Source organism: Cytobacillus firmus NBRC 15306, from assembly GCF_001591465.1.
In the GTDB taxonomy this organism is placed as follows: domain Bacteria; phylum Bacillota; class Bacilli; order Bacillales; family Cytobacillaceae; genus Cytobacillus; species Cytobacillus firmus.
This window is the reverse complement of record NZ_BCUY01000012.1, coordinates 1-56,032: the sequence shown is the minus strand read 5'-3', so window position 1 is coordinate 56,032 and position 56,032 is coordinate 1. Positions and strand designations below refer to the sequence as shown.

64 protein-coding genes and 4 riboswitches (1 of these 68 cut by a window edge) are annotated in these 56,032 nt (G+C 41.3%); of the genes, 40 read left to right on the top strand and 24 right to left on the bottom strand.

Annotation, left to right across the window (positions count from 1 at the left end; all coding sequences use genetic code 11):
- Window positions 1–1,357, top strand: the 3' portion of a protein-coding gene (locus BFI01S_RS05760; protein WP_061791755.1) for an N-acetylmuramoyl-L-alanine amidase. The gene continues 17 nt to the left of window position 1, outside the view; 1,357 of the gene's 1,374 nt are visible here — the last part of the coding sequence; the start codon falls outside the window, past its left edge; it ends in the stop codon at window positions 1,355–1,357.
- A 44-nt stretch (window positions 1,358–1,401) separates the two neighbouring features.
- Here BFI01S_RS05760 and trhA read toward each other — a convergent pair whose 3' ends face one another.
- Window positions 1,402–2,049, bottom strand: coding sequence for a PAQR family membrane homeostasis protein TrhA (gene trhA / locus BFI01S_RS05755; RefSeq protein ID WP_061791754.1), 648 nt, complete (start codon window positions 2,047–2,049; stop codon window positions 1,402–1,404).
- A gap of 144 nt (window positions 2,050–2,193) precedes the next feature.
- On the opposite strand from trhA, the gene BFI01S_RS05750 reads away from it, so the two are divergent.
- Window positions 2,194–2,748 carry a DUF1836 domain-containing protein gene (locus BFI01S_RS05750; RefSeq protein ID WP_061791753.1) on the top strand — a complete coding sequence of 185 codons (555 nt, stop codon included), beginning with the start codon at window positions 2,194–2,196 and terminating at the stop codon, window positions 2,746–2,748.
- Window positions 2,749–3,273: 525 nt separating this feature from the next.
- Here the strand turns inward: BFI01S_RS05750 and BFI01S_RS05740 are convergent.
- Window positions 3,274–4,104 carry an undecaprenyl-diphosphate phosphatase gene (locus BFI01S_RS05740; protein ID WP_061791751.1) on the bottom strand — a complete coding sequence of 277 codons (831 nt, stop codon included), beginning with the start codon at window positions 4,102–4,104 and terminating at the stop codon, window positions 3,274–3,276.
- A gap of 346 nt (window positions 4,105–4,450) precedes the next feature.
- Here BFI01S_RS05740 and BFI01S_RS05735 point away from each other — a divergent pair, with 346 nt between their 5' ends.
- The 7 genes from BFI01S_RS05735 to BFI01S_RS05710 all read left to right on the top strand — a co-directional run bounded on the left by BFI01S_RS05735 (window position 4,451) and on the right by BFI01S_RS05710 (window position 10,221).
- On the top strand, window positions 4,451–5,512 hold the full coding sequence (locus BFI01S_RS05735) for a multicopper oxidase domain-containing protein (RefSeq protein WP_061791750.1): 1,062 nt from the start codon (window positions 4,451–4,453) through the stop codon (window positions 5,510–5,512).
- 121 nt (window positions 5,513–5,633) lie between these two features.
- On the top strand, window positions 5,634–6,230 hold the full coding sequence (locus BFI01S_RS05730) for a right-handed parallel beta-helix repeat-containing protein (protein WP_235831112.1): 597 nt from the start codon (window positions 5,634–5,636) through the stop codon (window positions 6,228–6,230).
- The gene (locus BFI01S_RS05725) at window positions 6,224–6,694 is read left to right on the top strand and encodes an ABC transporter permease subunit (protein WP_115596742.1); all 471 of its coding nucleotides are present in this window, start codon (window positions 6,224–6,226) and stop codon (window positions 6,692–6,694) included. The genes BFI01S_RS05730 and BFI01S_RS05725 overlap by 7 nt, the downstream gene beginning before the upstream one ends.
- A 386-nt stretch (window positions 6,695–7,080) precedes the next feature.
- A complete protein-coding gene (locus tag BFI01S_RS05720; protein ID WP_061791749.1) occupies window positions 7,081–8,310 on the top strand; it encodes a CNNM domain-containing protein in 1,230 nt (409 codons plus the stop codon).
- 187 nt (window positions 8,311–8,497) lie between these two features.
- A complete protein-coding gene (locus tag BFI01S_RS23290; RefSeq protein WP_169799729.1) occupies window positions 8,498–8,647 on the top strand; it encodes a hypothetical protein in 150 nt (49 codons plus the stop codon).
- A gap of 215 nt (window positions 8,648–8,862) precedes the next feature.
- Complete coding sequence (locus BFI01S_RS05715; protein WP_061791748.1) at window positions 8,863–9,498, top strand: FMN-dependent NADH-azoreductase; 636 nt, start codon at window positions 8,863–8,865, stop codon at window positions 9,496–9,498.
- Window positions 9,499–9,621: 123 nt separating this feature from the next.
- Window positions 9,622–10,221: a YdcF family protein gene (locus tag BFI01S_RS05710; RefSeq protein ID WP_061791747.1), complete on the top strand. Its 600-nt coding sequence runs from the start codon at window positions 9,622–9,624 to the stop codon at window positions 10,219–10,221.
- Window positions 10,222–10,265: 44 nt separating this feature from the next.
- Here the strand turns inward: BFI01S_RS05710 and BFI01S_RS05705 are convergent, their stop codons facing one another.
- Together BFI01S_RS05705 and BFI01S_RS05700 are read right to left on the bottom strand one after the other, a co-directional pair.
- A complete protein-coding gene (locus BFI01S_RS05705) occupies window positions 10,266–10,694 on the bottom strand; it encodes a cell wall hydrolase (RefSeq protein ID WP_061791746.1) in 429 nt (142 codons plus the stop codon).
- 108 nt (window positions 10,695–10,802) lie between these two features.
- The gene (locus tag BFI01S_RS05700; protein ID WP_280525177.1) at window positions 10,803–11,945 is read right to left on the bottom strand and encodes a CAP domain-containing protein; all 1,143 of its coding nucleotides are present in this window, start codon (window positions 11,943–11,945) and stop codon (window positions 10,803–10,805) included.
- A 219-nt stretch (window positions 11,946–12,164) separates the two neighbouring features.
- Between BFI01S_RS05700 and speD the strand changes: the two genes are divergently transcribed.
- Window positions 12,165–12,989, top strand: coding sequence for an adenosylmethionine decarboxylase (gene speD, locus BFI01S_RS05695; protein WP_061791744.1), 825 nt, complete (start codon window positions 12,165–12,167; stop codon window positions 12,987–12,989).
- A 327-nt stretch (window positions 12,990–13,316) separates the two neighbouring features.
- Here the strand turns inward: speD and BFI01S_RS05690 are convergent, their stop codons facing one another.
- Window positions 13,317–14,237 (bottom strand): MerR family transcriptional regulator, encoded by a 921-nt coding sequence (locus BFI01S_RS05690; protein ID WP_235831111.1) that lies wholly within the window; start codon window positions 14,235–14,237, stop codon window positions 13,317–13,319.
- Between the two features lie 311 nt (window positions 14,238–14,548).
- Here BFI01S_RS05690 and BFI01S_RS05685 point away from each other — a divergent pair, with 311 nt between their 5' ends.
- Window positions 14,549–15,301, top strand: coding sequence for a C39 family peptidase (locus BFI01S_RS05685; protein WP_061791776.1), 753 nt, complete (start codon window positions 14,549–14,551; stop codon window positions 15,299–15,301).
- 42 nt (window positions 15,302–15,343) lie between these two features.
- Here the strand turns inward: BFI01S_RS05685 and BFI01S_RS05680 are convergent, their stop codons facing one another.
- Entirely contained in the window at window positions 15,344–16,408 is a 1,065-nt protein-coding gene (locus tag BFI01S_RS05680; protein WP_061791742.1) for an AbrB family transcriptional regulator, read from the bottom strand.
- A gap of 138 nt (window positions 16,409–16,546) precedes the next feature.
- On the opposite strand from BFI01S_RS05680, the gene BFI01S_RS05675 reads away from it, so the two are divergent.
- Together BFI01S_RS05675 and BFI01S_RS05670 are read left to right on the top strand one after the other, a co-directional pair.
- Window positions 16,547–16,837 (top strand): hypothetical protein, encoded by a 291-nt coding sequence (locus tag BFI01S_RS05675; protein ID WP_061791741.1) that lies wholly within the window; start codon window positions 16,547–16,549, stop codon window positions 16,835–16,837.
- A 245-nt stretch (window positions 16,838–17,082) separates the two neighbouring features.
- Complete coding sequence (locus BFI01S_RS05670; protein ID WP_061791740.1) at window positions 17,083–17,832, top strand: Cof-type HAD-IIB family hydrolase; 750 nt, start codon at window positions 17,083–17,085, stop codon at window positions 17,830–17,832.
- Window positions 17,833–17,865: 33 nt separating this feature from the next.
- Here BFI01S_RS05670 and BFI01S_RS05665 read toward each other — a convergent pair whose 3' ends face one another.
- Window positions 17,866–18,327 (bottom strand): OsmC family protein, encoded by a 462-nt coding sequence (locus BFI01S_RS05665; protein ID WP_061791739.1) that lies wholly within the window; start codon window positions 18,325–18,327, stop codon window positions 17,866–17,868.
- Between the two features lie 116 nt (window positions 18,328–18,443).
- Window positions 18,444–18,556: riboswitch (TPP riboswitch) on the top strand.
- 108 nt (window positions 18,557–18,664) lie between these two features.
- Between BFI01S_RS05665 and BFI01S_RS05660 the strand changes: the two genes are divergently transcribed.
- The 8 genes from BFI01S_RS05660 to BFI01S_RS05625 all read left to right on the top strand — a co-directional run bounded on the left by BFI01S_RS05660 (window position 18,665) and on the right by BFI01S_RS05625 (window position 23,943).
- The gene (locus tag BFI01S_RS05660) at window positions 18,665–19,426 is read left to right on the top strand and encodes a 3-oxoacyl-ACP reductase (protein ID WP_061791738.1); all 762 of its coding nucleotides are present in this window, start codon (window positions 18,665–18,667) and stop codon (window positions 19,424–19,426) included.
- 13 nt (window positions 19,427–19,439) lie between these two features.
- Window positions 19,440–20,252, top strand: a complete 813-nt coding sequence (gene thiM, locus BFI01S_RS05655) for a hydroxyethylthiazole kinase (RefSeq protein WP_061791737.1) — start codon at window positions 19,440–19,442, stop codon at window positions 20,250–20,252.
- A gap of 11 nt (window positions 20,253–20,263) precedes the next feature.
- Window positions 20,264–21,088 (top strand): bifunctional hydroxymethylpyrimidine kinase/phosphomethylpyrimidine kinase, encoded by an 825-nt coding sequence (gene thiD, locus BFI01S_RS05650; protein ID WP_061791736.1) that lies wholly within the window; start codon window positions 20,264–20,266, stop codon window positions 21,086–21,088.
- Window positions 21,078–21,728: a thiamine phosphate synthase gene (thiE, locus tag BFI01S_RS05645; RefSeq protein WP_061791735.1), complete on the top strand. Its 651-nt coding sequence runs from the start codon at window positions 21,078–21,080 to the stop codon at window positions 21,726–21,728. Before thiD ends, thiE begins: the two co-directional genes overlap by 11 nt.
- 206 nt (window positions 21,729–21,934) lie before the next feature.
- Window positions 21,935–22,690 (top strand): exodeoxyribonuclease III, encoded by a 756-nt coding sequence (locus tag BFI01S_RS05640; RefSeq protein WP_061791734.1) that lies wholly within the window; start codon window positions 21,935–21,937, stop codon window positions 22,688–22,690.
- An 85-nt stretch (window positions 22,691–22,775) separates the two neighbouring features.
- A complete protein-coding gene (locus BFI01S_RS05635; RefSeq protein ID WP_061791733.1) occupies window positions 22,776–23,054 on the top strand; it encodes a replicative helicase loader/inhibitor in 279 nt (92 codons plus the stop codon).
- Between the two features lie 67 nt (window positions 23,055–23,121).
- Window positions 23,122–23,221, top strand: a riboswitch (guanidine-I (ykkC/yxkD leader).
- Between the two features lie 72 nt (window positions 23,222–23,293).
- The gene (locus tag BFI01S_RS05630) at window positions 23,294–23,629 is read left to right on the top strand and encodes a DMT family transporter (protein ID WP_061791775.1); all 336 of its coding nucleotides are present in this window, start codon (window positions 23,294–23,296) and stop codon (window positions 23,627–23,629) included.
- The gene (locus tag BFI01S_RS05625) at window positions 23,629–23,943 is read left to right on the top strand and encodes a DMT family transporter (protein ID WP_061791732.1); all 315 of its coding nucleotides are present in this window, start codon (window positions 23,629–23,631) and stop codon (window positions 23,941–23,943) included. The genes BFI01S_RS05630 and BFI01S_RS05625 overlap by 1 nt, the downstream gene beginning before the upstream one ends.
- A gap of 191 nt (window positions 23,944–24,134) precedes the next feature.
- Here the strand turns inward: BFI01S_RS05625 and BFI01S_RS05620 are convergent, their stop codons facing one another.
- The gene (locus BFI01S_RS05620) at window positions 24,135–25,148 is read right to left on the bottom strand and encodes an AI-2E family transporter (protein WP_082804476.1); all 1,014 of its coding nucleotides are present in this window, start codon (window positions 25,146–25,148) and stop codon (window positions 24,135–24,137) included.
- A 41-nt stretch (window positions 25,149–25,189) separates the two neighbouring features.
- Entirely contained in the window at window positions 25,190–25,489 is a 300-nt protein-coding gene (locus BFI01S_RS05615; protein WP_061791730.1) for a hypothetical protein, read from the bottom strand.
- 116 nt (window positions 25,490–25,605) lie between these two features.
- Between BFI01S_RS05615 and BFI01S_RS05610 the strand changes: the two genes are divergently transcribed.
- Window positions 25,606–26,451, top strand: coding sequence for an SDR family oxidoreductase (locus BFI01S_RS05610; RefSeq protein ID WP_061791729.1), 846 nt, complete (start codon window positions 25,606–25,608; stop codon window positions 26,449–26,451).
- A gap of 178 nt (window positions 26,452–26,629) precedes the next feature.
- Window positions 26,630–27,772, top strand: a complete 1,143-nt coding sequence (locus BFI01S_RS05605; RefSeq protein ID WP_061791728.1) for a metallophosphoesterase — start codon at window positions 26,630–26,632, stop codon at window positions 27,770–27,772.
- A 25-nt stretch (window positions 27,773–27,797) separates the two neighbouring features.
- Here BFI01S_RS05605 and BFI01S_RS05600 read toward each other — a convergent pair whose 3' ends face one another.
- From BFI01S_RS05600 to pxpB, 5 genes are all read right to left on the bottom strand, one after another.
- On the bottom strand, window positions 27,798–28,589 hold the full coding sequence (locus BFI01S_RS05600) for a putative hydro-lyase (RefSeq protein WP_061791727.1): 792 nt from the start codon (window positions 28,587–28,589) through the stop codon (window positions 27,798–27,800).
- Between the two features lie 20 nt (window positions 28,590–28,609).
- Complete coding sequence (locus BFI01S_RS05595; protein WP_061791726.1) at window positions 28,610–29,800, bottom strand: NRAMP family divalent metal transporter; 1,191 nt, start codon at window positions 29,798–29,800, stop codon at window positions 28,610–28,612.
- A 170-nt stretch (window positions 29,801–29,970) separates the two neighbouring features.
- Window positions 29,971–30,741 carry a LamB/YcsF family protein gene (locus tag BFI01S_RS05590; protein ID WP_061791725.1) on the bottom strand — a complete coding sequence of 257 codons (771 nt, stop codon included), beginning with the start codon at window positions 30,739–30,741 and terminating at the stop codon, window positions 29,971–29,973.
- A 1-nt stretch (window position 30,742) separates the two neighbouring features.
- Window positions 30,743–31,753: a 5-oxoprolinase subunit C family protein gene (locus BFI01S_RS05585; protein WP_061791724.1), complete on the bottom strand. Its 1,011-nt coding sequence runs from the start codon at window positions 31,751–31,753 to the stop codon at window positions 30,743–30,745.
- Window positions 31,750–32,460: a 5-oxoprolinase subunit PxpB gene (gene pxpB / locus BFI01S_RS05580; protein ID WP_061791723.1), complete on the bottom strand. Its 711-nt coding sequence runs from the start codon at window positions 32,458–32,460 to the stop codon at window positions 31,750–31,752. Before pxpB ends, BFI01S_RS05585 begins: the two co-directional genes overlap by 4 nt.
- 496 nt (window positions 32,461–32,956) lie before the next feature.
- A riboswitch (PreQ1 riboswitch) is annotated at window positions 32,957–32,999 on the top strand.
- A gap of 52 nt (window positions 33,000–33,051) precedes the next feature.
- Here pxpB and queC point away from each other — a divergent pair.
- The 11 genes from queC to BFI01S_RS22895 all read left to right on the top strand — a co-directional run bounded on the left by queC (window position 33,052) and on the right by BFI01S_RS22895 (window position 40,504).
- Complete coding sequence (gene queC, locus BFI01S_RS05575) at window positions 33,052–33,711, top strand: 7-cyano-7-deazaguanine synthase QueC (protein WP_061791722.1); 660 nt, start codon at window positions 33,052–33,054, stop codon at window positions 33,709–33,711.
- A gap of 3 nt (window positions 33,712–33,714) precedes the next feature.
- Window positions 33,715–34,191, top strand: coding sequence for a 6-carboxytetrahydropterin synthase QueD (gene queD / locus BFI01S_RS05570; RefSeq protein WP_061791721.1), 477 nt, complete (start codon window positions 33,715–33,717; stop codon window positions 34,189–34,191).
- Window positions 34,184–34,915 carry a 7-carboxy-7-deazaguanine synthase QueE gene (queE, locus tag BFI01S_RS05565; RefSeq protein ID WP_061791720.1) on the top strand — a complete coding sequence of 244 codons (732 nt, stop codon included), beginning with the start codon at window positions 34,184–34,186 and terminating at the stop codon, window positions 34,913–34,915. Before queD ends, queE begins: the two co-directional genes overlap by 8 nt.
- Before the next feature lie 141 nt (window positions 34,916–35,056).
- The gene (locus BFI01S_RS05560; protein WP_061791719.1) at window positions 35,057–36,163 is read left to right on the top strand and encodes an ABC transporter ATP-binding protein; all 1,107 of its coding nucleotides are present in this window, start codon (window positions 35,057–35,059) and stop codon (window positions 36,161–36,163) included.
- A complete protein-coding gene (locus tag BFI01S_RS05555; RefSeq protein WP_061791718.1) occupies window positions 36,153–36,956 on the top strand; it encodes an ABC transporter permease in 804 nt (267 codons plus the stop codon). The genes BFI01S_RS05560 and BFI01S_RS05555 overlap by 11 nt, the downstream gene beginning before the upstream one ends.
- The gene (locus tag BFI01S_RS05550; RefSeq protein ID WP_061791717.1) at window positions 36,956–37,759 is read left to right on the top strand and encodes an ABC transporter permease; all 804 of its coding nucleotides are present in this window, start codon (window positions 36,956–36,958) and stop codon (window positions 37,757–37,759) included. The genes BFI01S_RS05555 and BFI01S_RS05550 overlap by 1 nt, the downstream gene beginning before the upstream one ends.
- Window positions 37,756–38,829 carry an ABC transporter substrate-binding protein gene (locus BFI01S_RS05545; RefSeq protein ID WP_061791716.1) on the top strand — a complete coding sequence of 358 codons (1,074 nt, stop codon included), beginning with the start codon at window positions 37,756–37,758 and terminating at the stop codon, window positions 38,827–38,829. Before BFI01S_RS05550 ends, BFI01S_RS05545 begins: the two co-directional genes overlap by 4 nt.
- 89 nt (window positions 38,830–38,918) lie before the next feature.
- Entirely contained in the window at window positions 38,919–39,692 is a 774-nt protein-coding gene (locus BFI01S_RS05540; RefSeq protein WP_061791715.1) for a divergent polysaccharide deacetylase family protein, read from the top strand.
- A gap of 155 nt (window positions 39,693–39,847) precedes the next feature.
- On the top strand, window positions 39,848–40,030 hold the full coding sequence (locus BFI01S_RS23285) for a hypothetical protein (protein WP_061791714.1): 183 nt from the start codon (window positions 39,848–39,850) through the stop codon (window positions 40,028–40,030).
- 4 nt (window positions 40,031–40,034) lie between these two features.
- The gene (locus tag BFI01S_RS22900) at window positions 40,035–40,208 is read left to right on the top strand and encodes a hypothetical protein (protein WP_159345791.1); all 174 of its coding nucleotides are present in this window, start codon (window positions 40,035–40,037) and stop codon (window positions 40,206–40,208) included.
- A 143-nt stretch (window positions 40,209–40,351) separates the two neighbouring features.
- On the top strand, window positions 40,352–40,504 hold the full coding sequence (locus BFI01S_RS22895; protein WP_113880971.1) for a lmo0937 family membrane protein: 153 nt from the start codon (window positions 40,352–40,354) through the stop codon (window positions 40,502–40,504).
- Window positions 40,505–40,632: 128 nt separating this feature from the next.
- On the opposite strand, the gene BFI01S_RS05530 is transcribed toward BFI01S_RS22895, so the two are convergent.
- Together BFI01S_RS05530 and BFI01S_RS05525 are read right to left on the bottom strand one after the other, a co-directional pair.
- A complete protein-coding gene (locus tag BFI01S_RS05530) occupies window positions 40,633–41,946 on the bottom strand; it encodes an ATP-binding protein (RefSeq protein ID WP_235831110.1) in 1,314 nt (437 codons plus the stop codon).
- A gap of 191 nt (window positions 41,947–42,137) precedes the next feature.
- A complete protein-coding gene (locus tag BFI01S_RS05525; RefSeq protein WP_061791712.1) occupies window positions 42,138–43,871 on the bottom strand; it encodes an AAA family ATPase in 1,734 nt (577 codons plus the stop codon).
- Between the two features lie 265 nt (window positions 43,872–44,136).
- Window positions 44,137–44,239, top strand: a riboswitch (TPP riboswitch).
- 65 nt (window positions 44,240–44,304) lie between these two features.
- Here BFI01S_RS05525 and thiT point away from each other — a divergent pair.
- The 3 genes from thiT to BFI01S_RS05510 all read left to right on the top strand — a co-directional run bounded on the left by thiT (window position 44,305) and on the right by BFI01S_RS05510 (window position 45,634).
- The gene (gene thiT, locus BFI01S_RS05520; protein WP_061791711.1) at window positions 44,305–44,904 is read left to right on the top strand and encodes an energy-coupled thiamine transporter ThiT; all 600 of its coding nucleotides are present in this window, start codon (window positions 44,305–44,307) and stop codon (window positions 44,902–44,904) included.
- 101 nt (window positions 44,905–45,005) lie between these two features.
- Window positions 45,006–45,275, top strand: coding sequence for a hypothetical protein (locus tag BFI01S_RS05515; RefSeq protein ID WP_061791710.1), 270 nt, complete (start codon window positions 45,006–45,008; stop codon window positions 45,273–45,275).
- A 119-nt stretch (window positions 45,276–45,394) separates the two neighbouring features.
- Window positions 45,395–45,634: a hypothetical protein gene (locus BFI01S_RS05510; RefSeq protein WP_061791709.1), complete on the top strand. Its 240-nt coding sequence runs from the start codon at window positions 45,395–45,397 to the stop codon at window positions 45,632–45,634.
- Between the two features lie 36 nt (window positions 45,635–45,670).
- Here BFI01S_RS05510 and qoxD read toward each other — a convergent pair whose 3' ends face one another.
- Genes qoxD through qoxA form a run of 4 tightly spaced genes read right to left on the bottom strand, consistent with a single transcriptional unit; the run spans window position 45,671 to window position 49,530 of the window.
- Window positions 45,671–45,976 (bottom strand): cytochrome aa3 quinol oxidase subunit IV, encoded by a 306-nt coding sequence (gene qoxD, locus BFI01S_RS05505; protein ID WP_061791708.1) that lies wholly within the window; start codon window positions 45,974–45,976, stop codon window positions 45,671–45,673.
- Window positions 45,977–46,582, bottom strand: a complete 606-nt coding sequence (gene qoxC, locus BFI01S_RS05500) for a cytochrome aa3 quinol oxidase subunit III (RefSeq protein WP_009334518.1) — start codon at window positions 46,580–46,582, stop codon at window positions 45,977–45,979.
- Window positions 46,572–48,548: a cytochrome aa3 quinol oxidase subunit I gene (qoxB, locus tag BFI01S_RS05495; protein ID WP_061791707.1), complete on the bottom strand. Its 1,977-nt coding sequence runs from the start codon at window positions 48,546–48,548 to the stop codon at window positions 46,572–46,574. Before qoxB ends, qoxC begins: the two co-directional genes overlap by 11 nt.
- The gene (gene qoxA, locus BFI01S_RS05490) at window positions 48,538–49,530 is read right to left on the bottom strand and encodes a cytochrome aa3 quinol oxidase subunit II (protein ID WP_061791706.1); all 993 of its coding nucleotides are present in this window, start codon (window positions 49,528–49,530) and stop codon (window positions 48,538–48,540) included. Before qoxA ends, qoxB begins: the two co-directional genes overlap by 11 nt.
- A 504-nt stretch (window positions 49,531–50,034) precedes the next feature.
- Here qoxA and ltaE point away from each other — a divergent pair.
- Window positions 50,035–51,066 (top strand): low-specificity L-threonine aldolase, encoded by a 1,032-nt coding sequence (gene ltaE / locus BFI01S_RS05485; protein ID WP_061791705.1) that lies wholly within the window; start codon window positions 50,035–50,037, stop codon window positions 51,064–51,066.
- A 41-nt stretch (window positions 51,067–51,107) separates the two neighbouring features.
- On the opposite strand, the gene BFI01S_RS05480 is transcribed toward ltaE, so the two are convergent.
- Together BFI01S_RS05480 and BFI01S_RS23280 are read right to left on the bottom strand one after the other, a co-directional pair.
- Window positions 51,108–51,284, bottom strand: coding sequence for a hypothetical protein (locus BFI01S_RS05480; protein WP_156478332.1), 177 nt, complete (start codon window positions 51,282–51,284; stop codon window positions 51,108–51,110).
- Window positions 51,285–51,383: 99 nt separating this feature from the next.
- The gene (locus BFI01S_RS23280; RefSeq protein WP_169799728.1) at window positions 51,384–51,530 is read right to left on the bottom strand and encodes a YwzD family small protein; all 147 of its coding nucleotides are present in this window, start codon (window positions 51,528–51,530) and stop codon (window positions 51,384–51,386) included.
- Between the two features lie 273 nt (window positions 51,531–51,803).
- Between BFI01S_RS23280 and BFI01S_RS24305 the strand changes: the two genes are divergently transcribed.
- Window positions 51,804–51,932 carry a hypothetical protein gene (locus BFI01S_RS24305; protein ID WP_268875313.1) on the top strand — a complete coding sequence of 43 codons (129 nt, stop codon included), beginning with the start codon at window positions 51,804–51,806 and terminating at the stop codon, window positions 51,930–51,932.
- Between the two features lie 43 nt (window positions 51,933–51,975).
- Here BFI01S_RS24305 and BFI01S_RS05475 read toward each other — a convergent pair whose 3' ends face one another.
- The gene (locus BFI01S_RS05475) at window positions 51,976–52,917 is read right to left on the bottom strand and encodes a DMT family transporter (protein WP_061791703.1); all 942 of its coding nucleotides are present in this window, start codon (window positions 52,915–52,917) and stop codon (window positions 51,976–51,978) included.
- A 148-nt stretch (window positions 52,918–53,065) separates the two neighbouring features.
- Between BFI01S_RS05475 and BFI01S_RS05470 the strand changes: the two genes are divergently transcribed.
- The gene (locus BFI01S_RS05470) at window positions 53,066–55,234 is read left to right on the top strand and encodes a beta-propeller domain-containing protein (protein WP_061791702.1); all 2,169 of its coding nucleotides are present in this window, start codon (window positions 53,066–53,068) and stop codon (window positions 55,232–55,234) included.
- A 315-nt stretch (window positions 55,235–55,549) separates the two neighbouring features.
- Here the strand turns inward: BFI01S_RS05470 and BFI01S_RS05465 are convergent, their stop codons facing one another.
- Window positions 55,550–55,936 carry a globin domain-containing protein gene (locus tag BFI01S_RS05465; RefSeq protein ID WP_061791701.1) on the bottom strand — a complete coding sequence of 129 codons (387 nt, stop codon included), beginning with the start codon at window positions 55,934–55,936 and terminating at the stop codon, window positions 55,550–55,552.
- Window positions 55,937–56,032 lie beyond the last annotated feature (96 nt).

Here is a 56,032-nt window from a genome sequence, read left to right as displayed (position 1 = left end):
CCCTGGACACGGAGGTACGGACCCAGGAGCACAGGGAAACGGAATAAGAGAGAAAGATATTGCGCTTGATATCGCAAAAAAAATAAAAAATATCTTATTGGCCGGCTATCAGAATATAGAAGTTAGAATGAGCCGTGAAAATGATATGACTAAGAGTTTGAGCCAAAGGACATCTGAAGCTAATAGCTGGGGGGCTGATTTTTACCTCTCCATACACTGTAATGCCGCGAATGGTGCAGCGAGGGGCTATGAAGATTTTATTCATAACAGCCTTGGCAGCACTTCCCAAACTGCCGGTTATCAGAATATTATCCATGCTGAAGTCACTAAACTGAATGAGCTCATCGATAGAGGCAAGAAGAAAGCTGACTTTCATGTACTGCGTGAATCAGCCATGCCAGCCCTTTTAACAGAAAATGGGTTTATTGATAATTCTGCAGATGCCGCTTTAATGAAAGATCCGCTGTGGAGACAAAGGGTGGCACAGGGACATGTTAATGGAATTGCAAAAGCCTTTAGCCTTAAAGCGAAACCGGCAGTCCCGCCGCAGCCGCCAAAGCCAGTCGATCCCAGTAATCTATACAGAGTGATTGCCGGTTCATTTACAAATAGAAAAAATGCCGAGGAAAGGTCTGCCGTTCTAAAAAATAAAAGCATTGAATCGGTTATAGCCACTGCTGAAATTTCAGGCACGGTCTGGTACAGGGTACAGGCCGGTGCTTTCAGTACGAAGGAAAATGCAGAAAAACAACTGGAAACAGTAAAAAAAGCGGGAATAACAGATGCCTATATACTGTCAGACGCTCCGCCGGCAGTGCCTTCTGAACCCAAAGGCTATTCCATTCTGGGAGTAACGCATTTGTCACCAGAGCATATGAATCAATATGCAAAACAGGTAAACCCGAATGCTGCCAATTTAGGTTCATTCTATTCGGCTATTGGGGAATATTATGGTATCAGAGGGGATATAGCTTTTGCACAGGCCATGCATGAAACCAACTTTCTCCGATTCACTGGTGATGTTAAACCTGGCCAGAATAATTTTGCAGGAATCGGCGCAACAGGGAATGGTGCGGCAGGAGCAAGCTTTTCCACACAGGAAGAAGGCGTTTTGGCACATATTCAGCATTTATATGCCTATGCTTCTACACAGCCCTTGCCTCCTAAATATCCACTGGCGGATCCGCGTTTCAGCCTTGTGAAAAGAGGTTCGGCAAAGCTATGGCAGGAACTGAATGGCAAATGGGCTGTGCCTGGAACCAATTATGCGGAATCTATCCTGAACATCTACAAAAACATGGTCAGATTTTCTGAACAGAAATTAGAAGCCGTTTTGAAGGATGTAGAAGGCAGCTAATCAAAAAAAGCGGACATGAGGGTGTCCGCTTTTTTAACTATCTGTCAGATCACATACATGAACACACAAAGAAAGTGTGCCATGCTTCCCATCATAATGAAAATATGAAAAATCTCATGAAAACCCATATGATTGAACTCAAGGAATTTTGGTTTAACAGCATAAATCACTCCGCCGACCGTGTAAAGGATGCCTCCCAGCAAAAGAAGCAGAACGCCTGCTGAGCTTAATGATTCAGAAAGAGGTGAGAAAGCGAAAACGATAATCCATCCCATGGCAATGTATAACGCTGTTGAAAGCCAGCGCGGACAGTTGAACCAGATCATTTTAAATAGAATGCCTGACAAAGCAACAGCTGTGACAATTCCAAATAGAACCCAGCCGGTCACACCATTTAAGGTTATGAGGCAAAAAGGTGTATACGAACCTGCAATCAATACATAAATCATAGAATGATCAAGCTTTCTCAAAAAGGCAATGACTTTATCTTTAGCAATGACCATATGATAGGTAGCAGATGCTGAATAAAGGAGCATCAAACTTATTCCAAAAATAGCAACAGCTGTAATGGCAATTGGTGAAGATGTTGTCAGTGAGGCTTTGATTACCATGGCAAGCAAGCCTGCAAAGGATAAAATGGCCCCTGCTAAATGGGTTAGTCCGTTGATGGGCTCCCGGATGTACGAATTCATAAAATCTCCTCCTAATGTTCTTTTATGTAGTTATCGTAACTACTTATTATAATATATATAAAACATCATCTAGTCAATCTTTACATTCTGCGTTTTTTTAAGTAGAATTTATATAATGACAAATGAGGGGTTTGAGGGATTGTTATGGAATTGGAAAAACTCATTGCGGATAACCAAATTCAATTGGAAGATATACCGCAGATAGATTTATACATGGATCAGGTAATCCAGCTATTCGAAAATACTTTTGGCAGCACGACCAGAAATGAAGAAGAAAAAGTGCTTACTAAGACAATGATAAATAACTATGCAAAAGGGAAATTGTTTTTTCCTGTTAAAAATAAAAAATATTCAAAGGAGCACCTTATATTAATAGCTTTTATTTATCAGCTAAAAGGGGCTTTATCCATAAACGACATTAAAAGCCTGCTAAATGACGTCAACACGAGGACAGCTGAAGGTAAGATGGATCTGGACCATTTTTATCGGCTTTATCTCGATTTGGCCAAACGGAATGCCGATACATTTATGTATGATCTGGAAAATCAGGCAGGCAGGGCAGCAGATCTAAATGAAGGGCAGCCAGCCCAGCTCGAAAAAGTCCTGCTGGCATCTTCACTGGTTCACATGAGCAATTTGTACCGTAAAGCAGCTGAGCGAATTGTTGATGAGGTAAAGGAGGCAGCGGATGGTAAATAGAAAAGCGGGAAAATTCTTAAATAAAAAAGAAAAACGAAAAACAGGACTGCTGCGTGAAATCAAATACGAGATCCTCGATTCAATTGTTATAGAATCTCTTATTCGGATTATACTTTGGATACCGCGGTTTATTTTCAGGTTCTGTAAAAATGTGTTTTAATCATGAGCTTGTTGGAATGGACATGGATAGGGGAAATCCACTCCGCAGAGTTCGAGCACGGTGTAAATTTGGATAAAGAAAGACTGAAACCGACCTGGAACCACTTCGGACACAAAAAGCGAAAATCCAGGGTCCTGAGTCCGAACCTGGAGCAACTTCGGACACAAAAAGCGAAAAACAGGGAGTATGAGTCCGAACTATGTGCAACTTCGGACACAATAAGCGAAAATCCCGGGTATTGAGTCCGAACCACCCTCCCACAAGACAAAAACCAATGTAATCCCCACCAACAGCATATCCCCGCTTTAGAAAACAGCGGGAACCAAACAAACAAAGACCCGGGCCGCCAAAGCCCGGGTTCATGTTTATAGAAATACGAAATAGATAACCCCCGCCAGTACAATCCTGTAAATAGCAAATGGAATCAGTTTAATCTTGCCGATAATTTTCAAGAAGAAGCGGATTGAAACTAAGGCAAAAATAAATGCACTGATGAATCCTGCAATAAAGAACGGAAGCGCCTCGACTGAAAAGTATTCAAGATTCTTGATTAATGAAAGAAAACTCGCACCTGCCATGATCGGCACAGCCATGATAAAAGTAAAATCAGCTGCAGCCCGGTGTGAAAGGCCTAGCAGCACGCCGCCGGAAATAGTGGAACCCGAACGAGAGAAACCGGGCCAAAGGGAGAAACACTGAATCAATCCAATAGTTAAAGCCTGTTTATAGGTGATTTGATCAACAGAAACTGTTTTCGGGTTTTTGCCTCCAAAGATATCAGCAAAAATCATCAGAAATGCACCAATAACTAAACCAATCAGTACCGTCTCAGTTGAAAACAGGTGTTCATCAATATAATCCTCGAACAAAACGCCAAGAATCCCTGCTGGAATTAACCCGACAATGACTTGAGATAGTTTCAGGCGGCTTTGTGTTTCTTCAGAGCTTTTACCTCGTCCCCCGAGACCGAGCATTTCAATGAACCGGTCTCTAAAAATGATCACAACCGCTAAAATGGAACCGAGCTGAATAACGACTTTAAAGGTATTGGCTTCATATTTGGATAAAAACTCTTTTGTATTAAGCCACATATCATCCACAATAATCATATGTCCTGTCGATGACACTGGGGCAAACTCTGTCATTCCTTCAACAAACCCCAATATAATTGCTTTTAAAATCATAATAAAATCCATAACTGTTACATTCTCCTTTTAATCTGATGCAAGCAACTCCATTTAATGATTATAAACCATATAAGATAGATAGGGACACTTTTTTACAAAGTAATATAGTTGTAAACTGTCTATTAATTCAGCGGAAAATGTCCTAAAAGTGAATTGCAGCACTGGTCAATACCAGGCAGAAATCCCCAATCAAAGTCTTTGAAATCTAATAGGACTTAATAAAAAATAGTTCGATCACTAATTCACAAACTCTTCACAGAATTCCAAAGTCTTGTGAGAAAAATCACCAATTTCAGAGCTAATTTACCATATGATAAAAGCAGATAAACCAATCGATTATAAGGAGGAATTCAAAATGAAAAAAGGAGTAAAATATCTGCTTACTTCCGCAATAGGCATAGGCTTGCTAACGGGATGCAGCCAGGGGGCAGCACCGGAAAAATCCCTTCAGCCCGAAGAAAAGGTTTTGGCAGCAGAAACAAACCAGCCTGAAGCAATCGCTCCCCACAAAGATTTAAATCAGGAACCTATTCCATTGAAGATTGAAAGAGTCGGGGCGAATGAAGTCAATGTCGAAATGACATCCCAAATCACAGATATTGAAATCGACAAAGGAAAATTCTATAAAGCATGGACATTTAACGGGGAAGCACCGGGACCGGCAGTAGTCGTCAATGAAGGGGACACAATCAATTTCACTTTAAAAAACATGGATCCCGCTATACCGCACAGCATGGACTTCCACGCTGTACACGCAGCTCCGTCAAAAGACTTCTCGAACGTTCAGCCTGATGAGACGGGAACATTCAGTTACCCTGCAAATAAACCGGGGGTGTTTATGTATCACTGCGGAACTTCACCTGTATTATCACATATCGCAAACGGAATGCACGGAACGATCATTGTAAAGCCTAAAGACGGCTATCCGACTGATAAAGAAATTGATAGAGAATATACAATTATTCAAAACGAATGGTATAAATACAACGACCTTGATGATTTTACAAATGGTGTTCCGAGTCATGTGGTTTTCTCAACAAAAGCGTTAAAAGAGGGAGATCCTAATACAAATGGGGATACGTTCACGCTTAAGGACAATCCGCTTCTGGCTAAAGTAGGAGATAAAGTGAGGATCTATGTAAACAATGTGGGACCAAATGAAGTAAGCTCCTTCCATGTAGTTGGTACGGTGTTTGACGACGTATACATTGACGGCAATCCTTATAACCATTACAAAGGTCTCCAGACGGTCATGCTCCCGGCGAGCGGCGGAGCTGTAGTAGAATTTACCGTTACGAAGGAAGGCAGCTACCCAATAGTGACGCATCAATTTAACCACGCACAAAAAGGAGCCGTCGCCATTCTAAAGGTAACTGAGACCGGTGAAGACGACGGTAAGGCTACAATGAGCCATTAAAAATAAATAAAAACTCAACTTAAACTAAATTATACAAGAGAAAAATCAAAAATGGAATCCCTTTTTCGGCTGTCTTCTAAAAGATAGCCGGAACGCATATTTCCGGGCAGGTGATCGCTGAGTGTATAAAAAAATCGGATGGTTTCTGCTATTTTTCAGTATGATCCTGGCCGGAAAAGCTTCCGCTCAGGAACTCACTGCAGCATCATCAGAAGAGCTGAGAGAAGCATTGTCGGATCCGAATGCATCAGTCATTAAATTACAATCTGGAATATATGAAGGCAATTTTTTAATAGAGAGAAAAGTCCATATTATCGGGGATAAAGGAACAAGAATTATAGGATTTGAAAAAGGCCATGTGCTGACAATTGCAGCGGACGATGTCATCATTGAAAATCTGAAAGTGGAGGGCAGCGGATCACAGAATGCCGGAATATATGTGACAGGAGACCGTTCCTATCTTCACCATATTGCGCTGAGGAATGTTTTTCACGGCGTATATGCAAGGAATTCCTACGGGCACAGGTTTGAAGATAATCTCATTACAAGCTTCCAGAGTAAGGGCCAACACAAGGGCTTTGGCATCTATTTGGCTGAAGCCCCAAATACTGCAGTTAAAAATAACTATTTTTATCGCACGCAGGACGGTGTTTATGTGTCCTATTCCATGCAGCCGGTTTCAGCCAGTCTGCCTACAACCGCTCGATTGCCATGCTGATCAATCTATCTCTTTGGATGTTTCCGATCATCTGCATGATTCTTGGCGGGAATTCGATTATTGCCGATAAAGAAAATGGGAGATTATCCTTATACAGTACCTACCAGGCTTCTTCAGGGTATTATCTGATCAGTAAATTTCTGGCTTTAGTCCTTTCACTATTCTTTGTAATGGGCATTTCATATGGGATATTCAGCTTGATTTTCTCTTTAGCGGGAAGCTCTTTTGCAGCACATATTTATCAGGTTCTTCTGCTGGTGAATATGCTTTTAATCCTGGTATTCTCAGCGGCGTCCTTACTGATTGGAGCTTTTTCCAAAACAAGGATACAGGGACTGTCAGCAGCCATTATATTCTGGTTAAAATTTTATGGAACGCTTGATCAGGTTTACAAAGAATACAAATGTTCCTCATTGGAAGAAGTATTCCTTTCTATACACAAAATGGAACAACAAACGGACTGAAACAAAGAGCGATTCCATTTAGGAACCGCTTTTTTGTCCGCTGTTTTCATAAAAAGAATATTGTTCAACATCTTTTGCCCATAGCTTCGCATTTTTTCCAATAAGCAGCAATCCATAGATCGCCTTTTTGCTCTGCAAGCTTTTATCTGACCCATGTTAACTTACCAGCTGTCCTTCAAGTTATTTAATCATGCTTATTATGAGCAAAGGGAGTTACTTTATTGAAAACATATAAAAAGAGCACATTGAAAAAGCTTTATATTTTCGATATGATTTCGTTTACTTTATAATAATCAAATAGCAGACAAAATTGCCCAGCACCGTTTTTTAGGATGCTAAGCGGGTAAAAACAATTAAAAATGGATTAAAATTGGAGGAACTCAGCTTTGTTCATTGCTATTTTGTTTTTTATGTTCATGTCCTTTTTCCTGTCGGGAAGTGAAACTGCCTTAACTGCTGTTAACAAAATGAAATTAAAATCGAGAGCAGACAATAATGATAAGAAATCACAAAGAATTTTGGATATGGTTTCGAAGCCTGATGAGATGATTACATCCATATTGATTGGCAATAATATTGCAAATATCATGCTGCCTACATTGGTTACCATAATCGCGCTTGAATATGATTTCAATGTAGGGGTGGCAACGGGAATTCTGACTGTAGCATTAATTTTATTTGCGGAAGTTCTGCCAAAGTCCATAGCAGCAAGCTTTGCCGACAAAATTGCTTATCTTGTATTTCCGGTCATTCGAATTCTTATGCTGATTTTAAAGCCGGTCACTTTTCTAATATCCAGATTCACGAGGGTAATTATTAAATTCCTTTCTAAAAATGATGTGGACTCAGTATCTGTATCTAAGGAAGAACTCATTACCATGGTTGATATAGCTACAAGCGAAGGAACCTTCCATGAAGAAGAAACACAGCGAATTAAAGGGATCATTGATTTTTATAATTTAGATGTCAGCGATGCGCTTAAAACGCCGCGAATGGAAATTGAAGGCATTCCATATGAAGCAACGATAGAAGAAGCAAAGAATATAGTGTTGGATAATCCTTTTACAAGGTATCCGGTGTATAAAGATAATATGGATAACATTGTCGGGGTTTTCCATGCTAAGGTATTGCTCTCCTGGTCCAATCAGCCTGAGAAGTCCCTAAAGGATTTTACTGATTTAGAGCCTTTATTTGTCTATGAATTTCATAGCATTGACAAGGTATTCAAAATGATGATGAAAGAAAGGAAGCACCTTGCCATTGTTCTTGATGAATATGGCGGGACGAAAGGCATCATCACACATGAGGATATTCTTGAAGCGATGCTGGGCCAGGAATTTGAAGATGAAACGGATGAAAACACTGAAGTGCTGATTGATGAATTAACGGAAAACCATATTATTGTTCACGGCAAACTGGCAATCCGCAGAATCAATGAAGTCTTTAAAACAAAAATTCCCGAAGATGAAGACATCCTCGCAGGATTCTTACTAAGAGAGCTGGGTCATTTTCCTGAAGAAGGGGAAACATTTGAATACCATCATCTGCATTTTGAAATAAAATCAATTGAAGACAACAGGATTAAGCAGGTCGAAATTAAGAAAAAAACACCTTGATGTATATGGGCATTATTTCCTGACGGGAATAATGCTTTTTTACTATCCATAAAGAAATCAGGATAAAACCAGGAGGGGAATGGGAACAATAGGTACAGGAAAATAAAAAAATAATTTTATTTTTCTGAAAATATAGGTCCTTTTTAGTATATAATATAATAAAAAACAAAATCGGGGTGATCTCATCATGGAAAATAAACCATTTCATTATGATGGAAGCGTACAAATGAACTATGAAAAAGACGGAGAAGCAAGCTCAAGCATTCCTTTTGAACTAACAGATGAAATGAGAAAAAATATCGGAACCAATCCATATTCACCTGAAGTACAAGAATAATTAAGGACCCGATCAGGGGTCTTTTTTTTTGGGGATTATCATTCATTTATTTTGGGTAATAAAAAATAGCGTGAGCAAATCATTTGAAATTCTTTTTTATTTTGAATATGATTATCTCGGATTAAGAATAAAAATGATCATACTGCAGGATGAATACATATTTTACTTCTGATTCAAACTAAGTTGACAACTCAAAATGGAAAGGTGATAAAATCATGGCTCAGGTTTTATACATTACAGCACACCCTCATGATGATAAGGTGTCATACAGCATGGCAGCAGGAAAGGCATTTATTGATTCCTACAAGGAAGCTAACCCAAATGACGAAATCGTTCATATTGATTTATACAAGGAAAATGTCCCGGCAATTGATGTGGATGTTTTCAGCGGATGGGGCAAGCTTCAGTCAGGCAAAGGTTTTGAGGAACTGTCTGAAGATGAAAAGACAAAAGTAGGCCGCTTATCCGAACTAAGCGAACAATTCGTTGCAGCCGACAAATATGTGTTTGTTACACCGCTTTGGAACTTTTCGTTCCCTCCAGTAATGAAAGCGTATCTTGATTCAGTGGCTGTAGCCGGCAAGGCATTTAAGTATACGGCTGAAGGCCCAATCGGGTTATTGACTGACAAAAAAGCGATTCACATCCAGGCTCGTGGAGGCATCTATTCTGAAGGGCCTGCAGCTGAGATGGAAATGGGTCACCGTTATTTAACAGTATTAATGCAATTCTTCGGCGTCCCTTCATTCGAGGGTCTGTTCGTGGAAGGGCACAACGCAATGCCTGATAAAGCTGAAGAAATCAAAGCTGATGCCATTGCACGTGCAAAAGACAAAGCAAAAACTTTCTAAACAAAAGCAGCGGATTTCCGCTGCTTTTTCTTTTTGACTAGGCATATATAAGGAGAGCTCTTGTCCCGGAAGAATAGTATAATACAGGAAGTTAATAAGCTGGGAACGAAAGGGGGAAGGTTTGTGAAAATCTCGGAATTCAGCCCCAGGCATTTAAATGAGGAAGATGTTTCCAAGCTGCTTTATGATGGGATTGAGGATAATCTGCAAAAAGGAGATTTAATATTTGTGCCTGGAAGCAGCAGAGCTGCAGAATATCGATTGCCTGAAGCTGTCAGGCTTTATCAGGAAGGAAGGGCAAAAAAGCTGCTTTTATCAGGTGGTGTAAAATGGCCGGGCAATGAAATGACTGAAGCAGAAATGTTAATGAAAAAAGCCATTTTGTACAGAATTCACCCCAATGACCTCTTCATTGAAAATAAATCTCTTCATACAAAAGAAAATGTGCTTGCCTCTATGCTGGTTATGGACCGGATGTGCGGGCTGGAGAACATCTCCAATATCATTGTTGTGACGGCTCCATTTCATATGAGGAGGCTGCACTTAACATTATTGACGTATATGCCAAATTGGATAAACTACTCTCTAGTATGTTCTGATGATGGTGCAACCGGGAAAGAGCAATGGAAGCAGCATCCTTATGGGAGAAAAAGAGCGTTTGATGAAGCCGGGAAAATAATTGATTACGTGAAAAAAGGCATTCTGATGGATCAGGAAATTTAATGTCAAGAAAAATCCCCGCCAGTATCCAATTGGCAGGGATTCTTTTAAAATGTATTATAAACATTCTCGCATTCTTCCGCTGTAGGCTCGTAAAAGCAATGCAGCTTAAATCTTCCGGCTAAGGGCTGATTGTACCATGTGGGCGGACATTCGCCAGGCGGCCGGAAATACCATAGTGCAAATTTGGATGGCCAGATCCGCTCACCACTTACAGCCCTTCGCGCGAGTCTTCTTTCCACTTCCCTTGCCCTCTGATAAAAATAGCCTTTTTGGACAGCTTCAAAAGCATGTGGCTGGTAAATCATTTGCGGTATGGTGCGAATACCAACGAAATCAGAACAATTTGCCCTGATACGGTTAATCCCCACATTTCCCACCATTAACATGCCCTGCTGGCCTTCGCCTTCAGCTTCTGCCCGAAGAAGGCGGGCAAGCAAATCTATATCTTGTTCTCGTGCCTTCACCACTGCCATTCTGTCTCACCCCAATTCCTCTAATTTTATATAGGCTGATATAGGGTATGCACATAAGAGTGGAATGTGCTTTTTACAAGGAAAAAGCTCCGGCAGAAGCTGGAGCTTTTAGTTGGCATAAAAATTTTCCGTATAATAAGGCTGTGATTTTGAATTAAAAGCGACACCGACACCTAAAAACTCATAATCCGCACGCAGAATATTTTTGCGGTGGCCGAGTGAATTCATTAACCCTTCGTGAGCAAAGATACTGCTGAATTGACCGGAAGCAAGGTTTTCCCCGGCTAACATAAATGAAACTTCATCCGCCTGCATTCTGTCAAAAGGGGAGAGGCCCTGCAGGTTGGTATGGTCAAAATAATTGTTCTCTGCCATATCGCTGCTGTGCTTACGGGCCGTTTCCTTAACAGTATCATCCCATTCCAGAACGGGCAGTCCATGATTTACTCTCTCAGCATTGGTAATATCAAAAAGCTGCAATTCAAACCCTTCCTTTAAAGCACTGCTGGCATTTGCATAAAAGGATTCTTTTTGCTCTTCAAGGGATTTACTGATTATTTGAATGGATGTGACCGTATTGTCACGATGCTTATCATAAAAAATGGTTACGTAATTCCCGTCAAGCTCGTATAAGTCATAATCACGATTCTCTTCAAGCTGAAAGATGACAAAGTCTTTTCTCATTTTGTCCAGAGGTTCTCCTAGCTGCTGTGCTACGGATGACTTTGGCGTTCCATAGGCAATCTCTTTTGTTGAAGAGATCAGATCCTGATTTGTATAGATGCCCGCTGCTTTTTCCTGCTTGTCATAAGCGACCATTACGAAATTTTGATAATGATCATGATATGCATGCCAATCTGTTCCATATTCATTCGCGGAGATGCGATTCGAGGGACCGAGATTCCTTTCGATTTCAGCCTTATCATCGCCTATTTCTATGTTATGAATAGAAAAGGTTTGCTCCTCAGGGGCTTTCAAAACAGGTTTCTCGGCTTTATCCTCAGGAGAAAGGTTTTTTTCCCCGGTATATTGCCCGATTATCAGGAGAAATTGATCTGCCCAGTTTTGGGCCTCTTCCATCACGCCGGTAAGTATCTCCTGCAGGTCCTTATTGTCTTTAAAAAGCTGAATATCCGTTTTTATATTATCCATTACAGTTCCTGACTTAGAATCATCTGCTGATTTCTCATCCGGCTGTGAAAAGGCGAAACCGAGAAATAACAGGATAAATATAAATAAAAACTTCCTCAAATAATCTCCTCCCATGCACCTTTCAACCCAATATCAAAGGTATGCCCATTCATTATAAGATTTAAAAATCCGGAAATGCAAAACATTGCGGCCTTCCTTTTTTTTCTACCCTGTTTGCCTGTCTCTTTAACCGTGATTCGATATTTTCTGTTTTTAAAAGAAAAGTTTGGGTAACATAATTATAAAAATGTACAGATGAGCTGCAAAGGGGGAAGCATAATGAAACTAACACCGGAACAAAGAATTGAGCTGCATGGATTTAATAATCTGACGAAATCACTCAGCTTTAATATGTATGATATTTGTTATACGAGGACAAGGGAAGAGCGTGAAGCCTATATTGATTATATTGATGAGGAATACAGTGCGGAGCGGCTCACAAAAATACTAACGAATGTTTCCGATATTATTGGTGCTCATGTCCTGAATGTGGCACAGCAGGATTATGTGCCTCAGGGTGCAAGTGTAACGGTCCTTGTATCTGAAGGGCCAGTAGTGGAAGTGCCGGCTGAATCTTATGATGAATCTCCCGGTCCGCTGCCGGATAACGTAGTCATGCAGCTGGATAAAAGTCATATTACCGTTCATACCTATCCTGAATATCATCCTGACGAAGGAATCAGCACATTCAGGGCTGATATAGATGTATCCACCTGCGGAGAAATTTCCCCGCTAAAAGCCCTCAATTACCTGATCCATTCCTTTGATACCGACATCATGACCATTGATTACAGAGTCAGGGGATTTACACGGGACAAGGACGGGAAAAAACTCTATATCGACCATGATATCAGTTCGATCCAGAACTATATTCCTGAAGAAGCAAAAGAGGATTTTGATATGATCGACGTAAATATTTACCAGGCACACACCTTTCATACCAAATGTAAAATAAGGGACTTTGATTTGGATAATTATTTATTTGGTTACACGAAGGACAAGCTTGATCCCAAAGAGGCCGAAGAGATTACTGAGCGGCTTACAACAGAGATGGACGAGATATTTTACGGAAAAAATATTAAACCCGGTTCTATATCAGAGTGAACGTAAAGGCTCCCAATCAGGGAGTCTTTTGTGATAATCCTCCGAAATCAGGAAATGATAAAGAATAACGATAATTAGGGGGATTCGGGATGGAAGAAAACAAGTTTCATTTGACATCAGGTGAAATGGCAGTTTTTATTAAATGCATCGATCAAACAGTCGAATTGTTTGAAAAAGCAACGGATATAGCCTTGGAAAAGGGTACTTTTCTGAGAAGGCCGTTCTTAGATCTTCCGGCGGAAACAGATAAACCTGGCCAGAAGGCAAAGCTAGAACCAGGGGAATGCATCTCTCCTGGTTCTTTTCATAGGTCAAAATATACATGTCCTATTTCCAGAACTTCCACCATTTTTTCCCGGGTTCCTGTGCGGCAGCAGCGCTTCGGAAGGAGACAATCATATCCTGAAATACATCTTCCCGCTGCTTTACTTCATGCCAATATTGCTCCCGCTCTTTATTAATGGTTTCGATATAAATTTCCCTGTCCGTATTTAATGTTTCAATCAGCGAGCTGATTTCGGTGCTGGTCACCTCTGCAGAAGAGGAGATGTAATGGATCATGGTTTTGAACTCTTCAGAAGACGCTTCCGAGGATTCAGTCAGTTTGTTAGTCAACTGATGAATTTGATCGGAAGTACGTTTCGAACTCTTCGCAACCCTTTTCGAAAGAGTTCCGAACGCTTCGGAAGTGTCTTCTGATGTCTGCTCAATCCTCGCTGTCAGTGATTCAAGTTCCGCTTTCGTTTTTTCGCCTGATTTGTAGATAGAATCCGACAGGCTTTTAACGGTATGCAAAGATCCTTTGCTAATCTCTTTTTTCACTTCTTCTAATACTTCCTTTCGAATGCCGCTGCGAATCTCATTTCTGACATCTGAAAGTAAACTGTCTCTGAAATTTTCCATCAAAGCCATGATCTGTTCAGCATCCATGACTGGCTCATGTTCTTTATGTAATGCTGTTTCCGGTTCGATTGCCGCCAAAGCAGTTTCATTTGCAGTTGAACCCGTTTCAGAAGCATAGTCCATATGTTTTTGCATTAATTCCCGGATCATTTCCTTGCTCAAGTTTTTGTCGCGCATTTGCTTCACTTTATCAAGCAATGCAATTTCATGGTCTGTATAAAAACGGGCTCCCTGTTTGGACCTGGGAATCAGCAAAAGTCCGTTCAAATCCTTTTCCCATTGCCTTAAGGTCCCGGGAGGCACATTCAGCATTTTGGAAACCTCTTTAATTGTATAAGCTTTCATATATTGCGTATCCATTTTAACTCAGCCCTTTCCAAAATAGATTATGAATCATTCGGAAGCGGGTTCCGAATGATTTCTAATTAACCTATTCAGCATGATATCCGTCTTTTTCCTGCCGCATGACAAAAGCTATCAAAACAAGACGATATTCATCAGAAAAAAGCAAAAACCCGCCATTTTGACAAAAATCTTAAAAAATTTGCCAACCATCAGCCGATTTGTCATATCCAGGCGGGTGTGGCACAATGGTAGGGAAGTTTAGCAAACTGGAATATTATGAAAACAGCGAAATGAAAAGGGAGCATGATCAATTGGGTAATAGAATTATCGCAATGTCTATAGCAGCCGGGGTTGGATTGTCTCTGACTGCAGGAAGCATAAAGATGGGGAGCAATGAACACTCAAAGGAAAAGGAAATTCACTATACAGCTGTTCCGCATGCGGAGGCAAAGCATGAACCGCCAGTGAAGCAGGAAGTACAGAAGCAATCGGTGCTTCTGGATGTGCCATTGTACAACCAAATGGATCATCCGCGTTTATATAATGGATGTGAGATTACCAGTTTGGCAATGATTATAAGCTATGAAGGCATTAAAGTATCAAAAAATGACTTAGCAAAGGAAATTGACCGGGTGCCGCTCAAGTATAGCGGAGGCGAATACGGGAATCCAAATGACGGCTTTGTCGGCAATATGGAGGATGGTCCAGGACTTGGCGTTTATGAGGGGCCGATTTTCGAACTCGCGAAAAAGTATTTTCCTGACCGTGCTGAGAATCTGACTGGCAAGCCGTTTGATGTGCTGCTCGACAAAGTTGCGAAAGGGTCGCCGGTCTGGATAATTACAACGGCAAGCCTGTCACCCGCAGCATCATTTGAAACCTGGAATACACCGGGCGGACCGGTCGATGTGACCTTCCAGATGCATAGTGTGGCGATAACCGGATATGATGAGGAACATATCTATATTAACGATCCGTATGGCACAAAAAATAAAAAGGTGCCTAAACAGCAATTCATAGAAGCCTGGGAGCTAATGGGGTCACAGGCAGTTGTCATTAACTAGCTTAATAGCAAAAGAAGGGGCTGCAAGCTTGCAGCCCCTTCTTTATTCGCCAGATGATGCTAATCTCTTAAACTTCAAAAAGATCCATTTTAAAAACGGCGGCACCACAAAGAAGATGAAGAATAAGCGAAAAAGCTGATACCCTGTTACGATGGCCAGGTCAGCCCCGGTTTCATGGGCGATGATGGCCATTTGATCCATCCCTCCCGGTGCAAGGCTCAGTAATCCGGTGGCAGGGGAAAGATGAAATACGTGAATAACCAAAAAACTAAGCAGCACCGAACATACTATGAGAAGCAGTCCGCTCAAGGCAGCCAGTGAAATCGTTTTAACCTTATTGTCCAGCTTTTCAGGCTTCATCATCATGCCGATATGGGCACCTATTAACAGCTGTGAAAAATCCAAAACAGACGGGGGAAGCTGAGGCCCATTTATGCCGGAAATGACAAGACCAGCTGTTCCCATAATTGGACCGAGAAGGTACGGGGTAGGGAGCTTCACACGCCTGCTAAGGATAATCCCTGCAAAGGAAACGAAGGCAAAGAGCAAAATATCAGGGGATAAATCTCTCCATAATGCTTCTGAAGCTGTAAAACCAGTGCCGCTTGTGATATTCATCCACGGTCCGAAAACCAGTACAGGGATAATGAAGATAATCATGATCAGCCTTGCGACCTGCATAAAGGTAACTACTGTAATATCGATTCCTTTGACTTCTTCTGCCAGAAGAATCATTTGTGATAAACCTCCGGGAATACTTCCAATCAGAACTGTTGGATAATCAATGCCCATTAATTTCGCAATGAGAAGGGCAGAAAGGGCACTAAAGAGAACAAGCAAAACAGTAACGAGCAAAATAAATGGCAGCTTTTGGAGGATAAGCAGGACCGCTTCCTGTGTAAAAGAAAGGCCGATGCTGTAGCCGACGATAATAATACCGGCATCGCGAAATCCGGCTGGCCAGTAAAACGGAATCCTGCTGAGCCGGCTTCCAATCATTACGGCAGTCAATGGACCTAGCAAAAAGGCGACCGGAATATGCAATAAAGAAAATAACCCTGCACCAAGTACAGCAGCAGAAAAGGTAATGAAAATATTTTTTTTCACGAAAAAACCTTCTTTTTATTTAGTTTACCTAAAGATATTAATACCATATTTGAATAATGAATGAATTACAAGTTTTATGTAATGATATGTTTTCATACATTTATAAAAGAGCCGGGTATAATAGAAGGGGGACTAACAATGCCGGAAAAACTAAGCCATCTGGTTTTCATCTTGTCGTTTATATGCCTTGGTTTATTTTTGCTGCTGGGTTTTTCGCCTCTGTATGATCTTTACCTGCACAATATAGGGAATCGTCCATTTTCAATCCTTCTCCTCCTGACAGTACTTGTTTTCCTCGTAGGTGTCATTGTTTTAAAGAAAGTCCAAAACTGGCAGGCGGGCTTTCATGTCATATTTTCCATTATCCTTACCCTGTTTCTTTCATCAGTCCTCACGATTATTATATTCTTTGGGGGCCAATTCAGGTAAAAAGTAAAAAGCCTGCACCATTATAGGTACAAGCTCTGCCCATTTACTTGATTGGCATCAAAAATATTATGTAAGGCATTCATGATCACCTCATTTGTTCATATTGAGTAAGCCTATTATTATTTAGATTGGGAATAATAACCCCTATATTGAAAAAGTGATTCTGCGCAAGTGCTTTGTTTTTGATGGGCCGATTATTTATTTATATAATGGATATATTGTGCAAAGAAAGAAGGGAGATTATTATGTCACAATCAAATATTGCTCCACAGATCAAATTAATCGCTCTTGATATGGATGGAACCTTGTTGAATTCCAGAGGGGAAATTCCAGATGAGAACCGTAAGGCCATACGAGAGGCGAAGGAAAAAGGGATTGAAGTTATTTTGAGCACGGGAAGATCCAGGCTCACGGCTGGCGATCATGCAGATTCTTTGGAATTGAACTCCTATTTGATCACGGTCAACGGCAGTGAAATATTTGGCCCTGGTGGAGAATTAATCACAAGGACTCCTGTTGATTCTAAAGTAATGGAATGGATGTGGAATTTATCACAGTCACATAAGACCAAATTCTGGGCAACAAGCTGCGAACAGGTTTGGATGAATGAAATGCCTGAAAATATTCATGATCATGAATGGCTTAAATTTGGCTTTGATATATCAGATGATGAGATCAGGGAACTCATTCATAAAGAGCTTCGAACAAAAGGGGACCTGGAAATTACAAATTCAAGCTTAACTAATATTGAAGTCAATGCTCTGGGCATCAACAAAGCCAAAGGTATCCAGAAGGTAACAGAGCTTCTTGGCATTTCGATGGATAATGTAATGGCAATGGGTGACAGCTTGAATGATATTGCCATGATCGAGGAATCAGGCTGGGGAGTAGCAATGGGAAATGCTCAGGATATTGTGAAAGAAACCGCCAATGCTGTTACGGGAACTAATGATGAAGCTGGTGTTGCACAAGCAATCCGAAAGTGGGCTCTCTAAGAATAAAAACCGGCTAACATGCCGGTTTTTGGTTTATTTGGATGCTCTTTTGGCAATTTGAATGGTTTCTTCCAGTGCTATTTCCACATTTCCTTTAATCGCCCTGGAAATCATACAGGATGCTTCGGCTTTTTGCGCCAGCTTTCGCGCAAGTGAATGATCCTTTTCTGTCGCGTCAGCCTTTAACAAGATAATAGGGCGATGAATAATTTTCCTATACGTAATCACTCCTTTGGTTACATCCACAATTCCAATCGATTCCATCGTAAGGTCTTCTTTTTCGAGTTTGCTTCGTTCCATCATGGCTGCCAGTGTAATGATATAACAAGTTGCTGCCGCCCCCAGCAGCATTTCATCCGGATTTGTTCCGATTCCGGGACCTTCCATTTCTGGGGGAATGGAAACCTTTGTTTTCAGCCCTCCAGTCTCAATTTCTCCAACATCATTACGAAGTCCAGGCCAATGTGCTTTTAAATGGAAATGGTGTTCAGCCATTCTTTGATTCCTCCAAGTTATTTATTTCTATTTAAACCTTAAAGGGGAACAGGCAGAATTGCAAGACTTTACAGATTTAACGTTTCAGGCTAAGATGAAATCAGCCAACTTAATAGTTTTACTGCTAGGGGTGCCCGATGCTCGCGGGCTGAGAAAGAAACCGGACTGTTTTTTACCCTTCGGACCTGATCTGGATCATACCAGCGTAGGAAAGTAGTAATTGCGGGGAACAAACTTAATTCCCTATAGATTATTCAGCCAGGTCCAATTAAACGGATCTGGTTTTTATTTTGTTCTAAAAACAAATGAATTGGCTATTAATAAGGAGGATTTTTCAATGAATCTTAACGATCAGATTGTCATTATTACAGGCAGCAGCAGAGGGCTGGGCAAAGAAACAGCAAAAGCATTCGCAAGAGAAGGGGCGAGAGTTGTCATTAACTATTTCCATAGCGAGGAAAAAGCCCATGCTCTGCAGATGGAAATTGGCGAAAAAGCCATTGCCATTCGTGCTGATATTCGGGACAGTTTCCAAGTGAAATCCATGTTTCAAAAGGTGAAGGATCACTTTGGAGCCCCCATTACAACCATAGTCAATAATGCACTGGTGAACTTTCAATTTGACCCTGTTTCAAAAAAGGATGCAGAAACAATTAAATGGGAGGATTACAAAAACCAGCTTGAAGGTGCAATTCTTGGGGCTTTAAACACAGTTCAGGCAGGTCTGGAAGATATGAAAAAACAGGAGTTTGGCAGGATAATCTCGGTTGGGACCAATCTTTTCCAGCATCCAGTTGTACCCTACCATGACTATACGACCAGCAAAGCTGCTTTATTAGGCTTCACCAGGAATATGGCGAATGAGCTGGGCCAATATGGGATTACTGCGAACATGGTATCAGGTGGATTATTAAGAACGACAGACGCCAGTGCTTCGACATCCAAGGAAGTCTTTGAAATTATCGAAAACTCAACTCCATTAAAAAAAGTCACAGATCCTGCAGAAGTGGCTGATGCCATAGTCTTCTTCGCTTCTCCCTGGGCAAGGGCGGTTACAGGACAGAATTTGGTTGTTGATGGCGGACTAGTTATGAATTAAAGGAGGAATTAATGTGAACATTCAGGAGATTAGCAGTCTATTGGAAAAACTGAGAGATTCAAATCCTCTGGTACATAATATCACCAATGTGGTAGTAACCAACTTTACGGCAAATGGCCTGCTGGCAATTGGGGCATCACCAGTGATGGCATATGCACATGAAGAGGCAGCTGACATGGCTAAAATAGCTGGCGCATTGGTACTCAACATGGGAACACTGACTGAAAAAGAAGTAAAAAGTATGCTCATAGCGGGCAAAGCAGCAAATCATCATGGGGTGCCGGTCATTTTTGACCCTGTTGGTGTCGGCGCGACGGCCTATCGCACAGAAACAGCTAAAAGACTATTAGAAGAATTAGATATTACCATCATAAGAGGCAATGCAGCAGAAATTGCTAACGCAGCAGGACAGAAATGGAGTATTAAAGGCGTTGATGCAGCAGAAGCAGCAGGGAATATTTCTGAGCTTGCTAAGTCGGCAGCAAAAGAACTTGGTGCAATCACTGTTATTACAGGAAAACAGGATATCGTTTCAGATGGAAGATCCACTTTTGCCATTAACAATGGCCATCCTCTTCTAACGAAAGTAACGGGTGCCGGATGTCTTCTTACTTCTGTAATAGGAGCTTTCACTGCGGTTGAAAAGGATCCTGTAAAAGCGGCAGTAGCATCATTGGTCGTTTATGGATCTGCCGCAGAAATCGCAGCAGGAAAATCGGATGGCAAAGGCCCAGGCACTTTCCAAGCAGAGTTTTTGAATAGCTTATATAACATTTCTGCTGCAGATGTTGAAGCATATGGATCTTTTGAAAAAACGATCGGATAGGAGGCTTTTAAATGAAAGTGAATAAAGCTTTAACCATAGCGGGTTCAGATAGCGGCGGCGGCGCGGGCATTCAGGCAGACTTAAAAACATTTCAGGAACTCGGTGTTTTCGGCATGTCTGCTTTGACTGCGGTGACCGCTCAAAACACCAAGGGCGTTCAGGGAGTTTATCCAATGACAGCAGAGGCGGTATCTGCTCAAATTCAGTCGATTGGAGAAGACCTCAGGCCTGACGCAGTGAAGACAGGAATGCTTTTTAGTGCAGAGATAATTGTGAGTGTTTCCAATGAAATTGTGAAGTACGGCTGGAAAAATGTTGTCATAGATCCAGTGATGATTGCAAAGGGAGGAGCAAGTCTTCTTCAGGATGAAGCGATATTAGCGATGAAAAAGCATCTTATACCGCTCTCTATGGTGATTACCCCGAATATTCCAGAGGCAGAGGTTTTAACGGACATTAGGATTCGTTCACTGGAGGATAAAAGAGAAGCAGCAAAAAAACTGCTTCACCTTGGAGCGAAAAATGTCATCATAAAAGGCGGCCATGATGAAGCAAAAGACATAGCAGCAGACCTTCTATTTGACGGAGAAAGGTTTTCGGAATTTAAGAGCAGCAGAATACAAACAGCCAACACACATGGAACAGGCTGCACTTTTTCGGCTGCTATCACCGCTGGCCTCGCTGACGGTCTTTCTGTGCCAGAAGCTGTTGATCGCGCGAAAAAATTCATCCAGGCCGCCATTGAATTTGACTTGGGAATTGGCAGCGGTCATGGTCCTACCAATCACTGGGCGTTCAATAGAAGGAAGAAGGAGACTGAAGTATATGGCTGTTAATCCGCAGGCAATGAGAAACTTATTAAAAGTATACTTTATAATGGGCAGCACCAATTGCCATCAGGATCCTGAAAAAGTCCTTCAATCGGCTATCAAAGGAGGAATTACGTTATTTCAATTCCGTGAAAAAGGAGCAGGATGCCTTTATGGTAAAGAAAAGGAATCGCTCGCAATTAAGCTTCAAGCAATCTGCAAAGAGAGCAGTATCCCTTTTATTGTAAATGATGATATCGAACTGGCACTTAAAATAAATGCAGATGGTGTCCATATAGGCCAGGACGATGAAGCAGCCGATGTGGTCCGAAGGAAAATTGGCAGCAAAATCCTGGGAGTCTCAGTGCACAGCATGCAGGAAGCGGAAACAGCGATCCGTCAAGGCGCAGATTACCTTGGGATAGGGCCTATTTATCCGACATCCACAAAGGAAGATGCCAAAGCTGTTCAGGGACTTACTTTTTTGACAGAATTAAGATCTGCGGATATCCAAATTCCTGTTGTAGGAATAGGCGGAATTACTTCTGAAAATACACCTCCCATAATTAAGGCAGGGGCTGACGGTGTTTCTGTTATTTCTGCAATCAGCCAGGCGGATTCACCTGAAAAAGCAGCCATACTGTTATATGATGCAGTAAGAGAATAATGTAAAAAATGCCCATTTATTTGGGCATTTTTTATGGTATAGACGGTACCATGATATTCAGGCAATAGAGCACCGCTTATTAAAAATAGGCTGCATTTTTTTGTGGATTGCCGTTCCTGTTACAGTACTTTAACTGTGCAAGTATTGAATTTCCATGGTAATGTTGTAATCAGGCAGATTTTTTAACATAAGGGGATATAATAGCAATGAAACTCGTTTCATGGAATGTGAATGGCATAAGGGCATGTGTGAAAAAAGGATTCATGGATTATTTCAATGAAGTGGATGCAGACATATTTTGCATTCAGGAATCCAAACTGCAGGAAGGACAGATTGAACTTATACTGGAAGGCTATCACCAATACTGGAATTATGCGATAAAAAAAGGGTATTCCGGTACAGCTGTTTTTACAAAGAAAGAGCCGCTCTCTGTTCGCTATGGATTGAATGATGAGGAAACAGAACCTGAAGGCAGGATTCTCACGCTTGAATATGATGGCTTTTATCTCGTCAATGTCTATACTCCGAATTCACAGCGTGACTTGGCAAGGCTTCCATACCGCCTTGAGTGGGAAGAGCGGATTCGGGAGTATTTACTCGGCCTGGATAAGATTAAGCCTGTGATCATGTGCGGTGACTTAAACGTGGCACATTTCGAAAAAGATTTAAAAAATGCTAAATCCAACAGGGGAAACTCAGGTTTTACGGATGAAGAACGCGGAAAAATGACCAGATTGCTGGGTTCCGGGTTTGTAGATGCATTCCGCTATAAATATCCTGATGCTGAGGGAGCTTATACTTGGTGGTCATATATGGCCAAGGTTAGAGAGCGGAATATCGGCTGGCGGATCGATTATTTTATTGTGTCAGAAAAGCTTCAGGAAAAAATAATAGATTCACAGATTCACTGCGACATTATGGGCAGCGATCATTGCCCGGTAGCACTTGAATTGGATATGTAAAGCGAAACCCCAGCGGAGATGCAGGGGTTTTGTTTTAGTAAAAAAGGCAATAATTGAATTAACATAATAATAAAGGATTGGTAAAATGAACAAAACAGAGATGCTGAAGCTTTTTGTTCTTATTGAAAGAATCTATCCCTCATTTCGGATTAAAAACGAAATCGTTCATTATTATTTTGATTATTGCCGTGATTTCGACTATGAAATGGCTTTAAACTATATTAAAGGCCATATTAGGAGAAGTCCTTATCCGCCATCAATCAGCCATCTTGCATCCACGTGCTCACTGCTTTCTTTATCAGCTGAAATGTCAGACAGCAGGAAATGGGAAATAGAATATGTCCTTGCTGATCATGTGTCTTGATATCTATTTCCATCAATTATTATGGAAAAGCTGATTTTATTTTGTTATAATGCCAGTAAAATCTAATAAAAAGGTTTTCTAGGGTTCCGCAGCAGCTGCTGGCCTGGTCCGAGAGAAAACTCATAGCTATATTAGCTATGCCACGGAAGGATAAAAGCCTGGGAGATACTGTTCATCAGATATCTTCCGGGCTTTTTTCTTTTTCCGGGAATACTATTCGTTTAAAAGGGGCTGATTTCATGCAGTGGCTGAAGGTATTTATAGCCGCATTTTTTGAAGTGTTTTGGGTGATTGGTTTAAAGCATGCGGATGATCCATTATCATGGGCAGGGACCATCCTATGCATAGCAGTCAGTTTTTATTTGATGATCATGGCTGGCAAAGTCCTGCCTGTGGGAACGGTTTATGCTGTCTTTGTTGGCTTAGGCACTGCTGGTACAGTTTTATCTGAAATCATATTTTTCGGAGAGCCTTTGAAATTATCTAAAATAATTCTGGTTCTTATTTTGTTATTAGGTGTTCTGGGCTTAAAGCTAGTGACAAATGAGGATGAATCAAAAGGAGCTGAAAGTTGATGAGCTGGGTGTTTTTAATTCTGGCTGGCCTTTTTGAAATGACAGGTGTCACCATGATTAACAGCCTGCACAAAAAAAGGAATTGGCAATCCTTACTTCTGCTGGTTGGAGGTTTTGGCGCCAGCTTCTTGTTCCTTGCACTGGCCATGAAAGAACTGCCGATGGGTACAGCTTATGCGGTCTGGACTGGAATCGGTGCCGCAGGCGGAGCGATCCTTGGCATGATCCTATACGGAGAACCGAAAGATGCCAAACGGATATTCTTTATTGCAATGGTATTAAGCGCAGCAATTGGACTTAAACTTGTATCTTAGATATATAATGGAATTGTATAGGCAGGTAGGAAATGATAAAGAACAGGACGTTTTGGAGGGCTGTGGAGTTATTGTGCTGCAGATACGGTTGTTATTAATGGTATTAAAATAGATGTTCCAAATGAAAAATACGATTATCGCCATCCGTAATTTAAAAAACAGTTACTATAGTAATAGTAACTGTTTTCAATTTACTGTATTTTCGGAGGATTGCTCTTGACTTCAAGTACATCCAGCAGAAACACAAACACCGGTATACCGACAATCAATCCCCAAACACCGAAGAAATGCTCAGAGAAAATCAGAACGATGAACGTATAAAATACTGGCAAATCCGTTTTGGAAGACATAAGCTTCGGGTTTAAAATATAGGCTTCAATCGCATGGATCACCATAATTAACAGGAGGATATAAAACACCTGGATGAAGCCACCTAGTGAATAGGCAATTGTACATAAAGGAACCAGGGAAATAATCACGCCTGCTACCGGGATCAGACCAAGAAGGAAAATAAGTATAGACAATCCCATCAGGTGAGGGAAATCCATGATCCAGAGGGCAAGTGTTGTCAGGATACAATTCACTGTGGCAATTACCACCTGCGCTTCAATAACCTTTCCAAATGTTTGCACGAACTTACTTCCAAAATAGGAAATCTCATTATAAAAGGCAGCCATTTTGCTGTATTTGAACTTTAAAGTAAACTCTGTCAGTTTAGGCTTTTCAAGCAGGAAGAACAAACTAAGGATAAGCGACAGCAATACTTGGATCGCAATATGGCTAATATCGGAAAAATATTGAAGCAGGAACGCAAAGCCCTGTTCGAGATACTTCGTAATTTCATTTCTTTCAAGCATTTGCACAATGTATGTGATGACAATATTGTCATGCTTCTGAGTATAAAAGCTTTCAACCTGCTTAAACAGCTGTGAAATTTCAGTTACTATTAAAGGAAGGTATTTAATAACCCCGATAGAAAGCAGGCCGATAATGCCTATATAAAGGGTTACGACTGTCAGTTTTCTATTTAATCTAAATCTCGATAGGACCAGTTTCACGAGCCTATCCATCAAGAAAGAAAAAATAAAAGTAATCAGGATTAAATTAATCATGCTTCTCGACAGGTAAAGAGCCAGAACTATAATTCCAAAAATGACGAATCTTTTAAAGCCGTTATTATTAAAAAGTGATTTAATCGTTTCCAATTCCATTCCTCCACACTTTAGTAAGTTTCTTCAGGGTTCCATTAAATGCGGAGATAGTTACTCTGAAACATGTAAGGCGTCATGTACTCGCTGCTTCTATGTAATGCTGCAGTTGTAAGGTTCTGAAAATACATGCGCCGTGCTTTAAAATTGGTTGTCTTTGCGGTTGTTTTTGCTGCAGTTACCAGTGTGCTGCAAAAAGCAGGGTTTTTCAGAGCTGGTGAATCGATCACAATGGCATCTCTTCCCGAGTCATTGGTATCAATAGGCTCCTGGCTTTGCTGCACTGCCGGAATCAAACCGGATAAAAGCAGGAAAATGCTGATAAATATGTGAGCCAACTTGTTCATCCTCTTATTATCAATATATTTATTATTTTATAATACTTTTACATTTAATTATATATCTATTTACATTTGAAACAAAAAAATTCAGCTCAGAGAAAGGATGAAGGTATTTGAATAGGAAATACGCAGTCATTACCGGCTGTTCCAGCGGGTTTGGCATATTGATGGCCATTGAGCTGGCAAAGAATGATTTTCAAGTTCTTGCAACAATGAGGAACTTGGATAAAAGCAAAATATTAATGGAGAAAGCTGATAAAGAGGGAGTACTTGCTCATATTTCCATTCGCGAATTGGATGTCACTTCATCAGCTTCTATTGAAAATTTAAAAAGCCAGCTGGTACAATTTCCTTCGGTTGATGTCTTAATCAATAATGCAGGCTACGCAGGAGCAGGATTTGCAGAAGAAATATCGCTGGATGAGTATAGAGAACAGTTTGAAACAAATGTCTTTGGAACGATTGCCGTGACCCAGGCAGTTCTGCCATTTATGCGGGAACAGGGATCGGGAACCATCATAAATATAAGCTCCATCAGCGGAAGAGTAGGTTTTCCGGGCTTATCGCCATATGCCGCTTCAAAATTTGCGGTAGAAGGCTGGAGTGAATCACTTAGGCTTGAAGTCAAGCCGTTTGGAGTAAATGTGGTGCTGATTGAGCCAGGGTCTTTCAGGACAGGCATTTGGACAACAGGGAAAAAGATATCGGAGCCCTCATTGAAAAAAGACTCGCCTTATTACCCATATATGACAAAAATACAGAGGTACCTTGATAAAGGGGAGCCCTTTTATGAAGATCCAGTAATCGTTGCGAAAAAAGCAGTGGACATTATCAGGGAAAAAGAACCTGCACTCAGATACCCCGTAGGAAAGGGTGTCCGCACAAGAATTCGCCTGAAACACCTTCTGAGCTGGAAAACGTGGGAGAAGGTTATATTCAAAACACTTAATACTGATTAATTGATAAGATCCTTTTAGGTGATTTTTGCTGCTTTCTTTTTTATACCGAACAAAGGGCAAAAAGGTTTCAAATTTTTCCTTTTTTTCTTCTTTTTTCTTAAGTCCCCAATCTCTGATTAATTTTCTTGCATCTAGAGAAAATAAGAAAACTAATCTTTGATCGTCTGGGGGAGTCGGAATGAAAAAGGGAATGAAAAAATTTACTATCACGCTGTTGTCATTCATAGCCCTGCTGATTGTCTGGAACCAGACGGAAGCTGAAGTATCCGGACCGACAACCATCCATCTGCGCCTGATGGAAACCACTGATTTGCATGGAAACATGATTGGTTATGATTACGAAGACCGCAAAAAAACAGTGGAGTTTGGGCTTTCAAGAACGGCCAGCTTGATTAAACAAGCAAGAAATGAATCTCCTAACTCCCTTCTATTTGATAATGGGGACATTCTTGAAGGCAATGGACTCGACGAGTATGCCTATAAAAGCCATCCGCTTGACATGGCTAATGTCCATCCTGTTTTTAAAGCAATGAATACTTTGCTATATGATGCTGCGACGGTGGGAAATCATGAATTTAATTACGGAATTGATTTTATGGAAGAAAGCCTCAGTGGAGCTAACTTTCCTTATGTCAATGCCAATATATATGTTGAAGACAGCAATCAGCTTGAGGAAGATGACCTCAATTATTTTAACCCCTACACCATCATAGAGAAAGAAGTGACAGATACAGCTGGAGAAAAGCATAAGTTGAATGTCGGAGTCATTGGCTTTATTACTCCCATTGTTTCGGAGTGGAATAAAGAGTATTTTCGCGGGAACCTTAAAGTGAAAAATATAAAAGAAACGGCCGAACACTTTATTCCTGTTATGAAAAGCAAAGGGGCGGATATCATTGTTGCCCTTGCACATACCGGTCTCCAATCCGATAAAGGGCTGGAGGAGAAAAAGGGCAATTCAATTCATGCACTCAGCAAAGTTAAAGGAATAGATGCCATTTTATTCGGACACAGCCACTCTGTTTTTCCTGTCAAAGATGAGCTGCAAAAGGTGCCGGGAATCGACTTGAAAACAGGAACCATAAATGGAACAGCTGCTGTTCAGGCTGGATACTGGGGAAATCATCTGGGTCTCATCGATTTGAAAATAGTCTTTGAGGATGGAGAATGGAAAGTAAAAAGCAGTCTATCCTCCATCAGGCCTGTTTACCGGACTATCAAAAATAAAAAGAAGGAAGTCATACCGGCTGACCCGTTAATAGAGCAGATTATGAAAAAAGATCATCACGATGCCCTGGATTATTTAAAACATAAAAAGTAAAAGGCGCCCAATGGACGCCTTTTTCCTATAAAACCGAAAACTCTTCATTTTTTAAATCTGTGATAAACATATGTCCCGGTGCATGTGTAATCATAATCTCCGGCTTCACATGCATGGCAACTGCCTGAGGAGTGACGCCACAGGCCCAAAATACCGGTACCTCTCCATCTTTAATCGTCACGGCATCGCCAAAATCGGGCTGATGTATATTATTTATGCCGATTGCTTTTGGGTTCCCAATATGGACTGGGGCACCATGAACAGAAGGGAAGCGGCTTGTCACCTGGACAGCCCGAATAGCTTCCTTCTCTGTCATCGGCCGCATACTCACAACCATTGGCCCTTCAAACCGGCCTGCCTTCACACACTCAATATTGGTTTTAAACATCGGGACATTCCGATTTTCCTCAATATGGCGGATAGGGATATTATTTTTCAGCAGTGCTTCTTCAAAGGTAAAACTGCATCCAATCAGAAATGCCACCATATCATCATCCCAATAAGAAGTGATGTCTGAAAGCTCCTCAGAGAGAACACCGTTTTTATACACCCTGTATTTGGGCAAATCTGTTCTGATATCAGCATTGGGAGCTGAAAGCATTGGCACAGGAGAACCAGGTTCAGTCACATCAATGATTGGACAGGATTTTGGATTCCTTTGGCTAAAAAGGAGAAACTCAAAAGCCAAATCCTTTGGAAGTATGGCAAGGTTTGCCTGAATGAAGCCATTTGCCATTCCAGCTGTCGGCTTATCCCATGCCTTGCTGCGGATCAATTTGCGCGCCTCATCAGGATTCAATAGAGAAGGGGAGTTCATATAAAAATCTCCTTTCATGCTTATTTAAACAACTCAGGGATACCATTGATTAATGAGTAAACCCCCATGTAAGACATGGCAATCACGATAATGACTCCGAAAATGGTCATCCAGAGCGGATGTTTATAATCGCCGACAATTTTCGTTTTATAGGCAGCAATCAGCATTACACCTAATGCGATCGGCAGAATAAGACCGTTTAATGAGCCAACTAAAACAAGTATTTTTACCGGCTTTCCAATTGAAACAAAGACAAACGTAGAAACGGTGATAAAACCGACAATCACCCATTTATGATGTTTCTCGACAGCTGGGCTCAATGTCCGAATGAATGAGACCGATGTATAGGCTGCACCGACAACAGAAGTAATGGCAGCGGCCCACATAACGACTCCAAACATCTTATAGCCAATATTGCCTGCTGCCAGCTGGAAGACAGAAGCTGGCGGATTGGATGGATCGAGTGCCAAGCCCTGCGAAACTACACCAAGTGCTGCGAGGAAAAGGAAGATTCGCATAATGGAAGCGATCCCGATTGCACTGACAGAGCTCTTCGTGACTTCCGGGAGGGCCTCTTTTCCTTTAACACCAGCATCAATTAAGCGATGGCCGCCTGCAAAAGTGATATAACCGCCGACCGTACCGCCGACAAGTGTAATAATGGCCAGGATATCAATTTTGTCTGGAACAAACGTTTTGACAACAGCTTCACCGACAGGAGGCTGTGCCGTGAACATGACATAAAGAGTTAATCCGATCATGACAAATCCTAAAATCTGTGTGAAGCGGTCCATTAATTTTCCCGCTTCTTTTACAAGAAAAATGCCGATTGCCAGAATTCCGCTTAAAAGAGCGCCAAATTGAGGCGAAATGCCGAAAATAACATTAGTACCTAAGCCGGCACCGGCAATATTCCCGATATTAAAAGCCAGTCCGCCCATGACAATCAGGGCAGCAAGGAAATACCCGAGGCCCGGCAGGACATCGTTGGCAATATCCTGGGCCCGCTTTTCAGAAACTGCAATGATTCGCCAGATATTCATCTGTGCACCAATATCAATAATAATAGAAATTAAAATGACAAACCCGAAGCTCGCAAGCAGGGTTTCTGTGAATACAGTCGTCTGAGTCAGAAAGCCTGGTCCGATGGCAGAAGTAGCCATAAGGAAAGCAGCGCCAAGCAATAGACTGGCATTAGATTGCTTTTTCATTCATTTTCCCCCAATAATTCCATTTGTGTTTTTTTTATGCAATCAGAGCTGTAAGGGCTGATGAGTGCCGTTCGCGCTGGCGAATCCGCAATGAACGGAACTATCCCCCGATCAGTGCGATTCGCACTTAACAAGTCACCAATTTTTCATTATCTCCATCAATACCAAATTTATTTCAAAAACTCATTGATTTTTGCAACCTGGATTCCCGCGTCGTTCAGTGCCTTAGGAATGTACTGGGCAAATTCCAGAGCGCTTTCCCCGTCACCGTGGATGCAGATCGTATTGGCCTCAATGGAAACATCCGTACCCTGTACAGAATGAACTTTTCCTTCTTTGACCATGCGGATGACCTGCTCTGCAGCAGCACTGTGATCGGTAATAAGGGCATTGCTTTCCCGTCTGGAAGTCAGCGTTCCGTCCTCCTGGTAGGTCCGGTCAGAAAATACTTCATTGGCAGAACGTAGGCCGATTTTCCTGCCGGCTTTAACCAATTCGCCCCCAGAAAGACCGAATAGAATGAGTTCTGGATCTACTTTGTAGACTGCTTCAGCGATTGCTTCCGATAACGGTGCGCTTTTTGAGGCCATGTTGAACAATGCTCCATGCGGCTTTACATGCTGAAGTTTGCCGCCTTCTGATTTAACAAATGCATATAAAGCGCCAATTTGGTAGACCACCAGGTCATAGGCTTCCTGAGGGGTAATATTCATATCCCTGCGGCCGAACCCGTGCAAATCCTGAAGACCGGGATGGACACCCAGGCCAACATTCTTCTCAAGCGCCATTCTGACTGTTTTTCGCATCGTCGCCGGGTCGCCGGCATGGAAGCCGCAGGCGATATTAGCTGAGGTAATGTGGTCCAGAATTTCCTCATCGTGCCCCATCTTGTAGGAACCAAAGCTTTCTCCCATATCACAATTAATGTCTACAATGTGCATGTTACTTTCCTCCTCTGATCTTTAATAATATTCCTTGTTTTAATTCCTTCAATTCTATTTCTCTCTTAATGAGCAGCTGCTGTGCCTGTTCATTTGATATTTCTGTAAATCGCAAAGCGTCGCCGGGTTTTGCCTGAGCGAGAAGGGGGAGGTCGACCGCGGCAACCTGTCCAATTTTCGGGTAGCCGCCGGTTGTTTGCCTGTCAGCCAGCAGGACTATCGGATTTCCATCGGGAGGCACCTGAATGGAACCAAAATTGACGGCCTCAGAAATTTGTTCAGCAAGCTCTGACAATGCAAGTGAAGGACCCTTCAATCTATATCCCATCCTGTCCGATTGTGCCGTCACTTCAAAAACATCATTAAACAGCTGTACTCTGCTTTCATGGGAAAATAATTCAAATTGCCGTCCTCTGGTGATTCTGATTTCCGGATTCCCCACATATACCGGAATGAGTTTTGAGGAAATGCCCCAATCGTTTTCAGCAACGGTTTTATGAAGGAGCTGTTTTGACAAGTATTCCGCCATTTTCAAAGAGTGAAGGGAAGGTTTGCCTGTTTCCAGCACATCTCCAGACTTTAATGCTCTTCCTTTAAATCCGCCAAGACCGGCACGCAGATAAGTAGATTTACTGTTCATTACCTCCGGGACCGCAAAGCCGCCGGCTGCAGCCAAATAGGCTCTGCATCCTTTTTTACAGCCCCCGAATTTAAGTTCACTGCCTTTTTTAACAAAAACAGACCGCCACGTCCGAATAGGCTGGCCATTGATCGAAGGGGAGAGGTCTCCTCCGCAGATTGAAATTAAGGTGTCTTGTTCAAATGTCAGTACAGGACCCATCATCGTTATTTCCAATGTAGACTCATTTTCTTCATTGCCGGCCAGCAGATTGGCCATCCGATGTGAAAAAGGATCCATGGCCCCGCTGGCTATGACGCCAAACTTCTGATACCCGGTTCTCCCAAGATCCTGAATGTTTGAAAGGAGTCCAGGCTTTAGCACTTTAATCATTGCTCCGTCTCCTCCCAATGATGGTATTCTTCCAGACTGATTGGCTTGAATTTGATTTTATCGCCAGCTTTTAAGAGGGTAGGGGATTCATCCATTGGACGAAACAGTTTAACAGGAGTACGCCCGATCAGCTGCCAGCCTCCTGGCGTCTCGATGGGGTAGATCCCAGTCTGCATCCCGGCAATCCCAACTGTTCGCTCAGGAATTTTCAAGCGGGGGGTATCCCGTCTGGGTGCGGCAATTTGCTCAGACATCCCGCCGATAAAAGGGAAGCCTGGTGCAAAGCCAATCATATAGACCAGGTAACTGCCTGAAGAGTGAATGTTTATAACTTCATCAGGGGTTAGCCCATTATGTTCGGCGACATAGTCAAGATCCGGCCCGAATTCTCCTCCATAGCAAACCGGGATTTCGACGATTCTTGCTTCCATTGCCTTATTTTCCCCCATCTCTACCATAAGCGGTTTTATGAGAGAACATATGAAATCAAATGGAAGCTCTCCATCTGAAAGCTGATAGATCTCAAAAGGATTATAAAAAATAGTGACTGTTGTGTAAGCGGGTATGTATTCTATCATCCAATCTGGAGGATGTTTCTCGAGAAAGGCTGTCAGTGTCTGCACTTTTAGATGTGCATCCTCACTGATTTCATTCCCAAGTTCTATAAGAACTGCATTGTCTCCTAAAGGATGAACAGTGTATTCCATGATTTCACCAGCTTTCGCAATAAATATAGTGAGCTGAAGCTTCAAAAAAATTATTCAGTAATAATAAATATTCATTTTCGCTTAGACGAAATACACACTTTATTCTTTCCTAAAATAAGGGAAATCTATGTTTATTCACGTTAGAACGAAGAAATTTATTAATAAACTTATATATTTATGCAATGTCTTCAGCTAAACAATATAATATCATATAATAGATTGAAAATTCTATTTGTGCAAATTATTCTGCCGGAAATCGAACCAGAATCTTCAAAGTTTATATTGTCCGCCAAAATGGGAATAAAGAAGGGACAAACCTAAAGGCATCATTACAGTATGGGACCTGTTGGAGGCCGATTCAGAAAATTAGATGAGCGTTTATTAATGTTGCATGATTTAGAATTATAAAACTTTTTATTTGAGTATAAGTAATACCTTCTAAAACTCCGATAAAGATGATAATATAAACTGATAGTTCAATAGAAAATCCGTGTTCACGGTAGAGGTTCTAGCTACCCTCTTTAAAAAACTAAGGAAAACAGGTCTGCTTTCTTAGTGGTCCTGTTTTTCTGTTTAAAGGAGACATTTTATATGAAAAATGATAAAGCACTCGTTGTATTCAGCGGCGGCCAGGATAGTACAACCTGCTTATTCTGGGCAAAGGAACGTTTTGCCGAGGTGGAAGCAGTCACTTTTAATTATAATCAGCGGCACAAGCTTGAAATAGAATGTGCCCGGCAAATAGCAAAAGATCTGGGAATCAGGCATCATATCCTTGATATGTCCCTGCTGAATCAGCTTGCGCCAAACGCACTGACCCGTGATGACATAGAAGTAAAAGATGGAGAGGAAGGCGGACTTCCATCCACATTTGTGCCCGGAAGAAACCTTTTATTCCTGTCCTTTGCCGGTGTGCTGGCCAGTCAGATCAATGCCAGGCATATTATTACAGGGGTGTGTGAGACAGATTTCAGCGGCTACCCTGATTGCCGGGATATTTTTATTAAATCACTGAATGTCACACTGAATCTGTCGATGGATGGGCAGTTTGTTATCCATACGCCTTTAATGTGGCTCAATAAAGCTGAGACATGGAAGCTCGCAGATGAATTGGATGCTCTTGATTATGTTCGTAAAAATACGCTGACATGCTATAACGGCATTCCGGCAGATGGCTGCGGTGAGTGTCCTGCCTGCCATTTAAGACAAAAGGGCCTTGAAGAATACCTCAACGAAAAGGGGGAGCTTTAAGCGATGTATGGTTTTAGGATTGTTGATAAACTCCAGAAGATAAATGAAGACATTCAGCCGGATCAGCTGAAATACCACCATAAGCGTGTAATGGTCAGCAAGGAATTCACTTTTGATTCAGCCCATCATCTGCATTGCTATGAAGGCAAATGCAAAAACCTGCATGGCCACACCTATAAGGTGATTTTTGGCATAAGCGGATTCGTGGATGACAGAGGGTTAATGATTGATTTCGGTGACATAAAGGAAATCTGGAAAAATGAGATTGAGATATATCTTGACCACAAGTACCTGAATGAAACGCTGCCCCCGATGAATACAACAGCCGAGAATATGGTTGTCTGGATCTATGAAAAAATGGCAGAAAGCCTGCAAAACAGAAAAGAGCAATATGACGGTGCAAGAGTCGAATTTGTGCGCCTTTTTGAAACTCCAACGAGCTATGCTGAAGCAAGAAGGGAGTGGATGGAGGTTGAGTAAGATTCCTGTACTGGAAATCTTCGGTCCGACCATTCAGGGGGAAGGGATGGTAATCGGCCAGAAAACGATGTTCGTCCGTACAGCAGGATGTGATTATTCATGCAGCTGGTGTGATTCCTCTTTTACCTGGGATGGAAGTGCGAAGGACAGCATCCGCCAAATGGAACCGGATGAAATTTGGAAGGAGCTTAAAGAACTCGGCGGGGATGGATTTTCTTTCGTAACCATTTCGGGCGGCAATCCGGCTCTTCTGAAAAATTTGGGTGAATTTATTTCTCTGCTAAAAGCTGAACGAATTAAGCTCTGCCTGGAAACACAGGGAAGCCGCTGGCAGGATTGGTTTTATGAAATTGATGAACTGACCCTGTCTCCAAAGCCGCCGAGTTCAGGCATGAATACGGATTTCGATGTGCTCGATCTGATAGTGAAAAAACTGCAGGCCGGCAGAAGGGAAGACCAGCAGTTCTCACTTAAGATCGTTGTTTTTGATGATGAGGATTATGAATATGCCAAAAACGTATATCAGCGCTATCCCGGGGTTCCGTTTTATCTGCAGGTGGGAAATGATGATACGGTAACAGCAGACGACCGGAATTTACTGCAGAGGCTGCTTGATAAATATGATTGGCTAATTGAAAAAACGATTCATGACAATGAGCTGAAAGATGTTAAAGTGCTTCCGCAGCTTCATACTTATGTATGGGGCAACAAGCGGGGAGTATAGCATCCGAAAATCCCGCAATTCAAGATGCGGGGCTATTTCTGTTTTTGAATTTTGTAACAGATAAAAGGAAATCTATGATATTATACGTTTGAACTTGGCAAAACATATGTCCTGTAAATTTCTATAGATAGGGAGAGTTAGATGACAGATAACACCATTATCCGTTTTAATTCGGTGACAAAAAGATATGATAATGACCCGCCAGTTTTAAAAAATGTCAGCTTTGAAATTGAACGCGGGAAGTTCTATACGCTGCTGGGTCCATCAGGCTGCGGGAAAACGACGATTTTGCGGCTGATTGCCGGCTTTACAGAACCTTCTGAAGGGGATATCTATTTTAATGGAAAAGTCATTAATCATGTTCCAGCCAACAAAAGGCAGGTAAACACGGTTTTTCAGGACTATGCCCTGTTTCCGCATCTGAATGTATTTGAAAACATTGCATTCGGCTTAAAAATAAAAAAATTAAAGAAAGCGGAGATCGAGAGGAAAGTGAAAGAAGCGCTACGGTTTGTAAACCTTGAAGGATACGAAAACCGGGAAATTAAAGATATGTCAGGCGGGCAGCGCCAGCGTGTGGCTATCGCAAGAGCCATTGTCAATGAGCCTGAGGTCATTCTCCTGGATGAACCATTATCCGCCCTTGACCTGAAACTGCGGACCGAAATGCAGTACGAGCTTAGGGAGCTGCAGCGAAACCTTGGCATTACGTTTATTTTTGTCACACATGATCAGGAAGAAGCATTGGCCATGTCAGACGAAATTTTCGTGCTTAACAGCGGAAAGATTGAGCAGAGCGGAACACCTACTGACATTTATGATGAACCAATTAATCGCTTTGTAGCTGATTTTATTGGGGAATCCAATATTGTTGCAGGTGCGATGATCAAGGATTATGAAGTTCGGTTTGCCGGGAAGTTGTTTGAATGTGTTGATGGAGGCTTTGAGCCGAATGAAGAGGTTGAGATTGTGATCCGCCCGGAAGATCTCGCTATTACAGCCCCTGATGATGGAAAGCTGAAGGTTAAAGTTGACTCCCAGCTATTTAGGGGTGTCCATTATGAGATCAGCTGCTATGACAGCGATGGCAATGAGTGGCTCGTCCATTCAACCAAGAAGGCGACCGTCGGGGATCAAATTGGCCTTCATTTCGACCCTGAAGCGATTCACGTCATGAGGCATGGGGAGACCGAAGAAGAATTTGATAAGCGCCTGGAAGCTTATGAAGAGGGAAGCCATGAGAACTAATTCCCGCAATTTTTATTTAATTCCTTATGTTCTTTGGATTTTGCTATTTGTTGTGACGCCTTTGCTGCTTGTCCTGTATTATTCGTTCTTTGATATTGAAGGGCATTTCACCTTGGAGAATTATCGGGAATTCTTTACGCCTGTTTATTTAAAAATGACGCTAAGCTCCTTTTGGTATGCCTTTTTAATTACGTTATTTTCATTGCTGATCGCGTATCCAACAGCGTATTTGCTTACGAAAACGAAGCATAAGCAGCTGTGGCTCTTATTGATCATCCTGCCATCCTGGATTAACCTTCTTTTAAAGGCTTATGCATTCCTTGGCATTTTCGGTACATATGGCGCTGCGAACAGCTTTCTGGAAGTGATGGGAATCGGCAGCAGACAGATTCTGTTTACTGATTTCAGTTTTATCTTTGTGTCGGTCTATATTTTTCTTCCTTTTATGATATTGCCGATATTTAATTCCTTAGATGAGCTGAATCCAACGCTTTTGGATGCTTCCAATGATTTGGGCGGTTCTTCCTGGGTAACATTCAAGCGTGTTATCTTTCCTTTGACACTGGATGGCGTGAAAGCAGGATGCCAGATTGTCTTTATCCCGGCATTATCATTATTCATGCTGACAAGACTGATTGCAGGGAACCGTGTCATCACTCTTGGAACTGCCATTGAGCAGCATTTCCTCGTGACACAGGACTGGGGAATGGGCTCTACCATTGCTGTCTTCCTGATTATCGCCATGGTACTCATTATGGTGCTGACTGGCAGAAGAAAGCGGGGGATCCTATAATGAAAAAGAACAGGAAATGGCCGGCAGTTTATTTGGCACTTATTTTTATCATCCTGTACGCCCCGATCTTTTACTTAATATTTTATTCCTTCAACAGCGGAGGGACCATGTATCAGTTCGAAGGATTTACTTTGGATTGGTATCGGGAGCTGTTTGCGGATACACGATTGCTCATCATTGTCCTGAACACTGTTATTATTGCCCTTTTATCTGCAGCGATATCGACCATCATTGGAGTTGCCGGGGCACTTGCGATTGCTTATGCACGAAAACGCAGAGTGAAAAACACGCTGCTATCATTGAATAATGTGCTGATTGTCAGTCCGGATGTCATTATTGGCGCGTCGTTTTTAATTCTCTTTACGATGATCGGACTTAAGCTTGGATTTGTATCTGTTTTACTGGCACACATCGCCTTCAGTGTTCCGATTGTCGTCCTGATGGTTTTGCCTAAGATTGAAGAGATGAGCACATCGATGATTTATGCAGCCATGGATCTTGGCGCCAGCAGATTGGATGTTCTGACTAAAGTCATTCTCCCTTATATCACTCCCGGAATTTTCGCCGGCTTTTTTATGGCCCTGACATATTCCCTTGATGACTTTGCCGTCACTTTCTTTGTTACAGGCAACGGATTTACCACTTTGTCTGTTGAAATCTATTCTCTGGCAAGAAGGGGAGTTTCACTAAATATCAATGCGTTATCCGCTTTGCTTTTCCTATTTACCATCATTCTGGTCACAGGCTATTACTTTATTACAAAGCGAAATGAGAAGCCGAATGGAATGGGGGTAAGGCAATGAAGAAGCTTATTCAGGCGCTCGCCGCCGTATTAATCGTTTCATTCGCCTTGTTGTACATCGTTTCCGGGCTGAATTCCTCCCAGGGCTACACAAGCGGCAATACATTAACCATTTTCAACTGGGGCGATTACATTGATGCAGACCTGGTGGATAAGTTCGAACAGGAAACAGGCATTAAAGTCATCTATGAAACATTCGATTCCAATGAAGCGATGATGACGAAAATTGAACAGGGCGGCACAGCCTATGATATTGCAGTTCCATCAGAATATGCTATTGAAAAAATGAAAGAGGAAGACCTGCTTTTGCCGGTTGACCACTCTAAAATTCCAAACCTGAAATATATTGATCCGCGTTTTATGGACCTGCCTTTTGATCCTGAAAATGAGTATTCGATTCCCTATTTCTGGGGCACAGTCGGGATTCTTTATAACACCGATATTTTAGGTGATAAAAAAATCACGAGCTGGAATGATCTATGGGACCCTGAATTAAAGAACCAGATCCTGCTGATTGATGGGGCACGGGAAGTAATGGGCATGGGGCTCAACAGTCTGCATTATTCTCTTAATGACAAAGATAAAGACCATTTGATCGAAGCTAAAGAAAAACTCGATCGTCTTACTCCTAACATTAAGGCCATTGTGGGTGATGAAATCAGAATGCTGATGGAAAATGATGAAGCCGGCATTGGCGTGGTCTGGTCCGGCACGGCACAGGAGCTCATGTGGGAGAAGGATAATCTCGAATATGTAGTTCCGGAGGAAGGCTCCAATCTGTGGTTTGATAATATGGTCATCCCTAAGACTGCCAAAAATCCGGAAGCGGCCCACCAGTTCATGAATTTCATTCTTGACCCTGAAAATGCGGCGCAAAATACAGAATACGTCGGATATTCAACGCCGAATAAAGAGGCGCAGAAATATATGGACGAAGAAACAATTTCAGATGAACGTTTTTATCCGGATGAAGAAATGACAGCCCGGCTGGAGGTTTATGAGAATCTGGGAAAAAGGATGCTCGCTTATTATAATGAGCTTTTCCTCGAGTTTAAAATGCATAAAAAATAAAAGTTACTGTCAGGATCAATTCCTGGCAGTTTTTGCATTGGAACGGATTTATGGAATCAGGGAATGCTAGCGCAAAGGAGGATGGAAAAATGAAAAGATTCATCAGCATATTTGTATTAATTTTTTCATTCGGAAGTATAGGAACTCCCATAAATGCTGCTTCTCAAAAACCTGAATTGGCCATTGTCATTGACGATTTTGGGAACAATATGAAGGGAACAAAAGAAATGATGGAGCTGCCGGTGACCCTGACGGCTGCCATCATGCCTTTCATGCCAACGACAAAAGAAGATGCAGAACTGGCATATAAAAATGGGCATGAAGTAATCGTTCATATGCCGATGGAGCCGAAAAGAGGAAAAAGGAGCTGGCTTGGGCCTGGGGCAATCACAACAGATTTAACCGATGAAGAAATCCGCAGCAGAGTTGAGAATGCCATTAAAGAAGTCCCCCATGCGGTCGGCATGAATAATCATATGGGTTCAAGAGCAACGGAAAATGAACGGGTCATGAGGGTTGTCCTTGAAGTATGCAAAGAACACGGTTTATTTTATCTCGACAGCAAAACAACCGGAAAAAGCGTTGTCGGCAAACTGGCAAATGAAATAGGAGTCCCTTATGTAGAAAACAATATTTTCTTCGATGATATTTACACGACAGCACATATCACAAAACAGGCAGACAGAATTGCTGAAAAACTTGTGAAAAACGAACGCATCATCGCAATCGGCCATGTCGGCATCACAGGTACAAAGATGGTTAGTGTGCTTAAAGAGTATATACCTGTATATAAAGAGAAAGCACAAATTGTGCCGCTGTCAGAACTGATTCCAGGCTACGAACTTATTGATGAAGGACCATAAAAAATAAAAGCTGCAAGCCCTGAGCGGTTTGCAGCTTCAATGGTGTGTGAAAGTGGTCTAGTGGTGGTATAGGTGCCTGTCACCTATACAGGTGGCCGCCCACATTCCGGTCTGGTTAGTCCCGCAACGATAGCGTTTAGAAGAGGTGGGCGACCGTGAATATAGTATATGCAGTGATGCAAAAAGGATGCAGCAAAACTTCCCTGAATACAGTAAGGTTTTATATGATCTTATTGATCTTGTGCAGCATGGGTGTCCGGCACCTTTCTAAACGCGAGATACATCATCGGAACAATGAAAAGGGAGCAGGCATGGAAACCGTTTTATCACAAGCTTAAGGATTTGAAAAAAAGTGAAGCATCCTCATTAAAAGAAATTGCCAATCGCATTTCAGATAAAACAAGAAAATCCAGACCTGAAATGGTGGTCATAAAAGGACTATTCGCTTTATTAAAAGAGAACGGGGAAGTAGCGGCTGCTGCAAAAGAACTGGAAAATGAAATACTTTCAGAATAAAAATATCCATCCACTGCAAAACATAACATTGTCAGAACTATAAAAAGTGCGGCAATGTTTTTTTGTATTTTTCATTTACTCATGAATTAGTCCCGATTGTTAGGGGTATGTAAATAATAGATCAACAGGAAGGAGTGAATTGCATGCTTTGGACTTTAGCAGGTATTCTGCTTGTATTATGGATACTCGGATTAATATTTAAAGTAGCAGGAGGCATCATTCATATACTGCTGGTAATAGCAGCGATCATCATTGTTGTAAACTTTATTAGAGGCCGTGCATCCGGCAGGGGATAAATGAAAAAAGCCTTCAGTTTTGGAGGCTTTTTTCAGTGGTATATTTTTATGATAATGTTTTTGATTCATCACTAACCTATGCTGTCGAGCATTAATTTTCGGCAGGATTCCCATTCAGTCATTTGGAGTTAACTCTCATTTATACGCTGGCCTTCAGACCTGTTCTGGAAAGAAGGCTGCCGGATCACTTCGGACGAGTAATAAAGAGGCAGCGAAATAGTAAAGCAGGTTCCTTTATTCTGTGTGCTTTCTATTGCATATTTTCCTTTCAAACGATTGATGATGTCAAAAGATATCATTAATCCTAAGCCGGTTCCTTTCGTTTTCGTTGAGTAATAGGGCTGACCGAGCATTTGGAGTTTTTCTTTCGACATTCCGACACCTTCATCTTTAATTTGTATATCTGCTGTAGTATTTCTTTTGAATGCTGAAATCTCTAGAATACCTCCATCAGGCATGGCTTCTATACTATTTTTCATTAAGTTTATAAATAATTGCTTCATTTCATTCGGATTACCCATGATAAAAATGCCTTCAAAAATACTTGTCCTTATTTCAACCTTTGTCATCAGTCCATATGGCCGCATAAAATCAGCCACCTCCATTAATACTCCGGAAAGAGAAACTTTACTGGCAACAGGAGTTTCCGGGCGTGCAAGTGAGAGGAAATCACTAATAATATGATTGGATCTGTCCAGCTCTTCCAAAGAAATTTTAATAAATGTCTTTTGATCTGCAGTCAGGTTTTTTTCATTTTTAAGCATTTGCAGAAAACCTCTTACAGTAGTCATTGGATTCCTAATTTCATGGGCGATGGACGCAGCCAGCTGACTGATCGCATTGATTTTTTCCGCATTTCTCAGTTTTTCCATCATCTTTTCCTGAAGCAGATTCATTTCAATCAAATAGATGATCATAGAAAGAGTCACAATGGAAACTGCTGAAAACAATAGTAAGTATACAGCGTCTTCGTTTATATCCTTTTGGAGGAAAATAACATACCTGGTTATCGTAATGGGAAGATAAAATACAACAGCTATACTGAGTTTTTGTCTAAATGTACATTTTTTATAGAATTTTGACGCATAGAAAAAGAGCACAGAAATAATTGTGTAATTTACGAGCGCAATCCAAATGTCTCCTGGTGAAAAGAAGCCCTTAAAAGAAATCAATACAAAAATAGTCAGGAAGCCTGCAAGAGGCTTAATGTAAAAATAGGCAACAAAAACAGGAATAAATTTCAAGTCAAAAAACTGACCGCCTGCAATTTCTACCGGAAAAGTCATAGTAAGGAAAAGCGCTAAAAAAAGAACAAATAAAAGAGGGGCAGAAGTTTTCCAGCGATCCCCCCGATGAGAAGAGATCTTATGGATAAAAGGGATCATTATCATAATCAGAAAGTGAAAAATCAAGTCAGCTGTGAAATCATACAAAAGAACCATTCCTCCATCATGCAGGTTTATTATTAATTAAACAAAAGAGAGGAAGAATCCTTTATATGGGAACATTTATTTATTCTGGTTATATGAACGAAACATTTGTTTACATAACATTATTATGGGTTAATTTGATTATTTACAAATGGCCCGCAGTTCCATAATAAAAAACCGGCCCGCAGGGGGCCGGTTTCTCATCATGCTATTACCATTTCAGACTTCAATTCTCCAACAATCTCCTGGACTTCACTGCCTTCCAGAGTTTCTTTTTCAAGAAGGGCCTCTACCAGAGTTTCAAATTGAGGCTGATGATTTGCAATAATCAATTCGCATCTTTCCAGTGCTTTCTGGAAAAGATCCTGCATTTTTGCTTCTTTTTGACCTTTGTTAAAGGTAAGCTCAAAGCCGTTATCCAGTAACCCGGTATCAACCATTTGCTCTATGATATGCTTGGCTTGTTTAACATCACCGCTTACTCCAATGCTATGCTCGCCAAGAATCATTCGTTCTGATACACCGCCTGCGAGAATCATGGCAACCTGATCAAGCAATTCACTTGTTGTCGATAAGTGAAGTTCTTTTTGAATAGGGGCTACGTAACCAAGTGCTTCACCCCTCGGTATGATGGTTACTTTTCTGACGGATCCAGGTTTTGTTAAAGCAGCCACTAAGGCATGGCCAGCTTCGTGTATGGCAACCCGCTGCTTCGTGCCGGGATCCTGCAATGCCCGGGTGGTTGTTCCCAGAATGGTCCGGTCCAGCGCATAATCCAAATCATCCTTAGAGATAATTTCCTGGCCATTACGGACAGCTCTGCGGCTTGCCGTTTCAAAAAGGGAATGAAGATCTGCTCCCGAGAATCCAGAAGTGCTTTCTGCCAGATCGCCAAGTGTTGTCATGACATCCTCAGCAAGTAATCTATTTTTCGTGTGAATATTGATAATCTCTCTTCGGCCCTTTGTATCCGGAAGAGGGACATTGAAGGAGAAGTCAATACGCCCCGGACGGAGGAAGGCTTCATCGAGCATATCCTTCCTGTTTGTCGCTGCAATAAATAGTATTCCATCATTGGAATGTCCGCCGTCCAGCTGGACCAGCAGTTCAGTTAATGTTTTTTCACTTTCTTCTCCGCCATGCTGCTTTCTTCGTCCTGCAAGTGCATCTACTTCGTCAATAAAGACGACAGCAGGGGAATGCTTTCTGGCATTCTGGAAAAGGTTTCTGACACGGGAAGCTCCCACGCCGACGAATAATTCATTAAACCCGGAACCGCTTGTTGAGAAAAAAGTGGCTCCCATTTCCTTGGCGATTGCCTGAGCCAGCAATGTTTTTCCCGTTCCGGGAGGTCCGTACAAAAGAATTCCCTTCGGCGGCTTAATCCCCATTTTCAAAGAGCGCTCTGGTTCTTTTAAAATGGAAAGAGTCTGCATAATTTCCTCTTTCATTTCCTCCTGAATTCCGCCAACATCTTCAAGTGAAATGGAAGGAAGGGCTTTAGGCTTTGAGACACTTTGCTTCATTGTATTTGTAGCGCCCATTCCGCCTTTTCCTGACTTAAACAGGTAAATTCCTATGGCAATGAACAAAAGGACTATACCGCCGAGAATCCAAGGGGTATATGGTCCTGTGGCTGCGAATGTATATTGTATATTATAGGTTTCTACTAATTTATCAACCATATCGCTGTTGGGAGGCACATGGGAGATGTACTCGCCATCAGGAGCTGTGATCAGCAGTTTTCCATTTTTATATTCCTGTACTGCAACAGTCTTTCCATCCTGGGAGGCTATAATTTTTTCCACAGAAGAAAACGGAACCGTCACATCCTTATTTCCTGCTTGTACGGTCCAAATAACCGCCGCCAAAATCACCGTGACTACCAATGCAGCAATAGAAATAATCGTCGAAGGCTTCTTAAGACGTGATTTCAACTATTTCCCTCCTCATTGAACATACCTACATTATAAGAAATTAAAATTGTTAAATACAGGGTTTTTCACTTTTTAAACGTTGTAAATTATGGAAAAATAATATTCTTAATAAGAAAGTGTGCTACAACAGCGTTCAGATGGCATCATTATGTGAAAAAAATGTGACAAGCAGGCGAAAACCTGACATATAAATTAAAAAAGTTTTTTCAAAGGATCCTTTTCACTTTCAATGATTTCATTTATACTAAAATTGGATAATATAATAACGTGCCACAAGGGGAGCATATCGCTGAGAGTGAACAGTCCGCTGTTCTGACCCTTTGAACCTGTTAGTTAATGCTAGCGCAGGAATGTGGAATAATGGGCAGATATAGTTTTCTGCCTGCTTGTTCTCCCTTGGGGTATCGTCATACGATTAAAGGGGGATTTTTTTATGAAAAAATTAAGTCTGACAGCAATGATTGAAGCTTCATTTTTTGCAGCATTTGCCATTATTTTGGATTTCCTTCCGTCTATTAAGCTGTCGCCTTCCATTTCGATTTCTGCTGCGATGATTCCCATATTCATTTTGGCATTCAGATGGGGCTTTAAGGTCAGCTTTATTGCTGGCCTATTATGGGGAATATTGCAGATTGCCATGGGAGATGCCTGGATTGCGACTCCGCTTCAGGCATTTATTGAGTACTTTGTCGCATTTGCCTGTATTGGTTTTGCCGGTTTGTTTTTCCGCCCAATTCAAAATCAGCTTCGCAGCGGAAACAAGAAAAAGGCATTGGGCTGGATAGTTTTAGCTGTGTTTGCCGGAAGCCTTGCCCGATATTTCTGGCATTTCATAGCAGGTGTCCTTTTCTTTGGAAGCTATGCGCCAAAAGGGATGTCACCAGTACTCTTCTCCTTCCTGGCAAACGGTGCAACCATGCTCGGAGCAGCTATTCTCTGCTCGATTTTATCTGTATTAATTATATCTTCGGCTCCGAGATTAATCGTTAGAAAAACGGATGAAGTTATTCAATCTCAAAAACGTGTTTCCTAATATAATCAGCCTCTTTGAAAATTTTCAAAGAGGTTTTTTTCATATTTTAGGAAACTGCTCCTGAAAAATGGGTATATTACTCAAAAAGGGGAGTGAAGACTTTGTCTAATACTTTGCAGGGAAACATTATTACAGGCGTATTTGATGCGGAAGCCAGTGCTTTTGAAATCCAGAAAGTAAAAAGTTTCAGTACCCAGTCGGTCCTCAACAAACATCAATGTGAAACTCTGTATAACTATCTATTACTTCATGAAGAAGATGAGGAAGGGCAAATTATTACACTCTACGATCAAATGCCGCTCATGCTGACCCGGCAGGAAATATGCAGCCTGAAGAAAGATTTGGAGAACATTAAAAAGCTATATCAGTAGAAAATCGCTTTGCTACTTGCAGAGCGGTTTTTTTTTCATATAATTTTGACAGATTTGTGACAAAAAGTTTGACAAATTTGTGAACATAGTTAGAATATTAAATAAAAGGAGATGGGAGAATGACACTTCAACAGCAGCGCGTCCTGCATTTTTTTAGGAATATTACAGCAGCAGGCATTATATTAGGATTTATTGTATTTATTTCAAGCTTTTTTGTAAGCGGCATCACAGGCGAGTATGTATTATCCATCGGCTTAAGCATTATGGTTTCTTCCATGCTGCTGTTCGGATTCGGATTTTTTATTAATGTAATGGAAGAAATGACAAAGGGAAGCAAGGGAATCAGACAATACAAATAAAACCGGCCTCCAATGGGGAGACCGGTTTTTTTATACTTAATGTGAAGCATGTCCAGAGGTTAACACCCAAATAGAACCAACTACAATAACAATTACCATAAATACGGCATAAATCATATTTATTAGATTCGTCTTACCGTGTTCACCTTCTCTTAAGTGCATGAACATGAACAGCTGCATGCCTGCCTGAATAACAGCCAGGGAGCCGATGATCCACATGATCACTTTAAAAGAGAGGTTCGTTTTCAAAGCAATTCCTGCCGCTGCAAATGTCAGCACTAGAGAAACAACAAATCCAATGACATGGCTTATCGGGAAGCTTTTTGATTGATGATGTTCCATTTAAGCCACCAGTCCTTTCAGATACACGAATGTGAAGATAAAGATCCAGACTACATCAAGGAAGTGCCAGTAAAGGCCGATAATAAACGTCTTTCTTGCTGTAGTAGGGGTAAGGCCTCTTTTTAGAAGCTGAATGATGACCATAGTTGCCCAGCCGATTCCCAAAGTTACGTGAGCTCCGTGTGTCCCAAGTAGTACAAATAAGCTGGAAAGGAATGCGCTTGTCTGCATCGTTGCACCTTCATGGGCATAATGGATGAATTCATTAATCTCCATGAAGAGGAAGCCTGCGCCTAGAGCGAGGGTAATCACCAGCCAGGTGATTAGCCCTTTAAGGTTATGCCGGCGCATTTCAAAAATGGCGATACCCATTGTAAAGCTGCTTGTCAAAAGGAGGACTGTCTGAATCATGACATCCTTGATGACAAAAATGTCTTTATGTGTTGGCCCTCCTGCAAAGCGTTCATATAAAACTCCATATACTCCGAACAGAGTGGCAAACAGGACGATTTCAGCGCCAAGGAAAACCCAGAAGCCGAGAATATTCATGCGGTCCTGCTCAGTTTGATATTCAAGCGGCAAAGACGTATCCACTTTAGCTGACATGATCGTGCACCTCTCCTTCTGTTTTTCTCCACGCGTTTTCAATTCTGTGAATCTCTTCTTTTGAAACATGGAAGCCTTCATTGTAATCGAATGAACGGATAATCAATCCGGCAAAGATGCCGATACCGGCAACAGCCGCAGCGATATGCCATTCAAATACAAGGAAGAAGCCTGCGATGCCAAAGATAACACCCATATAAATCGGCAGCCATGAATTGCTTGGCATATGAATTTCTTCAATTTCACTGTCATGCAATGTTAAGCCTTCATTCTTTTTCTTCATGTGCCAGAATGGGTCAAGGGATTTCACTTCCGGCAGCTTCGCAAAGTTATAGAATTGAACAGGTGATGCAGTAGACCATTCCAGTGTTCTTGCATCCCATGGGTCGCTTGAAATGTTTCTGTCCGCATAGCGGATGCTCCAGTAAATGTTATAGCAGAATACAGCGAATCCGGCTGCGAGAACAATTGAACCAATGGCCGAAAGCATGAATAGAGGTGCAAAGCCTGATTCGGCAGAGTATGTGTATGCACGTCTTACAGCTCCGTTTAATCCAAGGAAGAACATAGGCATGAATGTTACGTTAAAGCCGATAACAAATAGCCAGAAATGCCATTTTCCGAGTTTTTCATTCAGCATGAAGCCGAACATTTTTGGCCACCAGTAGTAAAGACCAGCAAATACCGCAAATACGACACCTGGAATCAATACATAGTGGAAGTGAGCAACAAGGAATAATGTATTGTGATATTGATAATCTGCTGCACCCATTGCCAGCATGACGCCTGTAACCCCGCCTATGACGAAGCATGGGACGAATGCCAGTGCCCAAAGCATGGCGGAAGTAATTTTTATGCGGCCTTTCCTCATCGTAAACAGCCAGTTGAACATCTTAACTCCAGTCGGTATGGCAATCGCCATCGTCGTGATGGAGAAGAATGAGTTAACTGCAGGTCCTGAACCCATTGTATAGAAATGGTGAACCCATACAACCATACTTAGAAGTGCTATTCCAAGGATGGAAAATACCATCGATTTATATCCAAACAATGATTTTCTTGAAAAAGTTGCAATGACTTCCGAAAAAATCCCGAAAGCAGGAAGGGCAACAATATATACCTCAGGGTGGCCCCATAGCCAGAAAAGGTTAGCCCAAAGCATATCCATGCCTCCGCCGGATACGGTAAAGAAGTGCGTTCCATATAGACGGTCAAACGTCATCAATGCCAATGCGACTGTGAAAATAGGGAAAGCCGCCACAATCAAAATGGATGTTACGAAAGTAGTCCACGTAAACATCGGCATTTTCATCAGTGTCATGCCTTTTGTTCTCATTTTCAAAATCGTGACGATAAAGTTTATACCTGTCATTAACGTACCGATACCGGCAATCTGAAGGGCAACTGCATAATAGTTATTACCGATTCCCGGACTGAATTCCTTGCCTGCAAGAGGGAAGTAGGAAGTCCAGCCTGCATCAGGTGACCCTCCGATAACAAAGGAAATATTGAATAGCATAGCTCCGCTGAAGAACAGCCAGAAGCTCAGTGCATTCAGCTGCGGGAAGGCGACGTCACGCGCACCGATCTGCAGCGGAATGACAACGTTCATTAATCCAATCAAAAACGGCATTGCCATGAATAGAATCATAATCACGCCGTGTGTTGTGAAAATTTCGTTGTAATGCTGGGAATTAAGGAATTCCATTTCAGGACGTGATGTCTGAGCTTTCATCAGCAACCCGTCCATACCGCCGCGGAAAAACATCAATACGGCTGAAATGATATACATAATACCGATTTTTTTATGATCGACTGTAGTCAGCCATTCTGTCCACAGGTATTTCCACTTTTTCAAATAGGTAATTCCTGCCACTGCACCAATCATTGTCAGCAAAATGGCAATCTGGGAACCTAGTATAAGGGGATCTCCCGTAATAAAAAACTCATCCCATTTAATGCCCATGATGGTCACCTCCATGGTTTTCTTCATTGTCGTCATGACCCTTATCTTCGCCATGACCTTCAATTACATTCGGTTTCTCATTTTTATAATTATCATCTTCTTCGAATGTCTTACCCTGATATCCATGGCCTCTGTAAAGTTCAGGATTTGTATACGCTTTAGAGTCAGGATCGGCATGGTTCACCCATTCCAAATGAGTATTGGAATATGTCAGCCTGCCTAAATGAGTTGGCTTCAGCAGCCCTACATATTCTTTCTCTGTCAATTTAGGCGCTGTATCCTTAACATCTTCAACCCATTGGTCGAAATCTTCCTGGGTTTGGGCAAGCACTTCAAATTTCATATCCGCATAGCCGCGGCCGTTAAAGTTAGTATTCTGGCCTTCATATGATCCAGGGTTGTCTGCAACAAGATATAATTCTGTTTCCATTTTTGGCATGGTGTACTTTTGTCCGCCAAGTGCAGGCACCCAGAAAGACTGCATTGTGCTTGCGGATGTCATTTTGAAGAGTACAGGAGTATCTTCTGGAATATTGACATAGTTCACCGTCTCAATTCCTTCTTCTGGATAACTGAAAATCCATTTCCAGTCAGCAGATGTAACATGTATGGTAATAGGCTCTTTTTCTTCGTAGCCTTTTGGTGCTTCTTCGAGAGCATAAAGTGTTTTTACGGTCGGGATCGTTAACGCTATGACAATTAAGATCGGAATCCCGGTCCAGATAATTTCAAGGAGTGTGCTTCCATGCTCCTCAGGTGGTTCATAATCCTTATTTTCAGGTTTCTCACGATATTTCCATACGATATAGCCGAATAATCCAAATACGACTACTACAACAAGAAGCATCCAGATCAGGGACCAGTTAATTAATTCGGTAATGCTTCTTGCAACAGGACCCTGCGGTTCAAACACAACCATATTGCAGCCGCTGAGAATAAGCATCGGCAATAAAGCTGTTAAAGAGAGCAGCATTTTTTTCATCTGATGTTTCATCTCCTTTAAACAAAAACTATTGTTAAATAATTCACATATAATGTGCGCACTTTCACAAAGATGTCAAAAAATATATGGCTGGAAAACTTACACATCCTTGAACCCTTTATTTAACTTAGTTATCACTGTGTAAATGATATTAACATAAGCAATTGTGAAAAGTTGTGACAAAACTTAGAAGGAAATAAATGTAAACCTTTTGTATAGTAATTCATTTTCTGCAAATAGCATTACAACAACGTTTTAACATCATAATTAATTTTTGAACAACTTTTGAACATTATTTGTGGTTAGTTTTTTCCAAGGAAGTTTTTCAATAATAAAGGAAAAAATACAAAAAATTAGATTCCTGGTGCAGCATGAAAGAGCTTTTGTAACCTGCATATTAATATTTATCAGGGACCTGCAATGGCTCTTTCTTATTAATTGAAAAATACAGAATAGTACAGTAACATGAAGTAAAAATAAAATAGATAGAGACAGGGTGAGGACATGATTGATTTAAGAAGCGATACAGTCACAAAGCCGACTGAAGCTATGAGAAAAGCGGCTTATGAAGCGGAAGTTGGAGATGATGTTTATGGAGAGGATCCTTCAATAAATCAACTGGAGGAGACAGCTGCTGAAGTGCTTGGAAAGGAAGCAGCTCTTTTTGTAACAAGCGGAACACAGGGAAATCAGATCGCAATCTTAACACATTGCCGCCCTGGCAATGAAATTATTCTCGAAGCAGAAAGTCATATTTTTTATTATGAAAGCGGAGCAGCTTCTGCGTTTGCCGGCGTCCAGACGAGAACAATAAATGGGACAAGAGGGGCAATGAACCCTTCTGATGTAGAGTATGCTATTAGGGGAGCAGATCAGCATTTTCCTGAAACAGGCTTGATTTGCCTTGAAAATACGCATAATAGAGCCGGAGGTGCCGTTATTCCCATTGATAATATGAAAGAAATTCATACTATCGCAAAAGCAAATAACGTCCCTGTACATATAGATGGAGCAAGATTATTCAATGCCGCAGCAGCACTGAACCTGCCGGCTTCCGAATTAGCAACGCATTGCGATACTGTCCAGGTATGCCTATCCAAAGGGCTTGGTGCTCCTGTTGGATCAATACTGGCAGGAAACAGAGATTTTATTACAGCCGCCAGAAAATGGCGCAAAAGACTCGGAGGGGGACTCCGCCAGGCTGGCATCATAGCTGCTCCAGGCCTTATTGCATTAACCCAAATGAGAGAACGCCTGGCAGAGGACCATGAAAATGCCCAATACCTTGCAAAGCAGCTTGGCCAAATCAGAGGAATTGAAATTGTAAATCAAGTGGATACGAATATCATTGTGGCAGATGTGAAAAATCTAAAGATGAATTCATCGGAATTTGTTGAAAAATTAAGAGCTGAAGGAGTTCTTTCAGGAACTTTTGGACCTAGTTATGTACGTTTTGTTACTCACTATGATGTGAACAGAAGCCAGCTTGAACATGCAATAACAGCTATTCAAAAAACAGCTGATCAAATAATATAACCAGATAAAAACGCATGTCTTCCGGCATGCGTTTTTTCGATTTAATAATATCTCTGTTGAGGAGCAGCAGTGTAATGGCTGGAGTGCAAATGACTCTGATGCCAAACGCTATGATAGGGATAGCCTTGATGGATTGGCTGCCACCAGGGGCCATACTGCACCTGGGGATAACCATAATAATGGGCACCATTCATGCCGGTAACGATATATTGCCTCAAAAAAATCCTCCTTCTTGGCATTGTACCAATTAAAAAGTGAAACTTCAATCAGAGGGGGTCTTACTGCCCGTTAGACTGCGATAAAAGGGAATCGGCGCATTAGCCGATTTCCTTTTTGTTGATTAAAGGTTCAAGCTGGGTTTTTATATCATCAAGCAGTTCATGGATGGTCATTTCTGTATCTGTTTGCCCTTTATCAAGAGCAGATTCCAATAGCTTTGCAAAATCACTAAAGTTAGATTTCATAATAGACACCTTCAAACAGCAATGTATTTTATGACTCTATACCCTGGTAAGATTTTTTAAAACTCACTATATACTATTAACCTGTCAGCTGATGCGTGAAAAAAATGAACAATCATTCAACCATTATTTTTTGCATAAATGATTGATATCTCGTAAAGTCGGGTATTAAATATTGATAATATTTCCGGCCTGCCCCCATACCTGTCATCTGAACAGCGAATAGTATAGCAGGAAAGAGATTATAGATTACTTAGTTAAAATGGAGGTCTGGTTATGAGATTGGTGCAAATGGATATTGATCAGCTATTGGAATCCACATCGGAGATTGCCGAAGAAGATTTTGGCTATATGATCAGACAGGTGGAAATTGATCATTTATTAGAGCATACCCAGGATTGGTAATATATAAAAGAAACTCCCCTCAGACAGAAGCTGAGGGGAGTTTTTAGGCCGAAAACTTATCCTCTTGTGGGTGATTCTTGAATCGCAAAGATTTCCTGGAAGATAGGACTACGCCGAGAATCACAATTCCCCCGCCAATTATCTGATACAGATACAATTTTTCCTGTGTAAAACACAATGCGAAGATAATAGCAAAAACAGGAAGGAGATTCAGAAATACCCCCGCTTTGGCTGCTCCGATTATGTGAACTCCAAAATTCCACGATAGAAACGCCATAATGGAAGCCAGAAACCCAACATACAGCAAGATCCCTATGGAGGGAAGAGTGAAGACAGGTTTTGCTGCTTCCAGCCACAAATATTCAATCAGGCTTAAAGGCGCCAATAGAAAAATGCCAAGAAATACTGATACATAAAAAGAAGATAGCAAAGGCAAGACGTCTGCATATTTTTTGACAATCACAGAATACAAAGCCCACATAAAAACCGCCGCCAAAACGTAAAAATCCCCGGCATTAATTTCCCATGAAAGAAACACTTCAACCGATCCCTTTGAAATGACAAATAAAATCCCAAAGACTGACAGGATGATTCCTGCTGCATGGTGTGCCAAAAGCTTTTCTCTTAATAGAAATACGGCAAGAATCGCGATAAAAAGCGGTGTTGTACTATTTACGACTGATGCATTAATAGATGTGGTATATTGCAGTGCAAAGTATATGATCGTATTGTAGCCGGCAATACCAGTAACGGCCAAAAGCAAAAGAATCTTCATATGCTTCCTTATAATATTCCAATCATTTTTAAGCTGCTTTGTCATAAAAGGAGTTAAAAGCAGAAAGGCAATGAGCCAGCGCATAAGGGAAAATAAAACAGGCGGAAAAAAATCTACACCAATTCTCCCTATAACAAAATTACCTCCCCATATCATATTGGCTAATATCAGCAACAGAAAGCCGTTCGTTTTGTTTCTCTCGTTCAGCACTAATGAAAACCTTCCTCCTCTACTGTAATAAATAAAATTTTACCTTTACCATCAGAAAAATTCATTAATTTCAGAAAAGTTTTTCTTGAAAAAACTGTAACTATTGGAAGTTGCAGCGCGTCAACTTACTTAAAAAGGGGTGTCTGTCATGAAAAATAAATGGCTTTTTCTTGGTGGTATCACATTAATCCTTATCATACTGGTATCTTTTTCATTCTTTAACAGATTAAAAATTGTCAGTACTCTGGCAGGAACTAATGAAGAGTTAATTGTTTTAAACAATAAAGTGTGGGAGATTACGTTTTCAAAAGAACTTAATCCGGATAGTGTTAACAATACCTCTGTTTATATCCTGAATGAAGAGGGAGAAAAAGAACAGGTAAGAATCTCTTTGGAAAATAATAATAAATCCATTGAAATTCAGCCGCCCGAAGAAGGATATAATCTGCATTCACCGCATTATACATTGGTCCTTACAGATGATATTAAAACAAAGAGAGGACAAAATCTGAATCAATCAGTAAAAACAGCCTTTAAAGTTATAAATACATTGCCGGCAATTGGCTCAAGAGATAAATTGAACAGTTATTTTTCAAGAATGCTTAAAAAAGAAAGGACTTTCTTTTCCGGAAGGGATATGGCAGTGAGCGAGGAGAGCAGCAGTGCAAAGAGCTCAGCAGATTCTGCAGGGACAGATTATTCGGTGACAAATGTGCAAGTATCGGGTATTGATGAAGCCGACCTGATAAAAACAGATGGAACGCACATATACAAAATCTCCGAAAATAAAGTCCAGATTATCAAGGCCGTTCCTGCAGATAAAATGGAACTGGAATCTCAGTTAACTTTTACTGGAGGCTTTTCTCCCTATCAGTTATTTATAGAAGACAGCCAATTAATCGTTTTGGGCCACAGCTATAAAGATATACCTGAACCTATTGGGAAGGCGTCTTCTGAAAAAAAGATTGCACCTGCATTTCAATCCGCCAAAACAATTGTTTATAATATCGAAAATAAACAAAAACCAAAACTAATTAGAGAGGCAGACATTGAGGGCAGCCTGCTTGCTTCGAGGCTAATGGATGGAAAAGTATATTTAATTACAAGTTATCGTCCCGAATATTGGATACTGGAAAGAAATGAAAATGCCGATCTGCGTCCCCGCTATTATGATACAGCCGAGAGCAAGGAGCAGCAGATTGTTGATTACAATGAAATAAAATATTTTCCCGGTTCCCAAAATGCAAATTATATTAATATAGCTGTATTGGATTTAAAAAGAGGCAGGGAGCCATTAGCTGTCACAAGCTACCTGGGCAGCGGAAATGAATTTTATATGTCCAAAAATAATGTATATTTAGCAGCCACCCATTACAATAATGAAATCATCGCAGACAGACAGATGCCACATCCGGATACGAGCATCTATAAGTTTAATATAAAAGACGGAAAAGTAAAATTCCAGACATCTGCGGAAATAAAAGGCACCGTTTTAAATCAATTTTCAATGGATGAATATAATGACAACTTCAGAGTCGTGACAACCAAGGGGGAAGCCTGGGATGAACGAACCCCTTCATCCAATAGCCTTTACATTTTGGATGAGAATTTAAAGCAGATCGGCCAGCTTGAAGACCTGGCAAAAGGGGAGAGAATTTACTCTGCAAGGTTTATGAATGACCGGATTTATATGGTTACTTTTAAGGAAACGGATCCTCTCTTTGTTATTGATGGCTCAAATCCGGAAAAACCATATGTTCTCGGTGAATTAAAAATTCCCGGCTTCAGCAATTACCTGCACCCTTTGGATGAAAATCATCTTATTGGCTTCGGACATGATACAAAGATTACCGGAGGCAAAGGAGTTGGCAGCCAGCCTGTTATTACAACGGACGGTGTTAAAATATCTTTATTCGATGTAAGTGATACAACTAATCCTGTTGAAAAGGATACGGAAATAATCGGTGGACGCGGCACCTACTCACCTTTAAATTACGATCACAAAGCGCTGCTCGCAGATAAAAAGAAAAATCTATATGGATTTCCCATTTCGATCTACAAGAATAAAGAAGGAAGCCAGTCTGAATCCATATTCGACTTCCAGGGAGCGTTAGTATACAAGATTACTGTACAAAACGGAATCGAACTCCAAAGTGAAATTACCCATCAGACAGAAGAAGCGATCTATGAAGAATGGGAAGATGCTATCGAGAGGCTTATCTTTATCGGTGACTGCATTTATAGCATTTCACCTTACAAAGTTGATGCCTATCAAACAGATGGGTTCCAAAAAGCAGGAGAACTGAAGTTAAATTAATTTATCAGAACTGGCCTTCCGGCTGGTTCTTTTTCCTTTTAACCCTGCAGAAAACAATATTGGAAGTGAATTTCTATATTTTCGAATGAATTTGCTATAAAACGGCTATTATAAAGTCTATAGTATATAAATATAATTTTACTATTGGCTGGTGAGAATATGAACAGCAGCAGTATCCCTAAATTAATATCGTCTGAAATGGCCATGCTCTGGAATACATATGGGAAGTAAAAATGTTCCAGTCGGCAGAGCATGCAAAAGAATATTTTGAATCACTTTAATGTATATTGGACCTTCCGGACGGAAGGTCCAGCTTCATTCCGGACTGTTTACCATAATCGCCGCAACCTGTATTAATCGGTCATAGAAAAGGACAGATGCAGGATTTTGTTCAAGGCCTGTCTCGTGAAAGGCCTCCTTCATACAGGCAAGCCATCTTTGCGCTCTTAATGGTGTTATCTCAAACGGAAGATGTCTTTGTTTCATGGCCGGCGGGCCAAACTCCTGGCTGTAGAGAGGGGGCCCTCCAAGAAATTGTGTAAGAAACATCTTTTGTTTTCGCTTAATATCCTCAATGTCTCCTTCAAAAAGGGGACTTAAAACCGGATCTGCATACACACGCGGATAAAACGCCTCGACAAGTTTTTCAATAGTTTCTGTTCCGCCTATTTCTTCAAAAAGTGTTTTAAAATCCTGCACGATTCTTCACCTGCTTGTAATTCATTATTTTATCGCAGTCTAACGGGCAGTAAGACCTCCACTTCAAGACTCAAAGGAATCAAAGGAGATTAAGCGGGG

Bases quoted from the DNA above. Each gene is read 5' to 3' on its own strand.
- trhA (WP_061791754.1), bottom strand. From the start codon at position 2,049: ATGAATTCGTACATCCGGGAGCCCATCAACGGACTAACCCATTTAGCA.
- BFI01S_RS05750 (WP_061791753.1), top strand. From the start codon at position 2,194: ATGGAATTGGAAAAACTCATTGCGGATAACCAAATTCAATTGGAAGAT.
- BFI01S_RS05740 (WP_061791751.1), bottom strand. From the start codon at position 4,104: ATGGATTTTATTATGATTTTAAAAGCAATTATATTGGGGTTTGTTGAA.
- BFI01S_RS05735 (WP_061791750.1), top strand. From the start codon at position 4,451: ATGAAAAAAGGAGTAAAATATCTGCTTACTTCCGCAATAGGCATAGGC.
- BFI01S_RS05725 (WP_115596742.1), top strand. From the start codon at position 6,224: ATGCTGATCAATCTATCTCTTTGGATGTTTCCGATCATCTGCATGATT.
- BFI01S_RS23290 (WP_169799729.1), top strand. From the start codon at position 8,498: ATGGAAAATAAACCATTTCATTATGATGGAAGCGTACAAATGAACTAT.
- BFI01S_RS05715 (WP_061791748.1), top strand. From the start codon at position 8,863: ATGGCTCAGGTTTTATACATTACAGCACACCCTCATGATGATAAGGTG.
- BFI01S_RS05705 (WP_061791746.1), bottom strand. From the start codon at position 10,694: ATGGCAGTGGTGAAGGCACGAGAACAAGATATAGATTTGCTTGCCCGC.
- speD (WP_061791744.1), top strand. From the start codon at position 12,165: ATGAAACTAACACCGGAACAAAGAATTGAGCTGCATGGATTTAATAAT.
- BFI01S_RS05690 (WP_235831111.1), bottom strand. From the start codon at position 14,237: ATGAAAGCTTATACAATTAAAGAGGTTTCCAAAATGCTGAATGTGCCT.
- BFI01S_RS05675 (WP_061791741.1), top strand. From the start codon at position 16,547: ATGCCGGAAAAACTAAGCCATCTGGTTTTCATCTTGTCGTTTATATGC.
- BFI01S_RS05670 (WP_061791740.1), top strand. From the start codon at position 17,083: ATGTCACAATCAAATATTGCTCCACAGATCAAATTAATCGCTCTTGAT.
- BFI01S_RS05665 (WP_061791739.1), bottom strand. From the start codon at position 18,327: ATGGCTGAACACCATTTCCATTTAAAAGCACATTGGCCTGGACTTCGT.
- BFI01S_RS05660 (WP_061791738.1), top strand. From the start codon at position 18,665: ATGAATCTTAACGATCAGATTGTCATTATTACAGGCAGCAGCAGAGGG.
- thiD (WP_061791736.1), top strand. From the start codon at position 20,264: ATGAAAGTGAATAAAGCTTTAACCATAGCGGGTTCAGATAGCGGCGGC.
- thiE (WP_061791735.1), top strand. From the start codon at position 21,078: ATGGCTGTTAATCCGCAGGCAATGAGAAACTTATTAAAAGTATACTTT.
- BFI01S_RS05640 (WP_061791734.1), top strand. From the start codon at position 21,935: ATGAAACTCGTTTCATGGAATGTGAATGGCATAAGGGCATGTGTGAAA.
- BFI01S_RS05635 (WP_061791733.1), top strand. From the start codon at position 22,776: ATGAACAAAACAGAGATGCTGAAGCTTTTTGTTCTTATTGAAAGAATC.
- BFI01S_RS05630 (WP_061791775.1), top strand. From the start codon at position 23,294: ATGCAGTGGCTGAAGGTATTTATAGCCGCATTTTTTGAAGTGTTTTGG.
- BFI01S_RS05625 (WP_061791732.1), top strand. From the start codon at position 23,629: ATGAGCTGGGTGTTTTTAATTCTGGCTGGCCTTTTTGAAATGACAGGT.
- BFI01S_RS05605 (WP_061791728.1), top strand. From the start codon at position 26,630: ATGAAAAAGGGAATGAAAAAATTTACTATCACGCTGTTGTCATTCATA.
- BFI01S_RS05600 (WP_061791727.1), bottom strand. From the start codon at position 28,589: ATGAACTCCCCTTCTCTATTGAATCCTGATGAGGCGCGCAAATTGATC.
- BFI01S_RS05595 (WP_061791726.1), bottom strand. From the start codon at position 29,800: ATGAAAAAGCAATCTAATGCCAGTCTATTGCTTGGCGCTGCTTTCCTT.
- BFI01S_RS05590 (WP_061791725.1), bottom strand. From the start codon at position 30,741: ATGCACATTGTAGACATTAATTGTGATATGGGAGAAAGCTTTGGTTCC.
- BFI01S_RS05585 (WP_061791724.1), bottom strand. From the start codon at position 31,753: ATGATTAAAGTGCTAAAGCCTGGACTCCTTTCAAACATTCAGGATCTT.
- pxpB (WP_061791723.1), bottom strand. From the start codon at position 32,460: ATGGAATACACTGTTCATCCTTTAGGAGACAATGCAGTTCTTATAGAA.
- queC (WP_061791722.1), top strand. From the start codon at position 33,052: ATGAAAAATGATAAAGCACTCGTTGTATTCAGCGGCGGCCAGGATAGT.
- queD (WP_061791721.1), top strand. From the start codon at position 33,715: ATGTATGGTTTTAGGATTGTTGATAAACTCCAGAAGATAAATGAAGAC.
- BFI01S_RS05560 (WP_061791719.1), top strand. From the start codon at position 35,057: ATGACAGATAACACCATTATCCGTTTTAATTCGGTGACAAAAAGATAT.
- BFI01S_RS05555 (WP_061791718.1), top strand. From the start codon at position 36,153: ATGAGAACTAATTCCCGCAATTTTTATTTAATTCCTTATGTTCTTTGG.
- BFI01S_RS05550 (WP_061791717.1), top strand. From the start codon at position 36,956: ATGAAAAAGAACAGGAAATGGCCGGCAGTTTATTTGGCACTTATTTTT.
- BFI01S_RS05545 (WP_061791716.1), top strand. From the start codon at position 37,756: ATGAAGAAGCTTATTCAGGCGCTCGCCGCCGTATTAATCGTTTCATTC.
- BFI01S_RS05540 (WP_061791715.1), top strand. From the start codon at position 38,919: ATGAAAAGATTCATCAGCATATTTGTATTAATTTTTTCATTCGGAAGT.
- BFI01S_RS22895 (WP_113880971.1), top strand. From the start codon at position 40,352: ATGCTTTGGACTTTAGCAGGTATTCTGCTTGTATTATGGATACTCGGA.
- BFI01S_RS05530 (WP_235831110.1), bottom strand. From the start codon at position 41,946: ATGGTTCTTTTGTATGATTTCACAGCTGACTTGATTTTTCACTTTCTG.
- thiT (WP_061791711.1), top strand. From the start codon at position 44,305: ATGAAAAAATTAAGTCTGACAGCAATGATTGAAGCTTCATTTTTTGCA.
- BFI01S_RS05510 (WP_061791709.1), top strand. From the start codon at position 45,395: ATGACACTTCAACAGCAGCGCGTCCTGCATTTTTTTAGGAATATTACA.
- qoxD (WP_061791708.1), bottom strand. From the start codon at position 45,976: ATGGAACATCATCAATCAAAAAGCTTCCCGATAAGCCATGTCATTGGA.
- qoxC (WP_009334518.1), bottom strand. From the start codon at position 46,582: ATGTCAGCTAAAGTGGATACGTCTTTGCCGCTTGAATATCAAACTGAG.
- qoxB (WP_061791707.1), bottom strand. From the start codon at position 48,548: ATGGGCATTAAATGGGATGAGTTTTTTATTACGGGAGATCCCCTTATA.
- qoxA (WP_061791706.1), bottom strand. From the start codon at position 49,530: ATGAAAAAAATGCTGCTCTCTTTAACAGCTTTATTGCCGATGCTTATT.
- ltaE (WP_061791705.1), top strand. From the start codon at position 50,035: ATGATTGATTTAAGAAGCGATACAGTCACAAAGCCGACTGAAGCTATG.
- BFI01S_RS23280 (WP_169799728.1), bottom strand. From the start codon at position 51,530: ATGAAATCTAACTTTAGTGATTTTGCAAAGCTATTGGAATCTGCTCTT.
- BFI01S_RS24305 (WP_268875313.1), top strand. From the start codon at position 51,804: ATGAGATTGGTGCAAATGGATATTGATCAGCTATTGGAATCCACATCG.
- BFI01S_RS05470 (WP_061791702.1), top strand. From the start codon at position 53,066: ATGAAAAATAAATGGCTTTTTCTTGGTGGTATCACATTAATCCTTATC.